Source organism: Winogradskyella sp. PC D3.3 (assembly GCF_054366245.1).
Map to the genome: position 1 here is coordinate 2730858 of NZ_CM135962.1, position 57671 is coordinate 2788528.

Consider the following 57671-nt stretch of genomic DNA (forward strand, 5'->3'; position numbering starts at 1 on the left):
AAATTTTTGTTTTATATTTTTCACCTAATTCAGATTCTATTAATTCCGCTTTTCTTTTTTTATCAGTTAGTAAAATATCTGAAATCGGAAGTCCAGTAGAAATTCGCATAAGGTCAATATGGTCATTTGAATGTTCTTTTTTACTGTAAATTGACATATATGATTGTATAGTTGTACTAATATTTAATGTTGGAATATTTAAAAATCCGTTAGCTTTAAATTCCGCAATTAGTTTAATTACTTCTTTCTTTTTGAATTTGTGTTTTTTTAATAATTGGTCGATAATTAAATCAATCCAATTCGGAACTTCTGTTTTTCCAATTTGGTCTCCACGAATTATAATATTATCGTTTTTAAGCAAGTCCTCAAGTCTTTGAATAAAACTATTTGCTCGTAAAGAGTTCATAGCTTTAATCATCGTTCTTTTTGTTTTTGGCTCAATATTCTGATTAGGAACAATTGTCCTAATTTGATTTAAACCAGATGTAGCCTCTGTCAACAATTCCGCTAACTTTTCACTTGATTCCTTAAAGTTTTTGTAATTTTCTTCTTTGCTAAAAACATTATTTATATTCTCGTATAAATATGTTTTCAGCGTGATATTATTTTTTCTAATTTTTGAAGATATTAATTGAGATGTAATAAATAACTCTGGTTTAAAAGAAAACCCATTTGATAAATGATTTAAAAATTCATCGTGAATTCTTGCTTTTTCAATGTCTTTTTGAGAAGTTTCTAAATAATGTTCAGGTGATAATGGACAAAAAATCTTATCATTTTCTTTTAGTTCAATCAAAAGTGTCTTGATTTTTTCCCAATTAGATTCCGTCTCCAATTCGACCATATCACTTATTGCGAATTGGTCAAGATAAATACATATTTTTCTTTCAGAGTTCAAATTTTTCTCAAATTGCACACAACGGTCTCGTATATGATTTGTAGCGTTATTTCAGCAAGTAAGTTAGTAAATAATAACGAAAATAGAAAAACCGTGAGGTTTTTCGACAGTAGGCGAGAAGCAGCTATGAATTATATACATTGTTAGCTAACGTTTTTTAATTTTTACGTACTACTCCTTTGTGCATTTCCGCCCGATTTGTTTTTCATACGTAGTTTCATTTTTTTTACTTAAATGTCAAAAAAAATCTCCAAAATATTATTCCGTTCTTTTCCGTAAAGAGAATCAGTTTTGTTTTTCATCTTAATTTTCGTGACATCAGAAACGATTGATTTAAACCACTAATTTCAAATTTTTAAACTGCGAACAGTTCCGCCGTACGTTTTACCATTCCGCTTATCAGCCAAAAGTTGAGGATTGCAATATTTTCGAATTAATAAACAAAAGTTGGGCAAGCCAAATTTCGTGCGTAAAGTTCCGAAAGAGTAAGAAATTCCAGCGTAATATATTTTAAGTTTCAGTTTTGAATTCCAGTGTAGTTTTTGGGAGCAAATAAGTAAAGACTTTAGTGAAAGCCTTGAAATTGTTGACACGCACAAAATGTTTGCTAACGTTTAGTATAAGGAACGTAGGGCAGTTGATATGCACTCCGTTTCGGTTTGGCGGACTTTGTAAATAAACACAGAACTTTGGAGTTTACACAAAAGCCCTATGTTTTTTATACATTGTTAGCAATAGTTTTTTTATTTTTTCTAGAAATTAAAAAAATAATCCTTTCATTTTTCATGAGAGGATTATGATAGTAATTGTTTCATTATAATAATCTACTTCTATTGATTTAAATAGACTATTTCATGTAAACCATCTGTATGATACGTTTTGGTAACACCATTTCTAGTTACAATTAGTTTTTCTTTTGCAAGGTATCTATAAGCGTCTTCACCTTTATCTATTTTAGATTTTTCGATCATTACAATCTTTTCCAGTTTGATATTTGCTATAAAACTGAAATCACCTTTTGATCCTTTTAATGTAAAGTCTTTGGCAAAGGTATATCCCATTGTTTCTTCTGTCATAGTCTCATGTATAACACCTTCTACTTTACATGCATTGGGTCCTTCAGGTGCATCAATAGGTGACATTAATAAACTGTTTTCGTCTGTAACAACTGCTCCTGATGTAGCGATATCGCCATTTAAACCTATCATCATTGAATAATCAACTGAGATGTCTTCAGTATGGATTTTTCCCCAATACCAATTTTTAAATACACCTGCTAATCTTTTATCTCCCCAGTTATGGTCATGATATCCAATACCTTTAACTTTAATCGCTTTTCCTCCTTTATATAGCTCTCCTTCTATTGGTCCAGATGGAACAGCTACTGTCCAATGCATTGGCACTGGATATCCTTCTGTTGTAAATGGATGATTCTTTTTCTTTAATTTTAATTTAGCACCATACCCATCAATCATAGTATAAAGCTCATAATGATCGCCACAATCTTTACAATACTCTTTACCAAGTGTAACATCACACTTTTCATAACTAGTGGTCACATCCTCCTCTTTATATAGTTTTATCTTACTAATTTCTGGTTGTCCGTGTGGATATATATTTAATCTAACAGACGGTTGTCTTGGGTTTAACCTAGTATCGTTAAGAGAATACATTACTACAAAGTGATCTCCGTTATCAAAATGTGCATCAAAGTACCACCAATCAAAATGTTCTTCTCTGTTTGTTACAGGGAAATCAATATGTGTTGCGTCTGCTTTTGTGTAATCAATTTTTTTTTCCATAATATTTAACTTTTAAATGGTTGTTAATAATTTCATATTATTCAAGAGGTTAATTTTTGTACTAAGCTTTTGAGTAGAGCAAGTGTTGTTCTAATTATTGCTAACGGTCTCGTATATGATTTGTAGCGTTATTTCAGCAAGTAAGTTAGTAAATAATAACGAAAATAGAAAAACCGTGAGGTTTTTCGACAGTAGGCGAGAAGCAGCTATGAATTATATACATTGTTAGCTAACGTTTTTTAATTTTTACGTACTACTCCTTTGTGCATTTCCGCACGATTTGTTTTTCATACGTAGTTTCATTTTTTTTACTTAAATGTCAAAAAAAATCTCCAAAATATTATTCCGTTCTTTTCCGTAAAGAGAATCAGTTTTGTTTTTTATCTTAATTTTCGTGACATCAGAAACGATTGATTTAAACCACTAATTTCAAATTTTTAAACTGCGAACAGTTCCGCCGTACGTTTTACCATTCCGCTTATCAGCCAAAAGTTGAGGATTGCAATATTTTCGAATTAATAAACAAAACTTGGGCAAGCCAAATTTCGTGCGTAAAGTTCCGAAAGAGTAAGAAATTCCAGCGTAATATATTTTAAGTTTCAGTTTTGAATTCCAGTGTAGTTTTTGGGAGCAAATAAGTAAAGACTTTAGTGAAAGCCTTGAAATTGTTGACACGCACAAAATGTTTGCTAACGGTCTTGTGTATGGTTAGTTGCGTGGTTAGGCAACTAAGTTAGCAAACTTTTACGAACCCGTGAAAATTCCGCAGGAATTTTCGCAAGTAGGGAAGAACCTAGCAATTAATTATACACGTTGTTGTGAGCAGTGCTTTACTCGACTGCTAATTCCTTACTTACAATTTCAATGAATTTATCATTCCAAATTTTATTATCGTGTCCTCCATCAAATTCGATAATTTCCGCTACTAGATTTAGCTCATTATATTTTGATTTTAAAAACTCTGCATCTTCTTTTAGAAAGAACGGTTCTTCACTTCCATATTGTAAGTGAAGTTTTGGGTAATAAGTTCCATCTTTCCAAGTACTTTCTTGAATATCTCCACCGAAAGTAGAAAAACACAAATAAGTTCCAATTTTGTTCGGATAAGTATTTAGTAAACTCAATCCAAAACCAGCTCCATTAGAAACACCATAAAAATATCGGTCATTTTTATTTAGTTTTTGATTGTATTTATACTCAACGTAATTTATCAATTCGTTACTAAAATATTGCATATGATTTTTAAATCGGTTTGCTAATAAAGTATCCTTACTTGTCTTAGCGTAGTCATTTATATATTCAAAGTTTCTAAATCCTAATTTTACTTTGTTTCCACTCCCTAAAGTTACGCTCGTGCTATCGGCTATTTTATTATTAGAATGACTTACAATTAGTATTACAGGCTTAATAATTTGGTTTTTGATTAAGGAATCCAAAGTTATTTTATAAAAATTTCCTGACTTAATCTCATTTCCATCAGTTGCATAAATAATTGAATATTTATTTTTACTATCAAAACCCTTTGGTAAATAAACATTGTGTTTTCGGTATTCGTTTAAATGTTTACTATAAATTGAATCGGTAAAAAATTCAGATTTTGAAAGATTCGCTTTTTTCTTTGAATTGCAAGAAGTTGTTAAAACTCCTAAAATTCCAATCAATATTATTCCAATTTTTATTCTCATTCGATGTTTTTTTCGCATTGCTCACAACGGTCTAGTGTATGATTTCGTTGCGTGTTTAAATACTAAAGTTAGCAAATAAAACACAGATAGAAAGTCCGCGAGGACTTTCGTAAGTAGGCTATTACCAGCAATGAATTATACACATTGTTGTACATAGTGCTTTTTTCTATTTAAGGACTTATCCATAAATAAATATCGTTTAGTATTTTCCATTCTCCATCAATCTTTTCGAATACTATTACGTGTTCACTTTTACAAAGTCCAAATTTCCCACAATCAACCCAATAATAGAGTGAAGCATAATTTCCAACGTACTTAATTTTAGATAGTCCAAGCGCAATACTATGTTTAAATTTCCGATTTATTTTTCTCCATCGTCTATCATAAGAGGAAGTTGAGTTGTCCAAAAGGTCATTGAATAATTCATTAGATAATGACTGTGGTTCTATAGTTTTTAGATTTAAAGAATCTGTATTTATTTCAGTGTGATTTATGAATGTTGAATCTAAATCAGGTAATACGTCGAGAATGTCCTGATTAGTCTTATATCTTTTTATTTTGATAGAATCACCAACCATCCATTTCAAAGTTTTATTAAAGTCTTTATTATCTGCGTTTTTAATATTTTTTAGTAATAGGTGGTCTTCTTTAAATTCGTATTCCAATTTCTCAATCACAACTGCTATTTTAAATGGCTTCATTCGACTATCTCCAAAATTGTAGAATTCGATATCAGTATCGAAACTTGCAACTCCAAAATCAATAGTTTTTGAGAAGATATCATAATCATCATTTGTGCTTTGTCCAACAACAATAAAGCAACTGAAATAGATAATATGTAAGATGATTTTTCGCATTATGTACAACGTTGTTGTATATGGTTTGTTGCGTGTTTCAAGCACCTAATTTAGTAAATAATTACCAACCAAGAAAGTCCGCGAGGACTTTCGTAAGTAAGCGAGAAGCCAGCAATAAATTATATACGGTGTTGTGTGTAGTTATTATTCGACTATTAATTTTTTTTCAGATTCGACTTCCATAAAACTTATTTCTCCTCCTAAATAATATGAAGGTAAATTTCCTTTAATTCCTAATCTATAAATTCCAATTCCTGAAAGTCTTTTTTCCTCTCGTCCATTTGGAATTAATCTAAATCTTGAAAAGTATAGCTTTTCCGATTTCACATATTCGCTTTGTATTCCAAAACATTGAATCATTAATTCATTTCCTGAAATAGAACCATTCTTATTTTCCAACAAAATTGATTTTTTATGCGATTGTTGCTGGCTTGTTGGAAATATAACAACTTTAGAATTCTCAATACCTTTCAGTTCTTTTGGATTAATATCAGCAGATTCGAGGAATTCATTAAAATCAGTTTCTGTTCGGAAAGCATTATTTGTCCAAAATAATCCAGAAAAACAATTTAATCTCAATGGTAAATTCGGTTTATGTATTTCAATTTCCTTTTCTGTAAAAGCCAAATTTTTAATAAATTCAGAATTATTTTCGAAATATTCTTTTGGTGTTCTATAATAACTTAATGTTCGATTTTTTGCATAAACCAAAGTATCATCTTCCTTTACAGTTTGATAAAACACTTCTTTATTATCAAACATCATTATTCGAATCCGATTATTTGTGAAGTTAAATATATCTCCAATTTTCATAGTTTTCTGTCGGTTTCTTTTAATTACACACAACGGTTTTGTATAAGATTAGTTGCGTTGTTTAAGCAACTAATTTAGCAAATACAAACCGAATAGAAAATCCGCGAGGATTTTCGTAAGTAGGCTTGCACTAGCAATTAATTTTATACGGTGTTAGGGTGCGTATTTTCCATTTTTCGTTCCTTTTGATGAAACATTTACATTCTTAAATTGATTTATAAGCTTGATGTTAAAATCCAAAGCTTTTAATGATTCGTCTTCTGAAATAGAATTCTTTTTGTAATAGTCACCTATAATTATCCACGCAAAACTTTGCGCCTCAATCGTCTCTTGTCTTTGCAAATCAAATGACAACGAACCATAACTATGGGCAGAATTATTTCTTAATTCAAATAAGTCATAATAGTAATCGAGATATGATTGACCTGTCAGTTTAAATTCCTCATCAGGATTTATTAAGATATTCTTTGACCACCTTTCTTTGGCTCTTCTTAATTTTACTTCTGTATCTTTCTTTCCAGGTTTACCTAAAATTGCTTCTACGCTTCTAGTAGCTTGTACAATTGCTGCTTCCATTTTTGGAAGAAGATTAATTCTTTCCCATATCTCGGGCTCATGGTCTTTATGTTTCCTTAAATGTTCAGGTGTCAAAGCGCATATTTGACAGAATTCGTGATTTTGTTTAGCAGCAATAATATTTTGACACGCTATAAAGAATTTGTCATCTCTTGTTAATATCTCTATTAAAACTGCAATATCACTGAATTCATGAATTCTGCGCATACTTCTCCAATTCAGAGTGTTGTGTCTGTCTTTAAGATAATGTAAGTTATCAATGCTTTCACTATGATTGAATCGATAAACCCAATCATAAGCAAATTCATGATTAGATTCCAGTTCACTCGCCATGGTAAAAGCGATTTCTAATATAGAAATTCCTGTTTTCCATAATGCTTTTTCCTTAACCGTTTGATTAACTTCAACAACAAGATTTGAGTATTCGTCAGTTTCATGTGTCCAACAATAAAATTTCTCATAGCCTATTGTAAAGAATTCATTTAACTCACCTTTTGAAAGAATAAAATCATTACTAATTCCAATTCCTTCGATTAAAGCATGTTTAAGAACATCATTTGGTGCATCAACAGGATTTTCTTTGTAATAATCAATTCTAGCTTGATGTTGTTCTTGTAGAAGTTTCTGTAATAAAGACATACTCTTTTCTTTATCACCATTTAAATATTCTTCGGTGAAAAGATTGATTTTGTCTTCATTAATACTAGGTTTCTTCATAGTTTATATGCACCCTAACGTCTCCGTATATGAGAAGTAGCAGATAAAAATACTGTTACTTTTCAAGTTATAATCAAAGATAGCAGAAAAGAATAAGCCTTATGGCTTTGCTCTTAACTGCTATTTTTTATATACATTGTTGTAGGCAGTATTTTATTTTTTTATATTTTAATATTTATATATTGCAACTGACTTAATCAATTTAAATCTAAAGTTTAATTTTTTTCTCGTATTATTTTTATTTCTTTATAATCTTCTTTCTTTAATTTTTTAATTGATACATCTTTGCAATTGGACTGCACGATAGACTTCTTGATATCTTTCATTAAGACTTCAGAGACGTAATAATTGACTTTTCTTGTCTCTATTATATAGATGTTTTTTTTGGAAACATTTACATTAATTATAAAACTTTTATTAGGTAATTGCTCAAATATTGTGCTATCTATTATTACATTGTTTATCTTCTCACAAGAGTAAATACTATCTTGAGCACAAGATTTTAATGAAAAAGAAATAAGGACAAAAAATAAGAATATATATTTCATAATTAATTCGCTGGTATTAAAATTATAGTTCCATCTGTTGAAAATTCATAGTAACCGCCCACAAATTCCGCTTCAAACAATTCTCCTAACTCCAAATCTTCATTGTCTTGCATAGTTCCATCAAATGCAAAATCTGCATAATGGACATACTCGTGTAGTGCAACAGCATAAACAATTAGACCATTTAACATATTTAATTGTTGCTGTTCTTGTGGTGTTGGGTTTGCAATATTTGATAGATTCTCTAAATAATTAACCAAATCAATATCTAAATAGATAACATTTGGGTTTTGCATAGGGTTGAATTTGCCTTTTATCTCATTGCCTTGAGTATCCGTGCCTAAATCTTGTATTTCAACAATTGGCCCACTTCCCCAAGTTAAATCATCGATTATGTCATCTGTAGAAACTCCAGTTAAATTATGAATGGTATTGATTAAATTTTCTCTTGTTTTAAGTAAATCCATATATTCACTTAAAAGTACAGTTAAATTGGGGTATACAGATGCATAATTAGCCCCTAAAGGATATTTAAAGAAAGGAAAAGCAATAGTTAATTCTTTCACAGGTTTAGTGACACCACCAATTTCACTAACGGCACCATCTGTTCCAGAGTCATTACCATCATCTGGGTTTCCAATATTACCAGAATTATTTGAGTCTCCTGTATTACCATTTCCACCGGAGGGAATATCTCCAGGGGTTGTACCAGTTCCTGGATTTTCACCAATAACAGTAGTTGTTCCGCCACCACTACTACATTTGGTTTTAAGTCCTATATAATCTACAGTAGCTCTTGGTGCAAATTCACAGATGCAAGTGCCATCTTGATGTGATGCCTGATGTTCTGGACATGTGCAAAATCCAATTATCATTGTAGATGAATAGGTGTAAGCTTCTTTTTCACAATTTACTGAATTTGTTACCAAGGCATTAAAACTTCCATTTTCTAACGGAATAAGTGTGGTTCTATCTAACAAGTTAAAACCATAAGCATTATGCTCTTGCAAACTTTGGTATTCTATGTCGCTCAACTGATATTGCATTAAATATTCGTTATAAGAACCGTCTGGTTGAGACTCTAGAACAATATTTTCGATTAAACCATTATTATTATTATTATTATTATTTCTATTGGTGGCAAATGTGTAAGTATGCCCACCTTCATAAGTGGTATATTCTGCTTGGTGCTGTATAATGCTTAATCCTGTTAAGGGATTAAAATCATCATCGGTATTGCTATTTGAGACATGCTCTAAAACTGTAGAAGCTGAGTTTTCATTAATTTGATGCAAATAGGATTTGACTTGCATTTTGTGGGGGAAATCGTTGAAACTTAATTGTTGCGTCGTTATTTCGGGTTCAATTTGTTGCAGTTCGGTTTCTGAAGCTAGATTGACTTGGGTTTCTACCATGTTATCTTTTTCGCATGAAATAACCAATGCAATTAGGGCTACCCAAAGGATTTTAGAGGTGATTGATTTAATTAGTTTTCTGTTCATAAGTTCCGATGTTTAAATTTAGTTAATATTTTTCAATGTGGCGGCAATATTGCCTACAACGGTCTCGTATATGATTTGTAGCGTTATTTCAGCAAGTAAGTTAGTAAATAATAACGAAAATAGAAAAACCGCGAGGTTTTTCGACAGTAGGTAAGAAGCAGCTATGAATTATATGCATTGTTGGCTAACGTTTTTTTTTTTACGAACTACTCCTTTGTGCATTTAGGGCATGTTTTGTCATTCGGGCGTAATTTTAATTATTATTAAATAAAATCTCCGAAATATTATTCCGTTTTTCCACAAATAGAATCATTTTTTAATTAGCCGAAATTTTGTGAAATCACAGAGGATTTGTTTAAACTATTAAATTTGGATTGATAAAATAGCGAACAGTTCGGTCGTATGTTTTACGATTCCGCTTACCAGCCAAAAGTTGAGGATTGCGATAATATTGATGTAATGATCAAAAGTTGGGCAAGCCTAAATTCGTGCGTAACGTTCCGAATGAGTGAAAAATTCTAGCGCAATACTTTTTAAATTTTCCGCTTTGAATTCCAGCGTAGTTTTTGGAAGCAAATAAGTAAAGACTTTAGTGAAAGCCTTGAAATTGTTGACATGCGCAAAATGTTTGCCAACGTGTTTGTGTATGATTAGTTGCGTGGTTAGGCAACTAAATTAGTAAACTTTTACGAACCTGAGAATATTCCGAAGGAATATTCCAGATAAGCAGAAACAAAGCAATTAAATATACACGGTGTTGTAAAACGTTTTTTTTATTTTAGTTGAATAACTTCGTTTATTATTAAATTGTATTCCTTGTTCCATTTTTTAACTATATCCACGTTTAACTTAAATTTCTCTTGTTCTTTATTTTTTACTATCAGAATTCTTTTATTTCTAGAAACTTGTTTAAAATTTTGTATCGGAATTTCATTAATTATAATAGTAGGCTGAATATCCAATTTTTGAAAGACTTCCTTAAATTTTAAGGGTCTTTCCGAAATCAAAATGAATCCTTTTTCTAAAAGTATATGCTTAATTTTCGCTCCTAATTTTTTACTTCTTTGATATTTAGTAGAGTTTGTCCAACCAAAAATAACTGTTAGGAACATTAAGATAGGTATAATTAATAATACACTGCTATCAAGATTATACTTATCAACTATAACTAATGTAATTAGAATAATTATTCCTAAAAAAATAAATAGGATGAATCGAAATATTAACTCTCTTTTTTCAAACATCAGAAGAAGTTTTATTTGAATTTTTTTTCAAATTTTCATTAGTTTTAAATTTACGATAATTTTTCACTCATTAATTAAATTCATTGACTCAAGAAGTTAATATTTTTTTCTTGTGTGTAGGGAATGTTTTACAACGTGTTTGTGTATGGTTAGTTGCGTGGTTAAGCAACTAATTTAGCAAACAATTCACGAACCTGTGAATATTCCGAAGGAATATTCGCAAGTAGGCTCAATAAAGCAATTAATTATACACGGTGTTGGCACCAGTTTTTTTATATTCAGTTGGTAATTCAACTCCATAAACTTTGTTCATATACCAAAGTGGTGGAAGTCCAAATTCAGCACGTCTGTTATCTACATTTTCAATGTCAATTATTGGGAATTGGTCAAATTGACTCCAATAAAGACCATAAATCTGCTCTTTGCTATTAATAATTGATTTTTCTTCCTCGAACATTGTCCAAAAGTCTTTTTTGATATTCCCTTTTTCTATTTGTTCGTTAATGTAAGGTTTGAAAAAATTCCAAACATAATTATCTTCCCCATAAGTTCCACGTTGATGCCATAAAACAAGCCAACCTTTTTTTTGCCAACCATATTCTTTGGTGATTTCAATTAAGCGTTTGATATTTAAAGAATCCATTTTCGCCATTTCATTTCGTTTGCTACTATTATTCCGATATTCTTGGTCTAATTCCATTAAACTATCTACCTCTCGATAGATTTTAGGATATTCTAATTTGTTATAAAATTCCGAAATGTGTTTTTCGTATTCATTTTCAATTTCCGAAAAAAGTTTTTCATTTCTGAAGGTATCGAACTCATCGAAATTTAAGAAGTAATCTTTCGAAGCATTAGTATTATGGATAGAAGAAATTAATAATTCTTTAGATTTTTCTTTATTTCCTGTGTTCAAAGCGGATGCTGTTGCATAAAAATATATAGAAACGTCTTCTTTTGGTTTTATAGCAATTGCTTTTTCAAAATTCGATAGAGCTTTTTCATATTCTTTGTCTTTGAATTCCAACATAGCTTTTTGTTCTAATTCATTATATTTTTCAAAGTCGTTTTTATTATTAGAACAGCTTAAAATAATTAAGAAAAGTAGTAGAAAAGTTATTCTCATAGTTTTTGGGATAAATTGGTGCCAACGTTTAGTATAAGAATAGTAAGGGATTAAAAGATACGTATTTTTCAGTTTAGCACTTAGCAAAATTTTTAATTTTTACCTTTAAAAAAACACACGCAAAATTGAAAATTTTGCGGACTTCATTAAATGCACTAAACTTTGAATTAAGCACTAAAACCCTTATTATTTTTATACATTGTTACCCACTTTTATTATTCATTTTCAAAGATATAGTTAAATATTTTCTCTACTTCCTTTTCTTTTCTCATTTCACATTTTATCAAATCCCAATTGTCATATTCAGAAACTAATTTAGTTTTAACAATCTCAAATTCACTTTTCATATAGCCATTTAACTTTTCGCTTTCACGATTATTTATTGAACGATTTATTTTCTGTTCTAAGACAACTAAATTCCCAATTGAATTTAATGTTTCTCCCCATTCTGATTTAATTTTTGGTCTTTCAACTTTGTTTTCATCATTATATGACTGAATATGCTCAATGTCAATCGGACTGTCAAAAAGTTTCGCTCTAATATCTCTAATTTCTTTAAAATCTAATGTATTGTAGTTTTCTTCAAGCATTGCAGATAAACGACAAAGTATGTTTTTAACTTTAGAACTATAAAGAATGTTACCAGAAATTGTGTTTCTAAACCTTGTTCGCCAATATTCATTTTGTGATGTGAACTTATTTTCTATAAACAACATTACATTTTCGTAATCTTCATTTACGATTTTACTAACTAATTTACTACTAAACTTAGAGTTCATTTCATTAACGGACTTTTGAAAATAAACACTATATAAAAGGTAAAGTTTAGTTAGTCTTTTAGAAAATACATAGAGTTTTTCAAATCTGTTTTCGTCATCTTTATGTTTGTGAAGAAAAACAAAAATTAAATTCCAAAAACGACCATATCTTGACCACCACCAAAGTCTTAACATTGAAGCGTTTTCTGCACTTCCGTAATCGCCTGAACGCCATTTATTATCCCACTCAAATCTAATGTCAATCAAACTATCAATCTCTTCTAATTTTAATTGTAGTTTACCATCTTCAACATTGTTTCTAAAATGTTCCCACTTATTTATATTAAAAAGGGTTTCAAATAGTCTGTCAAAAAATCTGTCTGTACCAACAGAATAAAGTGTTGTTGGTAGTTTGTATTTTGCAATTAAATGAAATTGATAAATATGTAGAATACTACTAATGTCTGTTACGTGTCTGTTTGCTAATTTATTTTTTGCATCAATTTTTTCATATAATGCACTTATTTGATTAAAAACTTCATCACTTTTTCCATTTTTAGTTAAATATTCATACATCCTAATTTTAAAAATATCTCCTGCATCTAAATCAAGACCTGTTGTATTTATTGCATCAAATATTTTCAATGTTTTCGATAAACTTGCTTGTGTTTCAATAACCACAAAATAAATTTTAGAATATAAATGCTCTAAAAAATTAGTAAGACTAAAAACTGGGTCATTTTCAGTTTCTTGTTTTACTTGTTCTGTTATTATTTGATTAATTAGTAGAGCGTTATTAAAATACTTGTTGAGATTGTTATTGTTTTCAATGCTCAAAGAAGTTGAATTTATTAACTCTTTTAGGTTTTCTTGTTGTTTACCATTATTTACTTTGGTTACTAACCAATTGAAATCAAAATCATTCAATTGACTTGAATTAGGATTGCGAATTGATAATACTTTTAGTAGAATTAGAAAGGTTGTAATCCTTTGCTGACCATCAATAATATTCTGCTCGCCATTATCATCTTTTTTTGATAATTGCATAGTTCCAATAAACATAGGTTCAGAAGAATTATCTTTATTGTAACCCCAAAAGGAAACAAAAATATCTGCAATGAATTTTCGTATTTGTTTTTCTGACCAAGAATAAGGTCTTTGATAAATAGGAATAATAAATTGAGTTGAATTACCTAAAATGGTATTGTCTTTTGCTCTATTTTTTATTTTAAGAGTATAAGTTCCTGCGTCAATTGAAAAAGGCATAATTAAAGTAAGGTTTTTAATTTCTCAATAAGTTCCTTTTCTGATGGTTCAAATTCGCCATCTGCTAATGCCATTTTTTCTAACATTACGATAACTTCTTTCCCTCTTTTTGTATCATTGAATGTAACATCTTCTTTTGTCAACTCAGGTAAAACTTCAGCATTCATTAAGTCAAAAAATAAGTTCTTTTCAGAATTAGTAAAATCTTCAAGGTTGGATATTTCACTCGCTAAAAATGTCTTTTCTTCTTCCTCAATTTTCCCGTCAGATTTTGCTAAATAAATCATCAACTTTATTTCGATTTTTCTATCTTCTTTTAGTTTGTGACCTTTTGTTTTAAATATTTTTGAAAATAGTTTACCTGCTGACTTTCCTACGCTTTTTATATTTGTTTTAGTAAGTTCCGCATCCGAAAGAAATATCAATTCTGGATTGTTCCAAATATCAACAACATTTATTGTATGATTTTCATTTGTAAGCATATGCTTATATGAAATACTTATGCAAGGAATTATTTGATACAAGATTTTTGCATTTAATAATAACGGATGATTGGTTTTAGAAAGATTTAAGTCATTTTCATAAGTTGGTAAAATTTTACTACTTATTTCATCCGAATTATCAGTAACTAAACCATTAATGTTTTTGTATAATAGATTATAAGATAGTCCCTCATTAATATGATTTTTGATAATTTCTGTTTCAATCTTAAATCCTTCTCCAAGTTTAAGCATTCTGCTTTCTTGCAGATTGTCAATATTCGTATCTAAATAAAATAATTGTGCAGATTTACCTGCTGTATGACATTTTGAACAATCAATCGTTCCATATCTTGCTTTGTCAGAATAACAAGTAGAACAAACTATTTGTCCACTTCCTTTACAATTGTTGCATCTTACTTTCCCTGTTGTTCCGCAACTTCCACAAGGTTTTTCTCCTCTACCGCTACAACTTCCACACTTTTCAGTTTTTTGATAAGACTTTCCATCTCTGTATTCTGTTTTGGTTTTTTTTCCTGTTCCACTACAAGAATAACATTTGTTGTATTTATGACCGTTACATTTTGTACAAGTAGTTTCTCCTTTTCCTACACATTTATTACATTTCCATTCGTGTTTTCCTCCACATTCTGAACGTGTACAAGTTATGTATTTGTTTCCGCTACACTTAGTGCAAGTTTCTTGAAAAGTGTCTTTTGGTAAAAAGTATTTTCTTTGATTAAACGAAACCTCATTGTCAGACGTATCAAAAGGAAAGGTTTTAAAACTCAATCCTTCTTCCACATTGTTCTCATTTACAGTTGCTCCTTCTTTATTAGAAAATTCAGATAAATAATGCTCGTGTTCTACAATTGTTTGATTACCGAATTTAGGAACTCCACCTTCAAAAAACTTAAAATCGTCTTTTATATTATCAAATAAAGGAAACTGAATCAAGTTTAATTTCCTATCTGCTTTTATATAATCTAATTTTGAGTGATAATAATCAACCCTTTGAATTGGGGTTGCTTCATCAATTATCATTTTAGAATATTCAGTTGGATAATTCGTTTTTAATATTTCTTTTATTTCTGCAACAGATATGTCTTTTAGTTGCTTTTGTGCTTCTTGAAGTTGGCTCATATTATTATTCTATCTCGGTTTTTTTAATTGTGGGTAACGTTGTTGTATAAGCTTTGTTGCGTTGTTTAAGCAGTGAATTTAGTAAATAAACCACGAACGGCGAAATTCCGGAGGAATTTCCCAAGTGAGCTAAAACCAGCAATAAAGTTTATACGGTGTTGTGCATAGTTCTTTTTATTCAATATAATAATATTGTACTTCTTTATTAATTTGTTTATGACTTTTGTCAAATGTTCTAATAATTGTTTTTTTCTTTCGGTTTTTATGAATTTCATATTCCGTTAAAATTCCATTTTCGTCGAAATAATTCACTCTCGTTTTATTTAAAGTTCCAAGTTCATAAATTTCTTGAGATTCAAAAGTTCCATTCTTTCTATAAAACTTAATTTCTGAAGGTTTTCCGTTCTCAAAATTTCCTTCAAGTCTTTTGTTTCCGTTAGAATAGTAGTCAGTTTCTTTTCCTTCGCAAATTTTATTACAGTTGAGATAAGTCCAACGTTGGCTATGTAATTCATTCCCTCCACCAAAGAGAATTTTCGGGATTCTAATTGTGTCATTTTTTCTTAAATCGATAGTAATTGTGTTTTGGGAAATCCATTCTCCACGCTCAATGTAATAAGTCAATATTTTTACATTTTCCGATTCTGGAATAATATCTATATCAAATTCCGGTGTTATAATTTTGTCAGAACATTCACTATAAAAAACTAAATTCAGATTTTCTTTTCCGCTGTTTTGGCTAAAACACGAGAAGCTTATAATTAGTAGAAAGATTGATTTTAGTACTGTTTTCATAATTATGCACAACGTTGTTGTGTTATGGAAAGTTGCGTTTAAAGTGAACGGCTATTTTCCGCAGGAAAATTGTTGTTTACAGAAATGCAACTACTTTTGGTAAAGCACTAATATAGCAATTTTTTATACACAGTGTTGGCAATTGGCTTTGTTTTTCCGGTTTATAATTCAGTCCAAATTAATTTATAATTCGGAAATTGGATTTCAAATCGTTGTTTTATTTTTTCTAATGTTTTTGCGTCAATATTTTTATGCTCAATTTCAATTCCGATTAAATGGTCACTCAAACACCAACCTTTGCAGATTAGAAACTGTTCCGATTTAGTTGAATTCAGCGTGATTTTTTCTCCGAATTCAGTTCCGTAATTCATTAAATCAACTTTATTCAACAATTTTTGAATTTTGAGTTTAATCCACTTTTCATTCGGTAATTTAATATTTTCAGTATTTATTTTCTCCGACTTCTGGTATTCAAAGTCAAGATTTTTTAAAGCGTTTTCAACTTCAAATGAGTATTCTTTTGACCAAGTATAATTTCGGTCGTAAGTCATAAATTTATAAAACAGAAAAAATCCTAATATCAATAGGATTGGGAAAATGATTAATTTATTTCTTGTCTTTTTATTCAAATGAGTGAGTTTTTCAGCTTGTTGCCAACGGTCTCGTATATGATTTGTAGCGTTATTTCAGCAAGTAAGTTAGTAAATAATAACGAAAATAGAAAAACCGTGAGGTTTTTCGACAGTAGGCGAGAAGCAGCTATGAATTATATACATTGTTAGCTAACGTTTTTTAATTTTTACGTACTACTCCTTTGTGCATTTCCGCCCGATTTGTTTTTCATACGTAGTTTCATTTTTTTTACTTAAATGTCAAAAAAAATCTCCAAAATATTATTCCGTTCTTTTCCGTAAAGAGAATCAGTTTTGTTTTTCATCTTAATTTTCGTGACATCAGAAACGATTGATTTAAACCACTAATTTCAAATTTTTAAACTGCGAACAGTTCCGCCGTACGTTTTACCATTCCGCTTATCAGCCAAAAGTTGAGGATTGCAATATTTTCGAATTAATAAACAAAAGTTGGGCAAGCCAAATTTCGTGCGTAAAGTTCCGAAAGAGTAAGAAATTCCAGCGTAATATATTTTAAGTTTCAGTTTTGAATTCCAGTGTAGTTTTTGGGAGCAAATAAGTAAAGACTTTAGTGAAAGCCTTGAAATTGTTGACACGCACAAAATGTTTGCTAACGTTGTTGTGTTATGGAAAGTTGCGTTTAAAGTGAACGGCTATTTTCCGCAGGAAAATTGATGTTCACAAAAAAGCAACTACTTTTGGTTAGGATAAAAATAGCAATTTTTTATACACGGTGTTGTGCGACGTACTTTTTTATTTTCAAAATCCTTCCTTTTTCAATTCTTTCAATTCCTTTTCGTTAAAATGTTCGGAAATTAAACTCATTTTATCTTTGTTTGCCTTTTTGTTATAAACCCAACCATATAATTTTCCCATATTTTTTTTATAATCAAACCATTTTCCGGCAGGATTTAATTTTTCATTATATCTAAATTCTTTCCAACTTTTAATTTTGTCAATTACAGTTTCAGGTTTTTCCCATTTCCTTATGTCACCAAATTTTATTTTCCAAACTTTATTTAATTTCTTAATGTTTCGGTTTTTTAATAATTCTTTTTTTGGTAAAATATAAGCATTGAATCTAGTAATATATCTCTGTTTATTTGGCTTCTTATCTGTCGAAAGTTGTAAAGTGAATTTCTCTAAATAATTTTCAGGATTTTTACTTTTGATTTTAAAAATGACTCCTAAGCTTTCAATTCGCCTAATTAATTCAATATTTTGTTTTCTTTTAGCTGATACTAAAAAAGTTCCTAAATTTTTATTTTTATATTTAAAACGATGGTTTGCTTTTATTTCAATATTTTCCTTAATTGCATTTTCCAATAATGCAAGCCATTCATTTTCCTTTTGTTTTCTTTTGGACTCCATTTTAGAAAGATAAAGATAATTAAATTAGATTCTTCGAGGCACTTCCCACGTATGACGCACAACGTGTTTGTATATGGTTTGTTGCGTGGTTAAGAACGTAATTTAGCAAATAAAAACCGAATAGAAAATCCGCGAGGATTTTCGTAAGCAGGCTAGAACCAGCAATAAATTATATACGGTGTTGTAAGCAGTATTTTATTCCAAATTTTTTAACTTCTTTCCTAATTCAGACTCCAATAAATCTTCGCCATTTGGATAGTAAAGTCTGATTTCTGCTTTTATATTTTCAAACGCTTCTATTAAATTTTCTTTTTTAATACTGAAGTTGATACGAACAACATTTAATGATTCATTGGGATAAATAGGTGTATTTCCTTTTATACTTGCTTTAATCCTGTTATCATCAAGTCTAGTGAAATTTACACTATTGTCAGTTTGATTTTTACTTTGACTAATTTTAATGTTCCCAGGGAAATCAATAAAGTAGATATTTACTTTATAGTTTTCTTCCATTTTTTCTCCGTCGTTGTAAATATCCACTTCAATTTCGTATTCAATTTCATCATCGTCTTCACTTTCTTTTGACTTTAGAACTACTGATTTATCAATAACCAGTTTCGATTTGACTTTTCTTCCGTACAATTGTCTAATTTCATATTCTTCCATAGGAACAGATTCGAAATTAAAACGTTTATAATATCTCTTGTCTCTACTTATATGTGGCGCGTCAATACTTGATGGAATTTGAACAACATAGATTGTTTTATCAATATTGTTTTCTTTGCGAATAGGGAAGATTTTAAGATTTGGAATATTTCTACTTATTGTAGAGCTAATAATTTGTTCTAACCATTCTTTAGTAAATTCATTTCCATCTACAAAAGAATACTCAGAAGCTTTATGATTTTTTTCTTCAATTCCATAAATTATTATTCCTCCGTCAGAATTTGCAAATGCAGATACATCTTTAGAAACTTCTTTCTTTTTTGAATCATTTCTTGAAAGAGCTCCTGCTGATTTAAATTCAATATGAATTGATTCCTCTATCTCATTTTCGATAAAAGATTCAACTGTTTTTATATCGTATGTCTCTAATTTATGTAGTTCTGTCATATTGCTTACAACGGTCTAGTATAAGAATAGTAGCGGGTTTTTTCGCACTAAATTTTCGGTTAAATACAGACCTTTTTTTAATTTACTTAGTTTCGTTTTAGCGATTAAACCGCTATTATTTTTATACATTGTTGTGAGCTGGCTTTTATTCCACAAAAGCTTTAATCGAATCCAACCAACTTTTAATTTCATCAAATCCACCACGTTCTGTTAATCGCTCAACTGTCATTTTCTCGATTGCGAGATTGTTTAATTGGCGTTTAGCTTTAGATATTTTTTTCTTTTGTTTCTCTTCAGTTTTTACTGGGTCAGGATTTATGGCATTCCAATCTGTATCACTTGTTACTTGATGAACTGCTATAGCCACTTTTTCTGGTACATCTTCATCATCTAAAACCTCAGTTATATTTATGTTGATATTTAAATCCTGATAACATTCGTTTATTGCTTGATGATGAAGATAATTTTCTAATTCAGTTTTTATTGTATTAAAACCTATTTTGGTTTCTATTCCTTCTGCGTTTAAGTCAGCAACACTTTGCACATAAGCTGGAATATCAGAATCGTAGATATGAACTTGCGATTGTAATAAACCATCTAAATACTTTTTCTCAATGTAAAATTTGAGTTGAGAGCCACCTGTCGGAATAAAAGCAACAGCTTCATTATTTTCTAAATTTATTACATTCCCGTCTGAGGCATTTAATATCTTGCTTAAACCTATCAAAGCATTTATATCGTTTTCTCCTTCAACAAAAATCAGAACTTTGACTTTGTTTTTTGGGTCAGGTAATGCTCCAAGTGTTTGGATAATTTTATCTATTATTTCCTCATTATCTGTTCCGTCATCATTTAAACCACTTTCAACATTCACTTGTCCATCGTCTGAATAAACATATCTTAATGACTCCTTAGGAATTTCCTTCGCTAAATTAGAATTATGTGTTGTGAAGAATACTTGAGCATTATCTGTTTCCGAAAGTTCTTTTAGAGCATTTACAATCATTAATTGAAAATCCGGATGTTGTGACGTTTCAGGCTCTTCAAGTGCATAAATAATATTCGGTGCATTTGCTGTTCTTCTATTCTCAACTTGTGCTCTAAAAAAGCTTAATAAAACAAGTCTTCTCATTCCACTTCCACGTTTGTTCAATGGAACACCTCTGTCATCTTCTAAAGTCAATTTGAATATAGAATTCCAAGTTGGTTCTTTAGGGAAATTAGACCGTAAAGTTTCAGCTAATTCTGGGTCTAAATCATTTAGTTTTGTGATGGTATCGTCAGCAAGGTCTGTCGAAGCATCTTGAACTGCTTCTTTTAACTGTTCTAACAATGGTGTTATGTTATCCCTTTTTAAGACCTCTTTGATTATTTCTTTCATTGGGTCTTGAATGTCCGAATCTTGGTCATTCAGTTGCTTGTCAACAAAAAACAATGAGTATAGTGGTAAATACTTTTTGAGGTTCGTCCAAATTTTCTTTCTGTTATCCTCATTGTCTAATCTCCCATCAATCTTTATTTCGGCTTGGTGGGTTGTTATTTGTCCTTCCTCATAAAAATGATTACGAATAGCATTTCTTAACTCTTTACTTTTATTTCTATTAACTCCGTCTGGATTTATTCCTAACTCATCAAATTGAAGTTGTAAAGTCGTCCTTTTTTTAGAAAGTAAATCGGATAGATTTTCGTTGTCGGGATAATCACAAATTATTACAGATTCTTCCGAAACACTTCCTGATGCCGAAATAGGAAACGATTTTTTGATTTCAAGTTTATTCTCTGAGTTTAAAAGATATTCATCTGAAAGACTGGTTGGATTTGTATCATCTAAGATTAATTGCTCAGGAAAATCTGAAAAAATACAAGTTATTTCAATTCTGCTGTTGTCATTTTCGATGCATAAATCATTTTTATCAGGCTTACCATTAAAAAATATATCTAAAGCTTCTAAAATTGATGATTTACCAACATCATTTTTTCCTATGATAACATTCAGGTCAGAAACATCGATTTCGGTTTCTTGAGAATAACTTCTGAAGTTCTTTAATTTAAGTTTGTTTAGTTTCATTCGTGTTTTTGGTCAGCTTGCTCACAACGGTCTCGTATATGATTTGTTGCGTGTTATAAGCGAGTAAGTTAGCAAATAAAAACCGAAATAGAAAAACCGCGAGGTTTTTCGACAGTAGGCAAGAAGCAGCTATAAATTATATACATTGTTAGCTATGAGTAGGCGCGCATAGCCTTTGGTAAAGTAGAGGTGTTATTTTTCCTGCCGAAAGCAAACACTTTAAATGCGTAGCCTAGAGTTAGCAGAAATGCTGAACACGATTATATGTTTTTTATTTAAGAAGCCATTGCAGATAAGCTGTGTCCAATTCACGCATGTGTTTGCTTATTCGACTAAAGCACTGACGCCTTTTTTTATTTTTCAGCGCAAACTTGCTAACGCATGACTTTTAGGGAATGTTTGAAAAACTTCAATGGATTAGTTAAAACAATAAAAATTGCAAATAGAGAACGATCTTAATGCGTTTTATTTTAAAAAAAGGAATAATAGCACAAAGTTCACAGAAAAGGAAACGGCAAAACGAGAGGCTTTAATCTTCTAAAGAGGAACGGAAGTTTGTTTGCGACTATTATTGCTAACGTGTTTGTGTATGGTTTCGTTGCGTATTCTTAGTAGTAAATTTAATAAAATATTCTGAACTTGAACTCTCCTACCCTTTTCGACTTGAAAACGGCTCTAGCAATGAACCATACACGGTGTTAGGCACAGTTTTTTTATTAATTTTTTAAACTATTCAAGAGTTCTTTCCAGTCATATTTTTCTTTGTTGGCATTATTCCATTTCTCAACATCTGAAAGCATTATGTCTATTTTGCTTTTGTCAATCCATTTGCCATTCACGAATACACCTGAAATTTTTCGTGTATTACTGATATTGTCTAAAGGGTTTTCTTCTAACAAAACTAAATCTGCAAACTTTCCTATTTCTATTGTCCCTAATTTATCGCCGATTTCAAGCCATTCAGCTCCTAATCTTGTTGCAGAAGCCAATGCCTCTTCATTAGTCAATCCAGCTTCTACTAACAATTTAAGCTCGTCATGAAGCGAAAATCCCCATATAATACCAGATATTCCTGCATCTGTTCCTGCAACCATAGGAACGCCAGCTTCCTTAAAAGCCTTTACAATAAGAATATGAAAGTCGTATAATTTGTTATAATATTCAATTAATTTTTCAGATGCTCCATAGTAACCATTTGAAGTTAGCCACTTACTTTGCATAAGAGGATGGACATATTTAAAACCTTGTAAGTTTTCGATACTCTGTAACGATTTAGCTTGTTGGCTAATGGAAAGCATATTGATCATATTAGGAATTAACCAAGTGCCATTATCTTTTGCTAAACGTGCAATTTCTTGTGCTTTTTCATAGCTGTAATCATCTGTTTGTTTCGATAATTCTTCGGCGTGTGCAATTAAACCAAAATGGGGAACAAAAAAATCTTTGGCTGGTTTCCCCTCGAAAGCGACTGGAATATGACCTACAACTTTCATATTTTGTTTTTCGGCTTCATCTATAATCGCTTTAAAGATTTCTTCATTTAGCCAAGTGTATACCTTGATAAATTCATAGCCTTCCTCTTTGGCAAAACGTACTGCATTTCTTCCATCGGATGGGTTTTGAGCTATTGGATTTGATTTTTTCCCTCCTATTACTTTTGCCAATGCCATTCGTGGGCCAATTACATCACCTCTTATAATTTCATTACGTTGCCCGAAATGTTCTGTTCTTGCTCCTAAATCAAAAACAGTTGTAACACCATTAGCTATGTAAGGTGTCATATTGTATTGTGTATTATAGCTTACTAATGGTCCTTTAGTTGGATAAATTACAAAAGGGCTTCCATCTGCAAGTGTATGCACGTGCATATCAATTAATCCAGGAATTAGCCATTTGTCTGTTCCATCAATAATTACAGAATTTTCAGGGATTGATTTATTAATAGAGTGGATTTTGTTTTCTTTTATTACTACTGTTGCATTTTCAATGACTTTATTTTCTTTGGTCATAGGAATTACATCCACATTCTTTATGACATAAGTAACATTCTTTTGTTTATTGGATTTTAAATTTGAATTGTTTTGTGCGTTTAAATTGAAGCTGATAACTGCAAACAGCGTTAGAAGTTTTAAGTATTTCATTTTGATTTTTGATTGATTTACTTTAAAAGACGGAAAATTTCTATTTTTGTTACAATTTTTGTTCAAAATTGTGCCTAACGGTCTCGTATATGATTTGTAGCGTTATTTCAGCAAGTAAGTTAGTAAATAATAACGAAAATAGAAAAACCGCGAGGTTTTTCGACAGTAGGCAAGAAGCAGCTATAAATTATATACATTGTTAGCTATGAGTAGGCGCGCATAGACTTTGGTAAAGTAGAGGTGTTATTTTTCCTGCCGAAAGCAAACACTTTAAATGCGTAGCCTAGAGTTAGCAGAAATGCTGAACACGATTATATGTTTTTTATTTAAGAAGCCATTGTAGATAAGCTGTGTCCAATTCACGCATGTGTTTGCTTATTCGACTAAAGCACTGACGCCTTTTTTTATTTTTCAGCGCAAACTTGCTAACGCATGACTTTTAGGGAATGTTTGAAAAACTTCAATGCTTAGTTAAAACAATAAAAATTGCAAATAGAGAACGATTTTAATGCGTTTTATTTTAAAAAAAGGAATAATAGCACAAAGTTCACAGAAAAGGAAACGGCAAAACGAGAGGCTTTAATCTTCTAAAGAGGAACGGAAGTTTGTTTGCGACTATTATTGCTAACGTGTTTGTATATGGTTTGTTGCGTGGTTTAAGCAACTAATTTAGTAAATAATTACCGACCAAGAAAGTCCGCGAGGACTTTCGTAAGTAGGCGAGAAGCCAGCAATAAATTATATACGGTGTTGTAAAACGTTTTTTGTTATTTTATTAACTAAATTTTCCAATTAAATAAGCTAAAAAAGCAGTTGTTAAGTATTTCAAGATTTCCATTTTAAAATCTTTTGACTGTATTAGCCATTCCTTTAGTTGCCATTTTAGTCTCCAATATTGAAATCTGTTAATTTTCAAAAACATTAAAAACACCTCATTTTCTTTTAATTTTTTAATGAAATATTTAGAATAATTATTTGATTTATCTCTTTTGTAAGTTTTAAAAATTTCTAACTTATCAGCTAAATCAGAATTGTTTTCAAATGCTTTTATTCCTTTAAAGTTCTCATTCTCTACTTCTTGAATCTTACCATGTTTAAAAAGAAATTTATGAGGAATTAAATCATTACTTTTCCATTTTATAAATCCGTTTATCCACATAATATCTAATCGTTACAACCTACATAAAAAGCAGGATTTGTTTGTCCAATTTCTCCAGAATTCTGTTGATCTAAAGCAGGTTGGCCAGTATCACAATCAACACCATTTACATAAAAATACGTTCCACTACTATTAGCTCTTGTAAATTTACCTTCACATTTACAACCATCATCATCATCAGATGAGCAGGAAAAAGTTATTATTCCAATTAAAATTAATATTGTTTTTTTCATTTTATATAATTTATGTTTTCATTTTCAAAATTCGATAATTAGAATTTAATTATGTTATGGTTTTCCGTAATTTACTTGATTTGGTAAATGTTTTACAACGGTTTTGTGTATGGTTAGTTGCGTGGTTTAGCAACTAATTTAGTAAACTTTTACGAACCTGAGAATATTCCGAAGGAATATTCCAGATGAGCACTTACAAAGCAATTAATTATACACGGTGTTGTGCATAGTATTTTTTATTTCCTCAATTTCTAATTTATTTTCCTCATAGTTCATAAATCCGTTTTGATTAATTGTTTTTTTGGTTGTTTTTTTCCAAAAGGATAAATTCAAACTCGATGCAATACCATAATTTTCAAAAGTTCCATTTTCTTTTTCGTAATAATATTTGCTCTTGAATTGTGATTTTCCTTTGTAGTAATCAGTTCTTTTTTTTCTACAAGTCAAAAAGTGTAGAAATTCACTAAACCCGACATTTAAATCATCAATTTTCGGATAGAAATGTCTATGCGATATTCCAAATCCGACAGTTAACATTCCAGCTTCATCGAGTTCAATCCAAATTGACGATTCTTTTTCGTTTTCCGAATTCAGAGTTAGATGAGTTCCGTTCTCAAATTCCGAAATTCTTTCTGGAAAATGAGTTTCCAAAAGTTTCTTTATTTTACTAAATGTCAATTCGTGGTTAGTCATATGATATAAACTCCCAAGGGATTTCTTTTTTAAATATCTCAATACATTCCTCCATTAATTCAAGCGAAATATTTTCTTTAAAAACTCTTATTGTTCTCGTTTTATCTGTGTCGTCTCTAAAAATTTCTGCAATTGACTCGTCATTCCGATAGATTTCAACTCCAATTCCGTCACGTTCATTTACATCACTTGCAATTATAACTCTGTCTTTACTTTCTTTCATTTTGCGTTCGGCTTGGATATTATGCACAACGGTTAGTATATGAAAAGTAGGGCATAAAATAAGCACTATATTTCGGGTTTAACACTTAGCTAAATATAAATATTTTGTTTTTAATTTTCGTTTAAATTCCAAATTTTATATTTAGCGGACTTTGTAAATAAACACAGAACTTTGGAGTTAGCACAAAAGCCCTATTTTTTATATACATTGTTGGCAGTAGTTTTATTTACCTACAGGATCCCCAAAATACATTAATTCCCAAACCGCTTTGTTACTGGTGTGCTTCTCTATTAATTTACCTGATTTGTAAACTCTTATTTCTGCTTTTCCAGTAAATCTAAAATATGCAGGATCAATACTAGTAAGCATTTTTGCAAGTTTGAATTTAAGCCCATTACCGACTGATGCCGAAATTAAATCTACTTCAACAATAGTTTTTTCTCTAAAAAGTGAATATTCATACCTGTATTCAGTTTGAGGATCATTATAAACAAAAATTAAATCGTCACTTACATCTTTTTTTAATGTTGGATGCTCCTTACCATAAGTTCTATATAGAGTTACTAATTCACCATCATCAACAACTGTTTCGCCATCCTTAGAAATATTAAAAGTAATTATATTGTCATTATTAAATTCTTTTTCTGATATCATTTCTGAAGCAATTACGTTATAAGGACCAATTTCAGCTCTTGACCAATACCAATGGTTAAAAATTTTCATCATAGAGAAATTTCCCCAATTATGGTCATGGTAGGCAGAACCAACTGTTTTTGTTGTTACACCTTTGTAATCATATTCAATTTCCATTTCACCTTGAGGTACAGGTACTACCCAATTGAATTCTTTGCTTTCGTCAGCACCAAATACCATATGTCCTGTTTTTGGTCTCCAGCTTTGCGTAGTTCTTTTTATTACGGCTGTTAAGTTTATATCTTCATTTTCAATATGAATTTTGTATTCCTTTAGGTTTCCTTCTGCATAACTATTACCCATCTTAACATTACACGAATCTTTTGAAGCGAAAAAATCTTCTGGGTCACAGTAAATTTTTTCTGATATTTTACTACCATCAGCTTTATCTATACTAACCGTCAAGTATGGATTAAAAGGTTTTTTTATGTCGGTCATGAACTTGGTGTAAAACGTCATTACAACAGTACTCCCATCATGCAAATGAGCATCAAAATACCACCATTCATAGCTTCCTTTATCTCCGGATGTTCTCATTCCGTCTTCCCATTTTTCAGGAATATTACCTTCTATTAAGTTTCTTTTGTTATAGTCATTGCTAATTTTTGCTAAGTTCTGACTGAATAAAAAAGTAGAAAAAAGAAGTGTTATAAGTGTAAGGCTGATTTTATTTTTCATTTTAATTTGAGTTAAGTTGTGATCTATAGTTTTTGTAAAGCACAAAAATAAATGTAATTTATTTGAGTTTGATGAAACTAATTTCATGTTTCAACTAGTACGTTTTATTTTACTTAACCATTGGGGTGTAACTCCCATAAATTCTGCTATATACTTTGAGGGAACATTTTTAGTAATTGGACCGTGTTCTTCTAGGAGGTAATCGTATAATTTATCTTTGGGAAGACCTATTAATTTAGACTTTATTTGATTTATAAAAATGAGAGCTTCTATAATATGCGTATTACAAAATTTATCAAAAGATTTATGTTTCAAACTTAATTTTTCTATTGTATTTCTATGAAATTCAATTACTTGGGAATTTTTAAATGCTTTTATTTGCGTATCAGAAGGTTTCTTTGAAAAATAACTTTCTGGTTGCGTCATAAATGGATGATAATTGTCAATATGGAACGAAGTTGTTCTAAATTTTGATTTATTATCATCAAAATACTGACTTATAAATCCACCTTTGATTACTATATAGATATATTTACTATGTTCTCCAACATTAAGAATATTTTCGTTTTTTTTGATTTCAATTTGTTTACCATTCAAATTTATCTCTTGAATTAAATCTTCTGATAGACCGTATTTAATAGCATATTTTATAAGGTTTTTCATTTTTTTTAATTACTGCCAACGTGTTTGTATATGGTTTGTTGCGTGGTTTAAGCACTAAAGTTAGCAAATAAAAACTGAATAGAAAATCCGCGAGGATTTTCGTAAGTAGGCTAGAACTAGCAATAAATTATATACGGTGTTACCTGTAGTACTTTTATATTTTTCTAAAAAGTTTTTCATCAATCTCATCAATTTCGTTTGTAATATCAAGAAATTTGAGAAAATTCTTTACGTAACCATCGAAGCCAATATATTTTAAAATCAAACAGCAAGTTAAAAAATGAGCACTTAAGCTTATTTTTGCCAACTGCTTTTGTCTTTCTTCTTGAACTTCATTATCATATGGCATATTTCCGTGTAAGAATCTATTTCGCATTGCTATACATTTCTTATCATTTTTTGAAAGTTCAAATCCTACCATTTCAAATGCTAGTCTAAAACTCTCGTTATTACCTGGTTTATTTAAATCTTGTATTTTATTGAGTACCGAATTTTTCCGATTGAAATTTGAATCGTCGAGAGATTCAATTTCTTGTTTGAATTCTTTAATTATTTTTTTAGCAAATTCATCATCCTTAAATGGCGAAACTTTTTCTGTTTTATTGATTAAAATTAAATCTTTAATTGTTTCTAATACAACAAAGATTGAAGATGCTTCAATTTCAACTGGTTTTTGTCTCGCGTTACATAATATTCTTAAAGCTCTAAGAAATCGTGGATTGGTATAGCACGAGTTAGAAAGGTTAGAAACTATTTTTTTAGGAAAGAAGTATAGACTTTTGGTATTAAAATAAGTTTTAAATTCTCTTGTATTAAAGAGTTCATAATTTGTAATTATACTTTTCTCAACTCTTTTAACTTTAAAACCAACTAATTTTGTAAAATTACTATTTTGAAATTTTAAATAGTTATAAGTTGTATTAATTAGGCAACCACTAATGAAAGCGTAAGAATATAAAATAGTTTCCGCTAATTTTTCAAATTTTTCCTTTTTAATTTCTTTATGACAATCTATAAAAATGAATCGTTTGTTTTCAATTTTATAGTCGAATAACCCAAGATTAATGTCATCAATTTTTATTTCTAAATAACCAGCTGCTCTTATAGAATCTCCAATTTTAAAAGAATTTGTCCAGAAGTATTTATTTGGGACTTTTGTATAACCGTCAATTGGCATTGCTAATCGAAAAAAACTTTTGTCTTCAGAATAGTTTTGTTCTATTTCTCTAATTTCTCCTTTATTAGTTAAGTTAGAAATTTTTAAAGAGCATTTACTTACTCCATTTTTTAGATTGTATAAAGAAGATTTCGTTACAATGTCAAATTTATCTAAGAGTCCAGAGCCAATATGTTGGCACGAAGAGTCATATTTTTTCAGAGGCTTTGTTAAGTATACCCATTTATCAACATTGTAATGGAATTCAATTTCTAAGTCGTTAATTGGTTCCCATTTTGATTTGATTATTCCCTCTTTTTTGTTTTCTATTTGTTTAAAGAAATCAATAGTATCCGATAGATTGACTTTTATTTCAGGTAATTTAATCTTTACATTATATTTTTCTAGTTTAGTCATAAAGATTGTTGGTTGGGTATTACAGGTAACGTTTATGTGTATGAGTTGTGGCGTGTGCCATCACGGACAATTCCAAACGGTCAACTGCCTGTGGAAAATCCGCAGGATTTTCCAAGTAAGCACAGACCCAGCCATAACTTATACACGGTGTTGTGGCACGTATTTTATTCTTTTCGGTATGCTATCATTTCCATTGGTCCAGTTGGAATTAAATAAAGTTTTAAAAATTCCGATGTAACTTCTTTGATTGGAATTGAACCATTTCTTTTTCCATTAAAATACATAGAAACAAAAAACGTTGAGTCAATCTGTTCAATCATTTTTTTCTCTCCTTCTTTTCTCTTAAACCGTTCCAATCTTTCTTTATCCCAAAGCTCTTTATTAAATTCAAATTCCGATTCTCGTCCGTTTTCAGTCAGCACGAAAGTCAATTTTTCAATATCTTCTTTTTTCAGCGTTGTGATTGTCGGTTCAAGTCGATAAAAGTCACATTCAAAAATAGCGTCTTTGTCATTTGACTTTCCGTCGATAAACCACTTTATGTGATTCTCATTAACGATTTCGTATTTCGAGGTTTTCTCATTGTTATGGTTCAAAAAGTTTCCATTGTCCATTTTCAATGTTGTTGCTTTTTCTTTAAGAGTAAAATCTGTATAAACATCAACATTGTCGTTGCTGATTTCAAGAAGTTGAAAACCAGGATATCCTTTTTTTTCATTTCCTGAATCAACGTCTTTCAGAATCCATTTTCCGTTCATATTTTGTCCAATTACTGAATTAAAAATCAATGTTAATAATATGAATATTGTTGTTTTTCTCATATGTGCCACAACGGTCTTGTGTATGGTTAGTTGCGTGGTTAAGCAACTAATTTAGTAAACTTTTACGAACCTGAGAATATTCCGAAGGAATATTCCAGATGAGCACTTACAAAGCAATTAATTATACACGGTGTTGTAAACAGTATTTATTTCATTTCTTGTTTTAGATTCAAAATCATTAAATCTGCCATAAATTTTAATTCGTTGCTTTTTGTTATTTTTCTCATAATCTCAAAATCGTAAATGGCTTGTTCAAAATCACTCTTTTTATGACTTAAAAAACCTTTTACTAAATATGCACTCTCAATATTTGAGTCCAATTTTATTGATTGATTTATTAATTTTTCAGCTTGTTCAAAATTTCCATTGACTATTTCTAATTCAGATAATCTTATTAGATTCACAGCTTTATTTTCGTTACTGTCAATTTTTTCCAGTAATTCTTTTCGTTGAATTTCTGTAGTCTTCCTGTTGGAATATTTATTGAGTAGAACTTCGTTAAAATCCTTTTGATACTGTTCGCAATTAGAGATAAGGTTTTTTGTCAGTTTGGTCAACTCTGCTTTATATAATTCCTCCGAATTCAGCTTTTTATTTTCATTCAGTTCAGCGTTGAATTCCGATAAACAACCATTTAATTTTTGGTCAAATTTAATGATTTCAGATTTGGAATAACAATCACATATTGATTCAACTGAATAATTTTTATTACTACAGCTTGATAAAATCAATAAGCAAATTAGAATTCCTAAAGTTTTTCTCATATTGTTTACAACGGTCTTGTGTATGGTTAGTTGCGTGGTTAGGCAACTAAGTTAGCAAACTTTTACGAACCCGTGAAAATTCCGCAGGAATTTTCGCAAGTAGGGAAGAACCTAGCAATTAATTATACACGGTGTTGTAGCACGTTTTTATTTTTACCGAAACTTTTATTGTTTTTTCTAAAACTGCTGATAAAAAGTGAATTATTGCAAATTGATAATTATCATCATAATATCGAATATTTTATGTTAAATTTGTTCAGAGGATAGGGTTTTGAAATTCAGAAATCTATGATAATAAATTTACAAGAAAAATCTAATTTAACAATGTTTATGAAAAACACAATTCTGATTTTAGTAATTCTAAACCTATTTTTTTCGTGTTCAAATTCAGATTCAGCAAACGATACACCCTGTGAGAATGAAGCTCAATTGACCACCAATTCAGTTTCTGATATTACTGCAACAACTGCTGTATTTAATGGAAATATAATTGAACCTTGTGATACAAATATTATTATTAAAGGATTTGTATTTTCCACCAATCCTGGTGCAGATAGATATGATTATGTTATTTCAATAACAGAAAGCAGTGAAAATTTATCTATTTTAATTAATATTCCTGATTATAATGGAATATTTTATGTTAGAACATTTTTATTAACGGATAATGGTGAGTTTTATGGGAATGAGGTTGAATTTGAACGATTGTATGAAGAAAGGACTTATGTACCTGATGATAATTTTGAGAAAATGTTAATTGCTTGGGGATATGATGATCACGATGATTCTACGTTATTAGATGATTATGTTGTTACGTCCAAAATTAGAACAGTGAAAATATTATCACTTGGTGATGAAGGTATTGAAGATCTAACTGGTATTGAAGATTTTATGGATTTAGAAGAATTATACCTGTATGATAATCAAATCTCTACATTAGACTTGAGTAATAACGTGAAATTAATTAAACTTGACTGCAGTGATAATCAATTAACGAGTTTAAATATTAATCAAAATATAGATTTGTGGCATTTAGATGTTGGGGGAAATCAACTTACTGAATTAGATATAAGTAATAATATCAATTTATATCATTTATATTGTCATCAGAATAATTTAAGTAACTTAGATTTAAGTTCTAATATAAATTTAAGGACAGTTCACTGCAGATTTAACCAATTCTCCAATTTAGATGTTAGTGCAATTAGTAATTTACTTAATTTTTATTGGACTTCTAATCCTATTTCTTGTATTCAAGTTAGTCAAAATCAATATGATACATTATTGACCGGTTGGTATGGTAGTAATTGGGATGGGTATACTATGGATTACTTTTCTTTAAACTGTAATTGATTTTTTAATTTCTTAGAAGGATTAATTATAATTTTATGGATTATCAAGTGAACTCCTAAAATAGAAGTAAATATAAAATTTCTTATCGTACATTTCTTAAATGTGCTACAACGGTCTCGTATATGATTTGTAGCGTTATTTCAGCAAGTAAGTTAGTAAATAATAACGAAAATAGAAAAACCGCGAGGTTTTTCGACAGTAGGTAAGAAGCAGCTATGAATTATATGCATTGTTGGCTAACGTTTTTTTTTTTTACGAACTACTCCTTTGTGCATTTAGGGCATGTTTTGTCATTCGGGCGTAATTTTAATTATTATTAAATAAAATCTCCGAAATATTATTCCGTTTTTCCACAAATAGAATCATTTTTTAATTAGCCGAAATTTTGTGAAATCACAGAGGATTTGTTTAAACTATTAAATTTGGATTGATAAAATAGCGAACAGTTCGGTCGTATGTTTTACGATTCCGCTTACCAGCCAAAAGTTGAGGATTGCGATAATATTGATGTAATGATCAAAAGTTGGGCAAGCCTAAATTCGTGCGTAACGTTCCGAATGAGTGAAAAATTCTAGCGCAATACTTTTTAAATTTTCCGCTTTGAATTCCAGCGTAGTTTTTGGAAGCAAATAAGTAAAGACTTTAGTGAAAGCCTTGAAATTGTTGACATGCGCAAAATGTTTGCCAACGTCTCCGTATATGATAAGTAGCAGGTTTATATGATATTAATTTTCAGATTATTAACAAAAATAGCAGAAAAGAACCGAACCTTTGGTTTAGTTCTAAACTGCTATTTTTTATATACATTGTTATGCCACGTTATTGTTAATTATTCATTGCACTTTTCAAATTTCCTTTATATAAATAAAATAAAAGACCATAAAACAAAACTAATTGTCCTATACCAGCCATCATTAATACTTCAGCCGTAGAACTTGATGAGCTACCAGAGAAATAAAAATAAGCTCCAAAGAATAAAAAAAGAAGTCCAGAAATTAAAAAACTCCAAAACTTTAATTTTGCTAATTTTTTCATAATATAAATATTTAATTTAACAAGATGCGTTTGGACCAGCTCCAATACAAGAGGCACCAAAAGCTGCTAAAACTTCTGGACCAGCTGCAACTAAACCTGCTACGCACCACCATTTTGAACCACAATAACTTACAGTACAATCCATACAATCACTCCATCCTGATTGTTGTCTACAACATCCTGACTTTGCTTGAGAATTATTAGAATTATGGTTTAGTGAATTATGTTTTTCAGTTGAAATATTGTAGACTTCATTACTAAAATCAGCAATTTTGTCATTATCTGCTATGACAATACCTCCTATTTGATTTTGGTCGTTAATTTCAACAGAATAATATAACTTATTGTCTAAAGTCTTTAATTTAAATTCGTTGAATTTATCCAATTTATTATATTCGGCAACAGATACTTGATAAGTATTGTCAAATTGATAAATTATAACCATATTCTCTGAATTCATAAAAGGTATAGAAAACATATTTATGTCAGAATTATTCAAATAGAATTTTTTTATTATATCCATATTCAAATTCTTTAACTCAATACTATTATCTTGAAGTTTGGCTATAATCATTTCTTTTTCTGCATTATTGCCAAGTTTTTCAATCAAATAAAAGTGGTTGTCATAAAAATTGGGACTTACATTATCCTTCAGAGTAACATCTTCAAAGATGACTTCGTTTTGATTCTCTTCCATAGTGTTTAAATCACTATTCTCTGAACAACTGTAAATTAAAATTGAAGAAATAAGAAGAGTAAAAATCGATATTTTTATATATTTTTCCATTTTTAAATTATTTTTATGTTTATAATTAAATTTGTGTCCTACTCTTAAGATTTTCGAACTTATGCTCATAACATCCTCTAATTTAATATTTTTTTATGTCGTTTCAAAATCTTTTCGACTTTGGATGGTCAGTCCATTTTCGACCGTAATGCTGGTTTTTAATGTGGCATAACGGTCTTGTGTATGGTTAGTTGCGTGGTTAGGCAACTAATTTAGCAAATACAAACCAAATAGAAAATCCGCGAGGATTTTCGTAAGTAAGCTCGAACTAGCCATTAATTATACACGGTGTTGGCATTTCGTTGTTTTATTATTCGTTATTATTTTCTTGTTCCAATTGTTTTTTGATGTTATATCGAGTCATTAATCCCATAAATGTTCCAAAAATTAAAGCATTAAATATAAATCTCCATATTCTAAAATTTTGTCCGTCTGAAAAGTCAAATCCAGCCATTATGCTGGCATAAACAATTCCTCCAACTAATCCTCCTATTATTATTGATTTGGTTTGTTTATTCATAATGTTATTAAATTCATTCAACGATTCATTCCGCAAACTTTTTCAATTCCGATTGAGTGAGCAATTTCGCAACTTGCTAAATTCCGCATTCAGTTTGGTTTTTCAGTTCAGAAGTCGATTCCGCAAACTTTCTAAAATTCCGATTTAATTTATCTGCTTGTTTAGGTTTTCAGTTTCCTTTACTCTTTTTATATATCCTGATTTTTTTCCAATAAAGAATCCTAAAAGGAAAATTCCAACAGGAACTATTAAAACTAAAATTATTTGGAAAGGTCCAATCATTAATGATGTCATATTTTGTCTTTTTAAATTAATCTACATTTTCCTTCAGAGTTCGTTCGTCAATGAATGCCAACGTGTTTGTATATGGTTTGTTGCGTTTTTCAAGCAACTAATTTAGTAAATAATTAACCGACTAAGAAAGTCCGCGAGGACTTTCGTAAGTAGGCGAGAAGCCAGCAATAAATTATATACGGTGTTGTGTGCAGTTTTTTATTTCATATCAATTTATAAATACTAATTAAACAAGCGTAAAGAATAAAACTTAAAAAAAAGATATATTTAAATAGCTTTGGGGCGAATGTCAGATTTCGTTTTCTAAATAATTCCAAAACCCACCCAAAAGTATATAATAAATTCAAAGCTAATGCTAATCCAATTATGATTAGAAATATAAAGTATTCCCCAGTTCCCATTTCAATTTCCAAGAAATCAAGTCCCATAATATATAAAGAACAAAGAATTACAAGTATTAAAAATATATTATATAAAACTCTTCTTAATTCCCACCATAAAACAATTTGAAAACGACTTCTCTCCAAGTTACTTACTCTGAATATTTTTGAAAATATACTCACTTTTATTTTTTCAATTTAAATTGATTAATTCCGATTTCAAATATTAATTCATTATTTAGTTCAATTTGTTTTCCTTTTTTGTCATAAAATTCCGCAAATAATTTATTCGTATCAATTATTTCCAAAATTGCTCCTTTTTGTCCAGACTTTAATTTTTCGTTAAGGTTTTTAGTCAGTTCAATTTTTTTATAAAGATACTTTTTCTCCAATATTTTAATCGGTTCAATTTGTTTTTCAGTTCCAGAAAATAATTCGCCTATTTTATTAAAACCTTTTCCGATTAATCTGAAGAAACCATATATAATTCCTTCAAGTATTATGTCGATGAAAAGTTTTCCAATAATTTCGAATATTATCATTATTAATGTTTTTCAGCTTTTGTTTTCGGGTCTGTTGAGAAATTGCACACAACGTTGTTGTATATGGTTTGTTGCGTGTTTAAAGCAACTAATTTAGTAAATAATTACCGACCAAGAAAGTCCGCGAGGACTTTCGTAAGTAGGCGAGAAGCCAGCAATAAATTATATACGGTGTTGTGCGTTCGTGTTTTCTACTTATTTATAAATTCAACTATTCTATCAGTCAAGTTTAATAATTGTTGAGACTTAATTCCATCAATCCATGCATATTCTAACATTTTAGCAATAGCCAATGGATTTTTTTTAAGTCCTCCTGCATTTCCATAAAAGGCAATAGCTTTATCCTCGTATTTTCTTAAGTTTTCTCCAAATTCAACAGAGATTTCATCTGTTAAATTAGTTTTCCATGAAGTTAAATTTTCCTTTATTATAGAGTTTTCTGGCCAATTACTTTCGGAATTAAGATTCATTAATTCTAATATCGCTTTATTTTCTTTCTTATGTTGAGTAATTTCATGTTCTCTAGTCTTATCTGTATCACTATCATATACAACCATTGTTGGAATATCTAGCAGTTTTGCCATTGCTAAAGGCTTTATTAGTTTGTTTTTACCTTCAACAGGAACTATATGACAACCATGTCGTCTAAACTCTATCATCTTATTTGTAAGTAGTAAATATGAATTTATATGCGCTATATCTTCATGTCCCTCTACTAAAATTAATTTTTTACAGAAAAACATTTCATTAATTACTGGATTTAAGGAAGGGTATAGTTTTGCAACCATACCATTTTCGCTAACTAGTTTTTCTCCGACACTATGTAATTGGTCTGCTAATTCTTGATAGAATAATCTTTTTACTTTTGTTTCACTTGGTTCTCCAACTTCGCAAACTAATCTAATTTTATCAAAGCTATCTCCTGGTATAAATAATGGATTATGAGTGCAAATTATTATTTGTGAATTTGTTTGAGATAAATCAAAAAGAGTTTCAGCAAGGTATCTTGTCTGTGGTGGATGCTGAAATAATTCAGGCTCTTCAATACCCATGATTAAAGTCGGAACGTTTTCTGATTCAAAACTTGTTAACTCTTGTAATAAAGCTAACATATATGAACGTTGTAAACCATGTCCGAATCTCGAAAGCTCGCCTTCAAAACCTCTTTCTCCAACTTTTAGTCCTGCTAATGGTTCTTCAATTTTAATAGATTTTTCTGGGTCTTGTTTCCATTGAATTGAAGCCGTTATATTTGGGTGAGCCCAATTAGCTAATCGATTTTGAAGTGAACTAGAAATCTCATCTAATGTTTGTTGTTCAGCATCAAGTAGTTTTTGATATTCAGCACGAACGTTGTTTCTTAAATCTCTAACTTTATCATCAAAAGAAACTTTTGACCTTACTGTTCTAGCTAAAAGTTGTCCAAGAGCAGACTTTGATGATTCTTCACTTTCTTCGGTCGCATCTTTAATGGCAGGAACAAAAATCCATTGAACATGTGATTCAAGTTTATTTACTCCTCTTGAAACTCCATAAAATTGGTCTTCGCTAGGGATTAAAACACAATTTTCTGGATTGCTAGCCTCAAATGTATTTAAAGCTGAAGTCATATCAGCTTTAGAACTAGCAGAAGGTATTTCAGGATATTTATCCTTAAAAGATTTGAATATTGCCTTTAATTCGGTTGCTTTTGCCCCATTTTTATCGGCTTCAAAGAATTTTCTGAATTCTTCCATTCCGAGACGATTACCAAACTGTTTTACGTCAGCTCTTTCTGTAACTGTGTCATATTTTGCTATTGCAGTTACAACTAATTTGTCTTGTCTTACGTAATCAGCTAATTCTTCTTTAGCTTCGTCTGATAGAGAAGAAAAAGTAACAGTTATTTTTATATCTTTTGTTGTATCAGAATGATGAAAGTCATTTGCGGATAATTTTAATAAATCTGTTTGACTGTCTTTATTTTGTCTAAAAAAAAGGTTTAAAGCATGAAATACTGTTGATTTTCCAACTCCATTTGGACCAACAAATGTAGTATAGTCATCAAATTCAATAAATTCTTCTTTATATGCTCTAAAGTTTTCTATTCGTATAGATTCTATTTTCATTCGTGATTGGTTTTACATGACGCACAACGTGTTTGTGTATGGTTAGTTGCGTGGTTAAGCAACTAATTTAGTAAACTTTTACGAACCTGAGAATATTCCGAAGGAATATTCCAGATAAGCAGAGACAAAGCAATTAATTATACACGGTGTTACCTGCAGTTTTTTATTCAGATTTCACATAATTCGATAATACTAATACATAAAACATCTCATCTATATTTTCTATGTTTTCAGGTAGGAAGTGCATAAATACAATATTCTTATTATCAACTTTTCTAATGCTTAAAAAGTTCGAACTATATGTTAAGGATTCAATTTGTTCTTTAGGCAGAATTTTCAATAAAGCTTTGTCTTTTATATGACATTGAGGTTCGTTATAATGTAAAGTTAATTCCCCTTTACTTATTCGCCATTTCCCACTTATAATTTCGTCATTATCTACAATGTTAAATTTTCCGTCATTTGTTATTTCAATTTTCTCAAATACTTGTAAGTTGTATGGTTTTTCATTCGATGTTTTAACGCTGTTCAGATTCCAACTTCCAATTATTTCTTTACTAATTAATAAACTGTCCTTTTTAGTTAATAATTTCAATCTTGTTTCTTCCAACATATGCATATTGATGGAATCTAAATTTTTAGACATTTCACTTTTTAATAGAACTTTGCCTTTTGGATTTAGAGAATCATAAACCACAATTATGTCTTCTGGACTTACTTGACCAAATCCAAATGTACAAGTTAGAATTATTAATAAAGTGATTAGTTTCTGTTTCATTCGTTGCGTTTTTAATTGCAGGTAACGTTTATGTGTATGGTTAGTTGAGTGGTTAAGCAACTAATTTAGTAAATAAATACTAACTAGAAAATCCGAAGGGGTTTTCGTAAGTAAGCTAAAACTAGCAATTAATTATACACGGTGTTGCCAACAGTTTTTTAATATTTATGATAATATTTTCTCATTATAATTTCATAATTTCTTTCAGCTCCAAGTTCTCTAGCTTTCAAAAAATCCTTATGAGCTAATTCTTTTTTTCCTTTTTTTAAATAAATAAATCCTCTTGTCAAATACGTTCCAGAAAAATCTGATTTTAATTCCTCCGTTTTATTTAGAAATGGCATTGCTTTTTTAAATAATTCAAACTTAAAATATGATAAGCCAGTATTGTATTGAACTTTCCAATGGTTTGGATAGTGTTTTGATATTTTTCTAAAAATAATAAGGGCTTTTAAATGATTCTTATTTCTTAAATAACTGTATGCTAAATTTGCTTTTATAGCATTTTCTTGGTCAGTATCCTTTAATGCAATTTTAAAGTCTTTAATAGCTTCTTTATGACTTTCTAACGATGCATTCGCAAATCCTCTGATTATATGGATTTCGGTAAATGTTCCATTGTCCAATTTCAGAAACTCATTGCACGTGTTCAGAGCGTCTTGAAACTTATGTGTGTAAAATTCGTTAATTGAAGAAATGAATAAACTAATTTTTAATTCATATTCATCTAAAGTGTCTTTATCTATTCCGTCGACTATCTTTTGGGATTTATAAAAACCTTTAGTTGACGAATAAATCATTGCTTTAAACAAATGCACAAATTGAATTTCCGAATTCCATTCGATAAATTCATTACACTTTTCAATTGCAGAGTCAAAATCTCTAAATTCCCAGAATTCAACAGCCTTTTGAATTAGCTGATTCATAAAATCAGAGAAATTCTCTTTCATTGAAGCGTGCTCTAACGCATCAAAGGCTAATTTCATTATGTTAACATTTGCGAGCATTTCTCAAATTGTTGGCAACGTGTTTGTATATGGTTTGTTGCGTGTTTCAAGCACCTAATTTAGTAAATAATTACTGACCAAGAAAGTCCGCGAGGACTTTCGTAAGTAGGCGAGAAGCCAGCAATAAATTATATACGGTGTTGTGGTGTCGTTTTTTTTCTTTCTCTCTCAATATTTACGGTATAGGCAAATTTCTTTCAAGGATTCAATTTGTTTTCCGTGTAATTTGATTAATTCATTTTTATCTATTTTAACTCTAATTTTACCATATTTATCATAAGGGTGAGCTTCTGTTTTTTGATTGCGCTTTGAATTGATTTCAATCCAATATCTATTAGTTTTTGGAAGCTCATCATTAATAATTTTAGCATCTAAATTTACACCAAATTCACTTGCAGGTTTATTGATTTCTAAACGTTCACATATTTTGTCAAAACACAAGTTGTTAAATGTATTTAAATTTAAAATTGCAATGGATGGTTTGCTGAATCTAAATTTTTCATATGCAAGTAAGGACTCGTTTAATACTCCATAAATTTCGTCATCAGACCAAATTGTTCTATTGAAAAATGTTTCTGGACTAGTTATATTGTAATTATTTTTTAGAGTCTGAATAATATAATCTTCAAGAACACCTCCTTTAATTCTTTTAACATAACTATTATAATCATTATTCAATTCTAAACCTAAAAAGATACTTAAGTTACGTATTGAAAGATATAAGCCTTGTAGAGCTAATAAATCATTTTTATCTTTTAGTAACCTAATAGTAAATAGTTTTTTAAAAGTGTTGTCTTTGGATGATATAAATTTATAATCATTTATTTTTCTTTCTATAAAATAATTCCCGCCATTTTCGACCAATAAGAGTTCAAACAATTCGTTTTTATTATTATGATATAGCCAATCAATCATATAATATCTAACAAGCCAATTTCTATTTCCTTTTGAAATATATTTTTCAAATATATTTTCGTTGAATTCAATATTCGGGAACCATTTGAATATTAGTGCTATAAGATGATGGAATAAAATATCATCATCTGCCAATACAGAGTTTAAGAAAGAAAGTACATCAGATGAATTCTTATAATGTTTTTGTAAGTAAAACAAAATCCCTTCAAACTGTGTAAGAAGTAATTCATAATTTGAAATAATGAGTTCTTTTATTTCATCATCCTTATTTAGTTTAAAAAGAGAAAATCCAATTATTGTTTTATCTAAATAATCCTCCTTTCTTATATCGTTGTCTTGTTCAAAGCAATCAATAAATCTCTTTTTTAATTGGCGATGGGTTTTAGCTTTTAATGTTTTTTGTGGTTTGCCATCTGTTTCTTTTAAATATTCTTTATTTATTGCAGAGAACTTGTTGTTTTGTACTTTAAGTTCTTTTTTAATATCAATCACTTCTTTAGTAAATATTTTACCTCCTTGAGGTATTAAACCTAAATCTCTTGAAATTAAATCTAAAGCAGCAATAGCTTTTCTTGAAACTTTTTTGTCTTTACTAAAGATTCTAATATCATCTACATATCTTAAATATTTAATCTCTAGCTTGCCTTTTGTGGTTATCTCATCATCTAGATAGATTAAATATAAGTCAGCTAAAAATGCAGAGGACAAAGGACCTTGAGGTATTCCGTGTTTAGAAATAAAAGTTTTGTGATTAAAGTCGCCTGTCCAATTTTCTAAACAATCTTGAAGTAAATCAATAATATCATCTTCAATACCATAACTTTTTTTTAGAATCTGAAATAAAATACTATGGTCGATTGTATCAAAAAAAGAAGCTATATCAAATTCAGATAAAAACTTATATCCTTCATCAAAATATTTTATAGAGCGTTCACTAAATTTTTTCCAGCTTTTTTTCCAAGGTTGGAAGAAAAATATTTTATCTGTATTGTTTGAATTTGAGGGATTTACAATATTTCCAAAAATTGTATTTCCATATAAAGGTGCTATTTTGTCATAAGATGCATCAGTAATTATATTTGCAATTGCTTGATAAACTAGAAGGTCAGTAAATTTTAACATTGAAAGAGGTCGAACTAATTCATTCTTCTTCGGAATGAAAATTTTATGAGCTCTTTCTGGTTTATAAGTTTTGGTCTTTAACTGTTCAATTAAGGTTTGAATATTCGATTGTAAAAAAGTTTCGAAAATTTTTAAATCTGAATAATAAATACTCTTATATAAGTTTCGTTGTGCTGTTTTTAATCTGTAAAATGCCAGTTCGAAATTTTCTAAAGTTAAGAGTTTGTCGTATTGATTCATTCAGTTTTTATAGGTTTGAGTGGAAATGCACCACAACGTGTTTGTGTATGATTAGTTGCGTGGTTTAGCAACTAAATTAGTAAACTTTTACGAACCTGAGAATATTCCGCAGGAATATTCCAGATGAGCAGATACAAAGCAATTAATTATACACGGTGTTACCCAACGTTTTTATTCTTTTTCCAGTTCAATTACTAATTCATTTCTTGAAATTTCTTCTGTTACAATAAATTCCTTTGTTTTATATCCATCTTTCCAAATTTTAATTTTAGGTTCAATATTTGGGCAAAATCCGTAATTGTTAGAACGCATAAAAAATATTCCGATTGAATCAGTTGAGAAAATTCGATTAACTTCTTGCGATGCGACAGTAGAATTTATTATTTCAGTGCTTTCAATATTTAAGAATTCTAATCTAACTTTTTCTATAGGTTCTTTAGTTCGCGAATCAATTATTTCTCCGTCAATTATTACCCAACAATCACAAGAGGTTAACAGGAAAGAAATCAAAAGTCCAAAAATTAGATTTTTATATTTCATTCGATTAGTATGTTTTAGTCATTGAGATTGCTATCATAATTCCAATATATAAAAATGGAATTGCACTTAAAAAAATCCAAATCAGATTGTTTTTCAATTCGGTTTTATGTTTTGAAACCAAAAGTATTGTGTTTATAAACGACCATAAAATTCCACCGTAGAAACCAAACAAGAAGATTAAATTTCCATATTGATAAATCCAAGTTCCTCTGTAAGGTTCAACCAAATATTTTAAAAGCATTGCACTTAAACAAATCCCGATAATCAGGATTCCGCTTTTTTTAGTCCAATTTATATTTTTAAGCAATGTTTTCAATGGTTTGGTCAAATGTTGGGTAACGGTTTTGTATATGATTTGTTGCGTGTTTTAAGTAGCTAATTTAGTAAATAATTACCGACCAAGAAAGTCCGCGAGGACTTTCGTAAGTAGGCTAGAAGCCAGCAATAAATTATATACGGTGTTGGGCATAGTTATTTTTTTCGATTCAATTTCTTTGCATATATAACCTTGATTTTTAATAATTTCTTTCGGTAAATTCATTAAATAATTCCCACGTAATTGCCATAATATTAATGTTCCATCTTTAAGGAAAATCCATCGAGAAAAACTTCTTTTAGAATTTCTGTTTTCAGTTAACTCAAAGAAAATTGCATCTTTAAATTTTCCATTGTATTTATTTTTGTCAATTTCGTTATCAGCTAAATCTTCTTTAAAACTCTTTTGTGCTTCTTTGCTCAAAGATTTGGATTTAACCCAATGTATTTCTCCCAAACAATTCTCGCAATTTAAAGTGTAATTATAGACTGGATTTTTATTTAATAAATTTATTAGTTTGTCTTTTTGTTTAAGAATTGTTTTTGGTGAGTTCAAAAGCTTATTAGTTCCAAAAATTGTATAAAATTCAATATTTTTTGAAATAGTAGAATCTTTTAATGTCATTTCAAGACAACTGCGACCAAAGTTTCCTCCCCATTCAATTGAAGCCATATCAACAATCTGTGCTTTCTTTATTTCAAACTCTTTATTTAATGATTGAAAAACCTTTGAATACCTGTTTCTTGCTTCTATGTAGTTTTCTTTGTCATCAATAAATGCCTTATACATTTTATTAATTAAATGATAGTTGAAATTTTTACCACTTAATCTTTCTTTATTACTTGAAACATTATCAGGAAGTATTTCAGCAATTAAATCAGATATTTTAGAATCATAAACTATTTTTCCATTGATGTTCCAAGGTAACATAAATGGATTTTGTCCATTTGAATGTAAAGATAAAGTATCTTTTTTATGAATTAAATGAACATAAACTAATGGATAGTCATCTGTCCAATTCGAACCTTGAATCGACCAAGCTACTCTGTTTGCTTTTTTGCGGTCTTTTATAGTATTGATTGCAATAGAATCTATTTCCTCTGTGGTTTTTCTCTTTTTCGTATATTCTTTCCAAAGTTTTTCTGCATTCTGTTCTAACCACAATGAATCTTTTCCAAAAAAGTTCAACGGTTGTTTTATTCGTACTGAATCACGATGTATTAAATTGATTAATTCAAAGATTAATTTTGAATCAATTTTCTTAATTATGGAATCAGGTTTATTAAACGATGTCAGAAGAAAATCCTCTTTTTTAATTTGAAATTTATTGTCAAAATGCGACCAACCTCCATAAGAATCTCTTATCACAATTTTGTCCCAATTATTAGGGGAATTATCATCTTGTGAAAACACAATTTGTGTTCCGAAGAGTAAAATTAATATGATTGCAATTCGTACGTTCATAATTATGCCCAACGTGTTTGTATATGGTTTGTTGCGTGTTTTAAGCAACTAATTTAGTAAATAATTACCGACCAAGAAAGTCCGCGAGGACTTTCGTAAGTAGGCGAGAAGCCAGCAATAAATTATATACGGTGTTGTGTGTAGTTATTGTTATTCAATATCTTTTTTATTTTCCAAAATATAAGTGTGTTCAATTGTAAAAACTCCGTTCCATCCAAATGAAATTCCATTAGAACTAATTAATTTATAACCTCGATTTAAATAGTTATCTATTTCTTTTTTTATCGTAACCATATTGGTTGGAATACCTTTAGTATTATGTTTTTCTAATTCGATGGTTTTAATTTCTCCTTCTTCATTTACAATATGAAGGCTTTTTTTCATTGAAGCAAATGAACCATATGTTTCAATTGATTTAATCATTACAGTATTCGATTTTTCTTGAGAATAAACTGTTATTGATAAGAAACAGATTATTATAAATAAAAGACTTTTTTTCATTTTAGTTTTATTTAAAGATTAAGATTGTTTTGTTTTATTATTAGTTGTTAAAAATTCTTTCCAATATGCAATTGTTATCAGTAACGTTTTTTCAAAATCAAGTTCCTCATTTTTGTCGATTTGAATAATAAACCTTGAAACGTCAAAGTCTTTTCTACAAAAGTCTGAACTAAAATCTCCTTTTTTCAAAACTGTCTTTTCTTTTCTATTAGAATCTCTTAAGATGCAATGTTTTGTTCCGTTTGTAATTAATCTCATATATTCTAATTCAGGACATTGTTTTATTATAAATTGTTGATATAATAGAATTCCTGGAATGAATCTTGTTTTTCCTTTTTTATCAGTTTTTTCACTATTTTGAAATCTTATGTCGTCTTTATAAAATTCTTGATAAGTCCAATCTGTTAAATGCCAAGAATCAATTGCTGCATTCATTGCAAACCTTGGGTTTAAATGGCTTTTATCAAAATCTGAATATTCTTCCATTAGTTTATTAAACAACTTTTGAGATGTATCAATTTCAAATGTTAAATTTGGTTTTATTTTTTCAGACATTATATGAATTTGAGTTCGATTTTAATTACACACAACGGTCTCGTATATGATTTGTTGCGTGTTATAAGCGAGTAAGTTAGCAAATAAAAACCGAAATAGAAAAACCGCGAGGTTTTTCGACAGTAGGCAAGAAGCAGCTATAAATTATATACATTGTTAGCTATGAGTAGGCGCGCATAGCCTTTGGTAAAGTAGAGGTGTTATTTTTCCTGCCGAAAGCAAACACTTTAAATGCGTAGCCTAGAGTTAGCAGAAATGCTGAACACGATTATATGTTTTTTATTTAAGAAGCCATTGCAGATAAGCTGTGTCCAATTCACGCATGTGTTTGCTTATTCGACTAAAGCACTGACGCCTTTTTTTATTTTTCAGCGCAAACTTGCTAACGCATGACTTTTAGGGAATGTTTGAAAAACTTCAATGGATTAGTTAAAACAATAAAAATTGCAAATAGAGAACGATCTTAATGCGTTTTATTTTAAAAAAAGGAATAATAGCACAAAGTTCACAGAAAAGGAAACGGCAAAACGAGAGGCTTTAATCTTCTAAAGAGGAACGGAAGTTTGTTTGCGACTATTATTGCTAACGTGTTTGTGTATGATTAGTTGCGTGGTTAAGCAACTAATTTAGCAAACTTTTACGAACCTGAGAATATTCCGAAGGAATATTCCAGATGAGCACTGACAAAGCAATTAATTATACACGGTGTTGTGCGTTCGTTTTTATTCTGATTTAAACATATTTTCATAACTTTTAACGTGATGAGGAAATTCCTCTTCATAAAATGGATAAGGAATTCCAAATATTGATATTTCATATTCTTCATTATCCATTCCGCTTATTTGATTTCCAATACCAATTATTTCAATTCCGTTTTGATTCGTGACTTTAAGTTCCGAGATAGACATTGTAGAAATCATTTTGTCTTCAGGATAGTCGTAGGCAAGTTCAATATTTTTTTCTACACAATACTTTTTAATAAATTCATATCCAAAATTCGATTCTACAAACTTTAATTCTCCCAAAACAACTCCCATCGGTGCATCGCCTTTTTCCAATTCAGAAGTTCCAATTAAGATACCATTTAAATGTAAATTATAAATTTTATTCATAAATGAAGCCCTTTTTATATTTGATAAAAATTCTCCCAAGTTTATTTTTTGGAATTGAAATTTATTTTGTTTTAATAATTTTCTATTTTTAAAACCCAATCATTAACAGGTATTTTAAATTTTTCAAACGCATAATTCATTGCTTCATCTTTCGAGTTTTGCAAATAGTCATTAATAATTTTTCCATTTTGGTCTATTTTATACAAATACCAACCAACTTCCGGAAAATCTTCTTCAATCAAAAAAGTTTCTGTGTTCGTTTTTATAATATATTTTTCAAACAATTTTTCCATTTCGTTTTGTAAATGACGCACAACGGTTATGTATATGATTAGTGGCGTGTTTCAGCACCTAATTTAGCAAATAAAAACTGAATAGAAAATCTGCAAAGATTTTCGTAAGCAAGCTCAAACTAGCCATTAATTATATACGGTGTTGTGCGTAGGCTTTTATCATTTCGTCCATTTTCTCTTTCGGATATTTCCAGTTCAACATTTTATTAGGTGAGCTATTCAATTTATTGTTTAAATCTCTAAATGGCATATTATCATAAGTTCCATAGTCTTTTTTCCAATCGTCCATTTGAAATAAACAGTTATTCAAAGAGCCACTTGTACTTCGGTCATTATTTGTTTCGCACAAATTAATTTCTCCAATTATTTTATCGACCAATGTGTAATCTGTTTTAATTCCATCATTATTCAATTGAAAATACAGCGTTTTCTTAAAAATAGTGGATATATTTTTCAAATCAGATTTTTTTACATTTGGTATAATCACAAGATATTTTGTTAATTTATTTATGATTAACCAGCATTTTTTATTGCTCACATAAAATAGAGTAGCGGTCCAATTACCTAGAAATTCATTTTCTATACTATTCTCACTAGAAATAAATTCATTAGTTGTTTTTTCAAGTTTTCTAGTTGTAAAAATGTTTGTCTTAATCATTAAATTTTCTTTAACATAGATTTTTTGCATTATAGACAAAAGTCTAGCGTTTTTTTCTTTTAGTGAATTTATTAATTTTTACTTTAAAATCTAAAAAAAATCGTTTCAATTTAAATTCCAGCGTAACGTTCCGCAAGAGTAAAAAATTCCTACGTAACGTTTTTCAGTTTGTGATTAGTTTTTCGTTTATAAATGTCCAAATGATTAAATTTTAGCTTGATTTTTGTTGGTTTGTCAGCTTACGCACAACGTGTTTGTATATGATTAGTGGCGTGTGTAAGTAACTAATTTAGCAAATAAAAACCAAATAGAAAATTCGGAAGAATTTTCGTAAGCAAGCTAAAACTAGCCATTAATTATATACGGTGTTACCCAACGTTTTTATTCAGTTTGATTATTTTAAATAATTCTCTTTAATCAATGTGGTATTGTTTTTTTTAATTTTTCAATTCCGTGAAAGATGATTATAAATATTAAACAACTTATTATATGAAATAGAAGTCCAAAAACTCCTAAAGAACTCAACACAAAATAGCAAACTACTCCTGTTATAATTCCAACTAACAAACCAAAGAAACCATTCAGCAATCTTTTTTGTTTGCTCATTATTATAAAGTAAATTGTACTTAAAATACAAATTGATTCAAACTGCTTTGCTAATCCGTTGTCTTTTCCTGCATAAAATCTCATATCATAAGTTCTTATTCCATATTCAATTATACCTATTACTATTGTTGTAAGCACGATAAAAATTATGAATAAAATTTTTCTATTCATTATATTTTTTTTAGGTGTTTTCCAATTCATTCGTTGTAAGGTATAAGTCCAAAAAAATATAATGAGATAAGAATAATTGATAATATGATTCCTGCGATTTTGCTATAAAAAACACTAATAGTAGTGTAGTTTGCATCGTTCTTATATTTGTAATACCATTTTTTAATTCCAATTATAGAATATAAAAAAAATACTATACAAAATATTACAAGTAAGGTTGAACTTTTCATTAAGTTACCGTCTTTCAGGGTTTGTGTATTATACTGATATAGGTTGACTCTTTTTTAGTTAAAATTCTTCATTCTTAAATCGTAAGTTCAAGTAAATTTACTTTATTTTTTCGATACGACTTGTATTTGATATTAGGATTTAAATGTACTTCTGCAGGTTTTCTTAATTCCAGGCTAAAATGCGTTCTTAAATTGTTATAAATATAGACTGCTTGCTCAGTCATTTTTTGAGCTAGTTCTGTGTTTTTAATAGTTTGTTTTAATCCATATTCGTATTTCAATGTTCTGTTAATGCGTTCTGCTACAGCATTTTCATAAGGGTCGTATTGCTCAGTCATGCTCATTACTATATTGTTGTCTTCCGCAAATTTTGTGTATTTAGGATTGCAGTATTGAAAACCTCTATCTGAATGATGAATGATCTTTTTACCGGGATATTTTCTATTTTTAATGGCCATAGCGAGTGCATCGGTGCAAAGTGATGTCCTCATATGATTATCGAGTTTATAGCCCATAATCTGTTTAGAATAAGCATCTGTAACTATGGCCAAATAATTATGACCATATTGTGTTTTAATGTAAGTTATATCGCTTACCCAAAGTTGTTCTGGTCGTCTAGGAACGTGGTCTTTAACCAAGTTCTTATATTTTTTGTACATATGGTTTGAGTTTGTAGTTGTGATATAATTTTTAGTTTTTGGAATCAAAAGATTGTTTAGCCTAAGGAAGCGATAGAACTTGTCTCTGCCGATTTTAATATTAGCGTTTATAAAGTCTTTCTTTAGTTCTTTATGTAGCTTAATTCCACCAGTTTTAGACCCTACTGTTTTACGGTAGTCTTTAACCATTTTAATCATTTTTTGATGATCTCTTTCTTTTTTCTGTTGCGTTTTTAACCTTTTGTAGAAGGCTTGTTTAGATACCCCAAAACATCCATAGAGCCATTTTCTTTTAAACGGTTTTTCTTCTTTAACTCTATCTCTTTTGCTAATGTTTTGGGAAGTGACTTTTTTGACATATCGACTCCTGTAATAAGTTCCATATCAGCGATAATGTCCTGTTGGAAGTCTTTTTGAAACTCAAGTTCTTCAATCTTCTCCTTTAGCTTTTTAATCTCGTCGTTTTTACTCATACCCATATCTTGTTGTACTAAGGTACTGTATTTTCTTATCCAATAAGAAATAGTTGTTCTAGGAATATCATATTTTTTAGAAGCTTGGTTGTTTGAAATCTGACCATTTAAGATTTGGTCAACGACTAAAAGTTTAGTTTCTAAAGTAGTTTTTTGATAGCTTTTTTTTCGCCAGTGTTCATTTTTTGTTTTCATAAGTGACTGTAATTAATTGCTTAATTTTTAGTCAACCTATTTCAGGAAAATTCATTGGTCAAATGTTGGGTAACGTGTTTGTATATGGTTTGTTGCGTGTTTCAGCACCTAATTTAGTAAATAAAAACGGAATAGAAAATCCGCGAGGATTTTCGTAAACAAGCAGGAACTAGCAATAAAATATATACGGTGTTAGCCTTAGTTATTTTCCAGTTTAAATTTTACTTTTCGTTTATTCGTTGTGTTATAATCATCATCTGATTTTAATATATTATTCTTAAAAGTTAATACTCGTTCAAAATTTGACTCAAAATGATAATGACTATAAATGTCATATGATGTTATTTTTAAAACACTTAATTCCGAAATTTTCGTTAGTTCAATATTTAAAAGAGAGCCTTGAATAAAAGTTTCGACAATTGGGTTTTCGATATTTTCAAATATACTTTTCGATATTTTCACTATTCCATTTTCAAAGTCTCCATAAAAATATTTTTCTTTGAATTTAATATGTCCAGATGATGAATTTGGTTTTTTATCAAGTATCTCAACCAACAACGTGTCAGTTTTATTAGTTCGGTCGTATATTTTCGTAATTCTATTTTCATCCTTAATCTCTTTTTCAGAGTCTCCGAAACTTAAAAACAATTTCTTTCTTTTTATTTCATAAGTTCCTTTTCCATACCAAAGTTGTCCGTCATCAGTTTTGAATTTGTGTTCAAAAGTTTTTGATTTAGGATACAAAAAGTACTTGTTACTAAACATTGAGGAATTTTCTTGAGAAAAAACCAAAGTATCTTGAGCAGACAATTTTAATATTGTCAGCATAAAAATCATAAATAGGAACGGTTTTTTCATAATTAAGGCTAACGTTGTTGTGTAAGATTAGTTGCGTGTTTTAAGCACTAAAGTTAGTAAATAAATCACAGATAGAAAGTCCGCGAGGACTTTCGTAAATTGGCTAAAACCAGCAATTAATTTTACACGGTGTTACCAAATGGTTTTTACATTCCAACGTAATCAGTTTTATTAATTTCTAAATTTCCAATTCGACTGTTTTTAATTTTTATAGAATACCAAACTGTCCAAATATTATCTGTGTCAGGAACTCCTAAACTTGAATTCAGATAAACATTGTTTCCTAAAATACTGTCAATTTCGGTTGTCAAAAGATTACATTCTGCGTAAAATTCAGGAATCAGTGATTTTTTAAAGTCAGTTCGGTCAATTTGTTTTTTATCAACAATTGAGTTAGTCAGAAGTTTAAAATCCGTTACCATTTTATGAGAATGGTCTAAATATGGTTGCTCTCCATTTTGAGCTAAATTCCTAACTATTGAACTATCGTTTAAACTATAAGTTTTTAATTCAAGAGTATGTTTTAAGTCAGAAATTTTAAATTCTTTTTTGCTTGAAATAGTGTCAAGGATTAGAGCCCAATAATTATTAATTGTATCCTTTTCCTTTTTTGTTCGTAAAATTTCTAATTCTTTTTTCGGTACAGATTCCGTTTCTGCATTTAACTCCGTTTTTGGCTTAAATTCAGATTGAGTTTTCTCCGACTTTTTTCGGTCGCAACTTGATAGAAACGAAAATATTAATATTAAATAAAGAAGTTGTTTCATTGTTCGGTTTTCAACTGTTTGGTAACGTTTATGTATAAGAATAGTTGCGGGTTTGTATGCGAGGATTTTCCGAAGGAAAATCAGACGTTACAAACACGAAACGACCTTTGATTAAGCACTAAAACCGCAATTATTTTTATACGGTGTTGTAAAACGTTTTTTATTCAGATTACTATTATTCATTCCAACTAATCAAAATTCGTTTAAGATTTTCAGCTTTTACTAAATAAAATATTGTCCAAAGTAATATCCAAATTATAAATGCTAAAAAGAAGAAAATCAAATTTGTTCCGCCAAATTCCAAATCCAAATAAACAAATAAAAATGTCATAACCATTGCTCCAATAAAATTGAAAAGAGTTGCGTTTTTAATACTCATTTCAATCATTCCTGTCAAAAAGTTCCATCCGACAAGTTTGTCTTTTATTTTAATCTTTTCAGAGTCAGAGAAGTCAATTATCGTTCTTTGAGAAAAATCCATTTTTATTATTAGTTCGTTATTTTTCTTTTGATATTTATAATCAAATTTTTTCAATAATTCTTCCGTTTTGTCTATTTCCATAATGTTTTGTCAAATGTTTTACAACGTTGTTGTATATGGTTTGTTGCGTGTTTCAAGCAACTAATTTAGTAAATAATTACCAACCAAGAAAGTCCGTGAGGACTTTCGTAAGTAGGCGAGAAGCCAGCAATAAATTATATACGGTGTTACCAAACGGTTTTTAATCTCCAACGTAATCAGATTCTTTAATATTTAAATTTCCTATTTTTTTATCTTTAATGTTAATCGAATACCAAACTCTCCATTGATTACCAGTATCAGGAACATTCAAGTCAGAAGTCAGATAAATAGTGTTTCCTAAAATGCTATCAATTTCGGTTGAGAAAATATTACATTCTGCATAAAATTCAGAAATCAGAGATTCTTTAAAATCAGTTCGGTCGATTTGTTTTTTGTCAACAATTGAGTCAGTCAAAAGTTTAAAATCAGTTACCATTTTGTGAGAATGGTCTAAATATACTTGTTTTTCATCTTGAGCTAAATTCCTAACGATTGAGCTATCATTTAAACTATAAGTTTTTAATTCAAGAGTATGTTTTATGTCAGAAATATTAAATTCTCTTTTGGTGGAAATAGTGTCAAGAATTAAAGCCCAATAATTATTAATTGTATCTTTTTTCTTATTTGATTGGGTATTTTCCAATTCTTTTTTTGGTTCAGATTTCGTTTCTGCTTTTAATTCCGTTTTTGACTTAAATTCAGATTGGGTTTTTTCCGACTTTTTTCTGCCGCAACTTGATAAAATCGAGAATGTTAATATTAAAATCAGAAGTCGTTTCATTGTTCGGTTTTCAACTGTTTGGTAACGTGTTTGTATATGGTTTGTTGCGTGGTTTAAGCAACTAATTTAGTAAATAATTACCGACCAAGAAAGTCCGCGAGGACTTTCGTAAGTAGGCGAGAAGCCAGCAATAAATTATATACGGTGTTGTGTGTAGTTTTTATTTTTTAAAAATTATATTAATTAAATCTTCTAAATATGCTTTTATTTTCTGTGTCTCTGGATAATATTCACTTGGATGTCCGCAATAATTTCTTAAATCTAAATGTTTATCTAATTCTCCTTTTTGATGTTTTGTGATAAGTCCGATTTTATTTGCTATATCTAGAGTGGTTTTATCTTTCAGTCTCTCAAAATCTGATACTTGTTTTATTGGTTTTTCTCTTTGGTTAATTTTTTTTAGAGCTTCGTTTATTTGTTTGTACCCAATTTCTACACACTTGTTTTGTAAATTTCTAATCGCTGAAGCCCAAACAAATACAACTCCAGCCCTCATTGCTCCGACTTTGAAACAAGCGATGCTTTCTCTTAAATAATCTCTTTCGTCCAAATTAGAAATTGAATCAAAGATTTTTTCAATTTCTACAGTATTGAATTTATTAGTGTCAATTATAACGCCCAATTTGTCAATTGGTGAATAATTTATTTTGTCGCTTTTCCCACAAAGATTATAATAAAATTGAACTGTGTCCGAATTATGAACTTGCATACTTTTGAGTAATGCAGGTAAAGATTGACCTTGTTCAACCATATGTTTAATGTAGCAATATCTTAAACTTATTAGTGTAAGTTCTTCTTTTATTTCTGCTTTTATTTTCGCTCTTTCTAATATTTTTCTAATACTTGATACAGAATATTTAGTGTCTTTTTTTTGACCTTCAAATAAATATTTTTTTGGTTTATACTGAACGTAATATTCTCGAAGAAGTTTTAATAGTTTATCAGAAAGATGAGGGTATCTTATTTTTCCAGTTTTAGTATTTCTTACTCTAATTTCTTTTTTGTCAGATAGAATGTCTTTTGGTGTTAGTTCTAATAACTCTTCAACTCTCATTCCAGTAGCATACAATAATGTTATCAGAGTTTTGTGTTTTAAGTTTTCAAACGTTTCAAGCAGTTCTTTAATTTGATTTTGAGAAATTACATTAGGAATGTGAGAATCTTTTAAAGGCAATCTTAATGAGTGAAATGGATAATTTTTTCCAAGAATTTCATTAAAATATAGTTTAAATGACCAGTAACAATTCTCCATACTGGATGGTGATTGACTTTTCTTAATTCGATACAAGTATGAATCTATTTGGTCAAAATTTATTTTTGAAGGTTCAATTTGACTGTAAAATTCAAATAATTCAGTCAGTTTTTGAGAATAGACTTTTTTAGTAGCAGGAACAAATTTCCTTTTTTCAAATTCTTTATTTAATAGTTCTTCTGTTGTCATTTCTCAAATTACACACAACGGTTTTGTGTATGATTAGTGGCGTGTTTAAGCACCTAATTTAGCAAATAAAAACCGAATAGAAAATTCGCGAGGATTTTCGTAAGTAGGCGAGAACCAAGCAATTAATTATACACGGTGTTGTGCGCTGGCTTTTCCGCTGTCTAATTGATTTTCTACTATTTTTTCCAACTCACTTTTCTTAAATTCAAACCAACTTTGTCTAAATTCAGAATGGTCGATTTTATGCTTAAAATTCTGAAATGGCTTTTTATTCGCTAACACATTTTCCAATTCCGACTTTAGATTTTGGTCAGATAACTGCTCAACAAAAAGCTCCATAATTTTAAACGACTCAAAACTTTCTAAAGTCTCAAATTTTATAAAATCCGTTTTATTTTTTTCCACTTTTCCTAAACTGTCACTAAAAGCCTCTTTAAAATCTTCCTCGTCCGAAAATTGTGAAAAATTCGGAATTGCAACAATTTCGTTAGTTTTAGAATTGTAATAACAGTCGAATCCGCAATCCAATTCTTGCGCTATTTCCTTTATTATTTCTGATTGTTTTTTTTCCATTAGATTGCTCTTCTCGGATATTGTTCAACTTGTTTTTCTAATTCCTTTACAATTAGTTTTAATTCGTTGTTGTTAAAAATGCAATCTACGAAATAATCTTTATCATCATCTGCACTTTGTGGTCGAAATTCTAAGTCAAATATTATTCTGATATGCTTTTCTTCTAAATTCTTTTTGGTCAGTTCAAATTCCAAGTTTGGTTCCATAAAAACAAGTGAATCAGAATCAGTTTCTATATTATTCGAGAGTTTTTCAAACCAATCTTTAATGTCTTTTAAATCTCCAACTAAAAGTGATGGGTCAACTGTTTGCCAATTTCCACAATCACTTTTTACTTTTAAATAAACCAACAACCAATTTGAATCATATTCACAATTTGTTATTTCAGGAAACTGATAATTCGTTATTCTAAATTCAACAGATTGGTTGTTAATTCCATTAAATATCATTGGATTACGATGGTTTTTTCAGCTTGCGCACAACGTGTTTGTATATGATTAGTGGCGTGTTTCAGCACCTAATTTAGCAAATAAAAACGGAATAGAAAATCTGCAAAGATTTTCGTAAGCAAGCTAAAACTAGCCATTAATTATATACGGTGTTGGCATTTCGTATTTATCTTCCACAATTACAGTTTTCTATCCAATCCTCTTTGTAAAAGTTAAAATAGTCTTTTGTGACTTCGTATGATTTTTTAAAGTCAAAATTCAGATAGCTTTTATACAATTCACGATATGAAGCTGGAAATCCGCTTTGCATATTCTTGGTATGCACAACATTATCTCTTAAATGCTTTATCTCTAATAGAAATTCATATTTTTTCGGATTGTCTTTCAAAAACGATTTATTCATTATTTGCGGTATAGCCTTTTTAATTTTGTTCAAAAAGTCCATTGACCTTTGTGTTCTTTCCTTATTATAATTTTTACTTTTAATTTTAATTGAAAAATCGTCTGGAATTAAACTGTTGTTAAAAGCCTCGATTGATGTAAATAAATTAATGATATAATCAGATGACAATTGAAAGAAATTATAAAAAGCGTGAGATAGGTCGCTGAAATTATTTGTTGTCAAATTCGATTCGAGAAGAGTTGATTGAATCTTTAGTAATTCGTTCAGTTTGTCTTCTGCGTTTGTAAAATACAGGATTGATGGCTCTGGTTCAGGAATCATATATGGTTTTCCGTTAATCAGGTGAACAAAACCTTGAATTATGGTTTTATCTTCCAATTGCATAAAAACTTTTGGATATTCCTCAAAGTCAACTTCGTTAGATTTTTTCGCATATTCATTCACTTCGTCTAATTCGTCGAACTTAAAATCAACTTTAATGTTACCTACAAATTTTCTTTTGGAATGTGGTTTCATATGAATGCCAACGGTCTCGTATATGATTTGTAGCGTTATTTCAGCAAGTAAGTTAGTAAATAATAACGAAAATAGAAAAACCGTGAGGTTTTTCGACAGTAGGCGAGAAGCAGCTATGAATTATATACATTGTTAGCTAACGTTTTTTAATTTTTACGTACTACTCCTTTGTGCATTTCCGCACGATTTGTTTTTCATACGTAGTTTCATTTTTTTTACTTAAATGTCAAAAAAAATCTCCAAAATATTATTCCGTTCTTTTCCGTAAAGAGAATCAGTTTTGTTTTTCATCTTAATTTTCGTGACATCAGAAACGATTGATTTAAACAACTAAATTCCGATTATTCAAATTGCGAACAGTTCGGCCGTACGTTTTACCATTCCGCTTATCAGCCAAAAGTTGAGGATTGCAATATTTTCGAATTAATAAACAAAAGTTGGGCAAGCCAAATTTCGTGCGTAAAGTTCCGAAAGAGTAAGAAATTCCAGCGTAATATATTTTAAGTTTCAGTTTTGAATTCCAGTGTAGTTTTTGGGAGCAAATAAGTAAAGACTTTAGTGAAAGCCTTGAAATTGTTGACACGCACAAAATGTTTGCTAACGTGATTGTGTATGGTTAGTTGCGTGGTTAAGCAACTAATTTAGTAAACTTTCACGAACCCGTGAAAATTCCGCAGGAATTTTCGCAAGTAAGCTAGAACCAAGCAATTAATTATACACGGTGTTACCATACGTTTTTATACATTCGTATTGGGAAACTCTCTCTTAATAATATCAGTTACGATATTCTTTAAGTCAGATGGACATTTTTCAGTCGTTTCAATTATTCTCGTTTTTCTGATATCTCTCCACCAAATTAATTCATCAATCGTCAATTCGCCCAAATCATATTCTTTTTCGGATAGATATTGTTCGATAGATTTCCTAACTCTTTGAAATTTTTTTTCAAATTCTGGATTTTCAAATATGTTTTTAAATGCCATTATCAGTTTTTGAATTATTTGTTTTTATAACAATAGTTTTCGCCCATAAATCTCCAACTCTTTGATTTAAATCAGTATTCTTAATTGTTACAATTCCGACCAAGCCAAAAAAGAACATATCAATTGGGTCAAGTAAATGTCTTTTAAATGATTCGCCAAAAGTCAGTTTTCGGTTTGTTCCGTTTTTCGGAATCGGTTTAAGTCCGACTAATGAATTTCCGAGTGTTGCTCCGAAACCAATTTCAAGTCCAACAGTCATTATCAGCCAAAAAATCATCGGAATTAGAGCTGGTAATCCATTTAGTGAATAAACACCTTCGTCATTCGGTTCGCCAATTGCGTAAATCAAAATGAAAGTAACAATGTAAATTATTATGTAATCAACTAATCCAGCTGCAAATCGGTTTCCAATATTTGGTTCAGTTTTAATTTTAGTAGTTAGGTTTGTTT

Annotated in this window: 57 protein-coding genes (2 of these 57 cut by a window edge); 1 reads left to right on the top strand and 56 read right to left on the bottom strand. The window is 29.6% G+C overall.

From position 1 onward, the window contains the following. The 26 genes from ACXGSQ_RS12000 to ACXGSQ_RS12125 form a co-directional block, all read right to left on the bottom strand. A protein-coding gene (locus ACXGSQ_RS12000) for a hypothetical protein (protein ID WP_458626410.1) crosses the window boundary here: on the bottom strand, nucleotides 1-916 show its 5' portion. It extends 83 nt beyond the left edge of the window; the window shows 916 of its 999 coding nt (coding positions 1-916); its start codon is at nucleotides 914-916; its stop codon lies off the left edge, out of view. 812 nt (nucleotides 917-1728) lie between these two features. Next, nucleotides 1729-2700, bottom strand: a complete 972-nt coding sequence (locus ACXGSQ_RS12005) for a hypothetical protein (protein WP_055437642.1) — start codon at nucleotides 2698-2700, stop codon at nucleotides 1729-1731. Between the two features lie 830 nt (nucleotides 2701-3530). Beyond that, nucleotides 3531-4385 (bottom strand): alpha/beta hydrolase, encoded by an 855-nt coding sequence (locus ACXGSQ_RS12010; protein WP_458626411.1) that lies wholly within the window; start codon nucleotides 4383-4385, stop codon nucleotides 3531-3533. A 170-nt stretch (nucleotides 4386-4555) separates the two neighbouring features. Further along, nucleotides 4556-5242, bottom strand: a complete 687-nt coding sequence (locus ACXGSQ_RS12015) for a hypothetical protein (RefSeq protein ID WP_458626412.1) — start codon at nucleotides 5240-5242, stop codon at nucleotides 4556-4558. Nucleotides 5243-5386: 144 nt separating this feature from the next. Then, nucleotides 5387-6055 (bottom strand): hypothetical protein, encoded by a 669-nt coding sequence (locus tag ACXGSQ_RS12020; RefSeq protein ID WP_458626413.1) that lies wholly within the window; start codon nucleotides 6053-6055, stop codon nucleotides 5387-5389. Between the two features lie 153 nt (nucleotides 6056-6208). Beyond that, complete coding sequence (locus ACXGSQ_RS12025) at nucleotides 6209-7348, bottom strand: hypothetical protein (protein ID WP_458626414.1); 1140 nt, start codon at nucleotides 7346-7348, stop codon at nucleotides 6209-6211. Nucleotides 7349-7898: 550 nt separating this feature from the next. Then, a complete protein-coding gene (locus ACXGSQ_RS12030) occupies nucleotides 7899-9398 on the bottom strand; it encodes a hypothetical protein (protein WP_458626415.1) in 1500 nt (499 codons plus the stop codon). Nucleotides 9399-10171: 773 nt separating this feature from the next. Continuing rightward, the gene (locus tag ACXGSQ_RS12035; RefSeq protein ID WP_458626416.1) at nucleotides 10172-10642 is read right to left on the bottom strand and encodes a hypothetical protein; all 471 of its coding nucleotides are present in this window, start codon (nucleotides 10640-10642) and stop codon (nucleotides 10172-10174) included. Nucleotides 10643-10883: 241 nt separating this feature from the next. Continuing rightward, the gene (locus tag ACXGSQ_RS12040; RefSeq protein WP_458626417.1) at nucleotides 10884-11768 is read right to left on the bottom strand and encodes a hypothetical protein; all 885 of its coding nucleotides are present in this window, start codon (nucleotides 11766-11768) and stop codon (nucleotides 10884-10886) included. 215 nt (nucleotides 11769-11983) lie between these two features. Further along, complete coding sequence (locus tag ACXGSQ_RS12045) at nucleotides 11984-13792, bottom strand: DUF262 domain-containing protein (RefSeq protein ID WP_458626418.1); 1809 nt, start codon at nucleotides 13790-13792, stop codon at nucleotides 11984-11986. Between the two features lie 2 nt (nucleotides 13793-13794). Next, the gene (locus ACXGSQ_RS12050; protein ID WP_458626419.1) at nucleotides 13795-15414 is read right to left on the bottom strand and encodes a tellurite resistance TerB family protein; all 1620 of its coding nucleotides are present in this window, start codon (nucleotides 15412-15414) and stop codon (nucleotides 13795-13797) included. Nucleotides 15415-15588: 174 nt separating this feature from the next. Continuing rightward, a complete protein-coding gene (locus ACXGSQ_RS12055) occupies nucleotides 15589-16209 on the bottom strand; it encodes a toxin-antitoxin system YwqK family antitoxin (RefSeq protein ID WP_458626420.1) in 621 nt (206 codons plus the stop codon). Nucleotides 16210-16370: 161 nt separating this feature from the next. Further along, nucleotides 16371-16838 (bottom strand): hypothetical protein, encoded by a 468-nt coding sequence (locus ACXGSQ_RS12060; RefSeq protein ID WP_458626421.1) that lies wholly within the window; start codon nucleotides 16836-16838, stop codon nucleotides 16371-16373. A 762-nt stretch (nucleotides 16839-17600) separates the two neighbouring features. Then, nucleotides 17601-18212, bottom strand: coding sequence for a hypothetical protein (locus tag ACXGSQ_RS12065; RefSeq protein ID WP_458626422.1), 612 nt, complete (start codon nucleotides 18210-18212; stop codon nucleotides 17601-17603). Nucleotides 18213-18407: 195 nt separating this feature from the next. Beyond that, on the bottom strand, nucleotides 18408-19325 hold the full coding sequence (locus ACXGSQ_RS12070) for an AlbA family DNA-binding domain-containing protein (RefSeq protein ID WP_458626423.1): 918 nt from the start codon (nucleotides 19323-19325) through the stop codon (nucleotides 18408-18410). A gap of 145 nt (nucleotides 19326-19470) precedes the next feature. Beyond that, nucleotides 19471-21393 (bottom strand): ATP-binding protein, encoded by a 1923-nt coding sequence (locus ACXGSQ_RS12075; protein ID WP_458626424.1) that lies wholly within the window; start codon nucleotides 21391-21393, stop codon nucleotides 19471-19473. Nucleotides 21394-22109: 716 nt separating this feature from the next. Then, nucleotides 22110-23534, bottom strand: coding sequence for an amidohydrolase family protein (locus tag ACXGSQ_RS12080; protein ID WP_458626425.1), 1425 nt, complete (start codon nucleotides 23532-23534; stop codon nucleotides 22110-22112). Nucleotides 23535-24309: 775 nt separating this feature from the next. Next, on the bottom strand, nucleotides 24310-24693 hold the full coding sequence (locus ACXGSQ_RS12085; protein WP_458626426.1) for a hypothetical protein: 384 nt from the start codon (nucleotides 24691-24693) through the stop codon (nucleotides 24310-24312). Between the two features lie 5 nt (nucleotides 24694-24698). Further along, nucleotides 24699-24926: a hypothetical protein gene (locus ACXGSQ_RS12090; RefSeq protein WP_458626427.1), complete on the bottom strand. Its 228-nt coding sequence runs from the start codon at nucleotides 24924-24926 to the stop codon at nucleotides 24699-24701. A 204-nt stretch (nucleotides 24927-25130) separates the two neighbouring features. After that, complete coding sequence (locus ACXGSQ_RS12095) at nucleotides 25131-25577, bottom strand: hypothetical protein (RefSeq protein ID WP_458626428.1); 447 nt, start codon at nucleotides 25575-25577, stop codon at nucleotides 25131-25133. Nucleotides 25578-25611: 34 nt separating this feature from the next. Next, nucleotides 25612-25908 carry a hypothetical protein gene (locus ACXGSQ_RS12100; protein ID WP_458626429.1) on the bottom strand — a complete coding sequence of 99 codons (297 nt, stop codon included), beginning with the start codon at nucleotides 25906-25908 and terminating at the stop codon, nucleotides 25612-25614. Between the two features lie 156 nt (nucleotides 25909-26064). Beyond that, a complete protein-coding gene (locus ACXGSQ_RS12105; protein WP_055436619.1) occupies nucleotides 26065-27213 on the bottom strand; it encodes a hypothetical protein in 1149 nt (382 codons plus the stop codon). 90 nt (nucleotides 27214-27303) lie between these two features. Continuing rightward, nucleotides 27304-27876: a Crp/Fnr family transcriptional regulator gene (locus ACXGSQ_RS12110; protein WP_055436620.1), complete on the bottom strand. Its 573-nt coding sequence runs from the start codon at nucleotides 27874-27876 to the stop codon at nucleotides 27304-27306. A gap of 154 nt (nucleotides 27877-28030) precedes the next feature. Beyond that, nucleotides 28031-29449: a hypothetical protein gene (locus ACXGSQ_RS12115; RefSeq protein WP_458626430.1), complete on the bottom strand. Its 1419-nt coding sequence runs from the start codon at nucleotides 29447-29449 to the stop codon at nucleotides 28031-28033. Nucleotides 29450-29613: 164 nt separating this feature from the next. Then, the gene (locus ACXGSQ_RS12120; RefSeq protein ID WP_458626431.1) at nucleotides 29614-30207 is read right to left on the bottom strand and encodes a hypothetical protein; all 594 of its coding nucleotides are present in this window, start codon (nucleotides 30205-30207) and stop codon (nucleotides 29614-29616) included. A gap of 209 nt (nucleotides 30208-30416) precedes the next feature. Then, nucleotides 30417-31034 carry a tetratricopeptide repeat protein gene (locus ACXGSQ_RS12125; RefSeq protein ID WP_458626432.1) on the bottom strand — a complete coding sequence of 206 codons (618 nt, stop codon included), beginning with the start codon at nucleotides 31032-31034 and terminating at the stop codon, nucleotides 30417-30419. Between the two features lie 330 nt (nucleotides 31035-31364). Here ACXGSQ_RS12125 and ACXGSQ_RS12130 point away from each other — a divergent pair, with 330 nt between their 5' ends. Next, nucleotides 31365-32387 carry a leucine-rich repeat domain-containing protein gene (locus ACXGSQ_RS12130; RefSeq protein WP_458626433.1) on the top strand — a complete coding sequence of 341 codons (1023 nt, stop codon included), beginning with the start codon at nucleotides 31365-31367 and terminating at the stop codon, nucleotides 32385-32387. Between the two features lie 825 nt (nucleotides 32388-33212). Here the strand turns inward: ACXGSQ_RS12130 and ACXGSQ_RS12135 are convergent. From ACXGSQ_RS12135 to ACXGSQ_RS12280, 30 genes are all read right to left on the bottom strand, one after another. Next, nucleotides 33213-33422 carry a hypothetical protein gene (locus ACXGSQ_RS12135; RefSeq protein WP_458626434.1) on the bottom strand — a complete coding sequence of 70 codons (210 nt, stop codon included), beginning with the start codon at nucleotides 33420-33422 and terminating at the stop codon, nucleotides 33213-33215. Nucleotides 33423-33438: 16 nt separating this feature from the next. After that, nucleotides 33439-34209, bottom strand: a complete 771-nt coding sequence (locus ACXGSQ_RS12140) for a hypothetical protein (protein WP_458626435.1) — start codon at nucleotides 34207-34209, stop codon at nucleotides 33439-33441. Between the two features lie 310 nt (nucleotides 34210-34519). After that, nucleotides 34520-34729 (bottom strand): hypothetical protein, encoded by a 210-nt coding sequence (locus ACXGSQ_RS12145; RefSeq protein ID WP_458626436.1) that lies wholly within the window; start codon nucleotides 34727-34729, stop codon nucleotides 34520-34522. 144 nt (nucleotides 34730-34873) lie between these two features. Then, on the bottom strand, nucleotides 34874-35023 hold the full coding sequence (locus ACXGSQ_RS12150) for a hypothetical protein (RefSeq protein WP_334466822.1): 150 nt from the start codon (nucleotides 35021-35023) through the stop codon (nucleotides 34874-34876). A 565-nt stretch (nucleotides 35024-35588) separates the two neighbouring features. Further along, nucleotides 35589-35945, bottom strand: a complete 357-nt coding sequence (locus ACXGSQ_RS12155) for a hypothetical protein (protein WP_458626437.1) — start codon at nucleotides 35943-35945, stop codon at nucleotides 35589-35591. A 191-nt stretch (nucleotides 35946-36136) separates the two neighbouring features. Beyond that, nucleotides 36137-38053: an ATP-dependent nuclease gene (locus ACXGSQ_RS12160; protein ID WP_458626438.1), complete on the bottom strand. Its 1917-nt coding sequence runs from the start codon at nucleotides 38051-38053 to the stop codon at nucleotides 36137-36139. Nucleotides 38054-38216: 163 nt separating this feature from the next. Further along, nucleotides 38217-38831 carry a hypothetical protein gene (locus ACXGSQ_RS12165; protein ID WP_458626404.1) on the bottom strand — a complete coding sequence of 205 codons (615 nt, stop codon included), beginning with the start codon at nucleotides 38829-38831 and terminating at the stop codon, nucleotides 38217-38219. A 158-nt stretch (nucleotides 38832-38989) separates the two neighbouring features. After that, nucleotides 38990-39817, bottom strand: coding sequence for a tetratricopeptide repeat protein (locus ACXGSQ_RS12170; protein ID WP_458626439.1), 828 nt, complete (start codon nucleotides 39815-39817; stop codon nucleotides 38990-38992). 189 nt (nucleotides 39818-40006) lie between these two features. Then, the gene (locus tag ACXGSQ_RS12175) at nucleotides 40007-42115 is read right to left on the bottom strand and encodes a reverse transcriptase domain-containing protein (RefSeq protein WP_458626440.1); all 2109 of its coding nucleotides are present in this window, start codon (nucleotides 42113-42115) and stop codon (nucleotides 40007-40009) included. A 171-nt stretch (nucleotides 42116-42286) separates the two neighbouring features. Further along, nucleotides 42287-42655 (bottom strand): hypothetical protein, encoded by a 369-nt coding sequence (locus ACXGSQ_RS12180; protein WP_458626441.1) that lies wholly within the window; start codon nucleotides 42653-42655, stop codon nucleotides 42287-42289. Nucleotides 42656-42659: 4 nt separating this feature from the next. After that, the gene (locus ACXGSQ_RS12185; protein ID WP_458626442.1) at nucleotides 42660-42971 is read right to left on the bottom strand and encodes a hypothetical protein; all 312 of its coding nucleotides are present in this window, start codon (nucleotides 42969-42971) and stop codon (nucleotides 42660-42662) included. Between the two features lie 75 nt (nucleotides 42972-43046). Then, nucleotides 43047-44435, bottom strand: coding sequence for a hypothetical protein (locus ACXGSQ_RS12190; RefSeq protein WP_458626443.1), 1389 nt, complete (start codon nucleotides 44433-44435; stop codon nucleotides 43047-43049). Between the two features lie 150 nt (nucleotides 44436-44585). Further along, nucleotides 44586-44858 (bottom strand): hypothetical protein, encoded by a 273-nt coding sequence (locus ACXGSQ_RS12195; protein WP_458626444.1) that lies wholly within the window; start codon nucleotides 44856-44858, stop codon nucleotides 44586-44588. 96 nt (nucleotides 44859-44954) lie between these two features. Then, a complete protein-coding gene (locus ACXGSQ_RS12200; RefSeq protein ID WP_458626445.1) occupies nucleotides 44955-45491 on the bottom strand; it encodes a hypothetical protein in 537 nt (178 codons plus the stop codon). Nucleotides 45492-46213: 722 nt separating this feature from the next. Then, complete coding sequence (locus ACXGSQ_RS12205; RefSeq protein ID WP_458626446.1) at nucleotides 46214-46603, bottom strand: hypothetical protein; 390 nt, start codon at nucleotides 46601-46603, stop codon at nucleotides 46214-46216. Nucleotides 46604-46674: 71 nt separating this feature from the next. After that, nucleotides 46675-46896 (bottom strand): hypothetical protein, encoded by a 222-nt coding sequence (locus tag ACXGSQ_RS12210; protein WP_458626447.1) that lies wholly within the window; start codon nucleotides 46894-46896, stop codon nucleotides 46675-46677. Nucleotides 46897-47026: 130 nt separating this feature from the next. Continuing rightward, complete coding sequence (locus ACXGSQ_RS12215) at nucleotides 47027-47554, bottom strand: DUF6933 domain-containing protein (protein ID WP_458626448.1); 528 nt, start codon at nucleotides 47552-47554, stop codon at nucleotides 47027-47029. Between the two features lie 417 nt (nucleotides 47555-47971). Next, nucleotides 47972-48361, bottom strand: a complete 390-nt coding sequence (locus ACXGSQ_RS12220; protein ID WP_452231468.1) for a hypothetical protein — start codon at nucleotides 48359-48361, stop codon at nucleotides 47972-47974. Between the two features lie 274 nt (nucleotides 48362-48635). Further along, entirely contained in the window at nucleotides 48636-49553 is a 918-nt protein-coding gene (locus tag ACXGSQ_RS12225; protein ID WP_458629357.1) for an IS3 family transposase, read from the bottom strand. After that, the gene (locus ACXGSQ_RS12230) at nucleotides 49454-49888 is read right to left on the bottom strand and encodes a transposase (RefSeq protein ID WP_458626449.1); all 435 of its coding nucleotides are present in this window, start codon (nucleotides 49886-49888) and stop codon (nucleotides 49454-49456) included. Before ACXGSQ_RS12230 ends, ACXGSQ_RS12225 begins: the two co-directional genes overlap by 100 nt. A gap of 198 nt (nucleotides 49889-50086) precedes the next feature. Continuing rightward, a complete protein-coding gene (locus ACXGSQ_RS12235) occupies nucleotides 50087-50746 on the bottom strand; it encodes a hypothetical protein (protein WP_458626450.1) in 660 nt (219 codons plus the stop codon). Between the two features lie 146 nt (nucleotides 50747-50892). Beyond that, entirely contained in the window at nucleotides 50893-51513 is a 621-nt protein-coding gene (locus ACXGSQ_RS12240) for a hypothetical protein (protein WP_458626451.1), read from the bottom strand. A 175-nt stretch (nucleotides 51514-51688) separates the two neighbouring features. After that, nucleotides 51689-52075, bottom strand: coding sequence for a hypothetical protein (locus ACXGSQ_RS12245; protein ID WP_458626452.1), 387 nt, complete (start codon nucleotides 52073-52075; stop codon nucleotides 51689-51691). 160 nt (nucleotides 52076-52235) lie between these two features. Continuing rightward, nucleotides 52236-52856 (bottom strand): hypothetical protein, encoded by a 621-nt coding sequence (locus ACXGSQ_RS12250; RefSeq protein WP_458626453.1) that lies wholly within the window; start codon nucleotides 52854-52856, stop codon nucleotides 52236-52238. A gap of 160 nt (nucleotides 52857-53016) precedes the next feature. Further along, nucleotides 53017-54297, bottom strand: coding sequence for a tyrosine-type recombinase/integrase (locus ACXGSQ_RS12255; RefSeq protein ID WP_458626454.1), 1281 nt, complete (start codon nucleotides 54295-54297; stop codon nucleotides 53017-53019). Nucleotides 54298-54423: 126 nt separating this feature from the next. Further along, complete coding sequence (locus tag ACXGSQ_RS12260; RefSeq protein WP_458626455.1) at nucleotides 54424-54870, bottom strand: UPF0158 family protein; 447 nt, start codon at nucleotides 54868-54870, stop codon at nucleotides 54424-54426. Next, the gene (locus ACXGSQ_RS12265; RefSeq protein ID WP_458626456.1) at nucleotides 54870-55319 is read right to left on the bottom strand and encodes a WapI family immunity protein; all 450 of its coding nucleotides are present in this window, start codon (nucleotides 55317-55319) and stop codon (nucleotides 54870-54872) included. The genes ACXGSQ_RS12260 and ACXGSQ_RS12265 overlap by 1 nt, the downstream gene beginning before the upstream one ends. 166 nt (nucleotides 55320-55485) lie before the next feature. Next, nucleotides 55486-56238 (bottom strand): hypothetical protein, encoded by a 753-nt coding sequence (locus ACXGSQ_RS12270; RefSeq protein WP_452231523.1) that lies wholly within the window; start codon nucleotides 56236-56238, stop codon nucleotides 55486-55488. Nucleotides 56239-56975: 737 nt separating this feature from the next. Next, entirely contained in the window at nucleotides 56976-57221 is a 246-nt protein-coding gene (locus tag ACXGSQ_RS12275) for a hypothetical protein (protein ID WP_458626457.1), read from the bottom strand. Continuing rightward, nucleotides 57211-57671 carry the 3' portion of an RDD family protein gene (locus ACXGSQ_RS12280; RefSeq protein ID WP_458626458.1) on the bottom strand. It continues 7 nt past the right edge of the window, so the window shows 461 of its 468 coding nt (coding positions 8-468); its start codon lies off the right edge, out of view; it ends in the stop codon at nucleotides 57211-57213. Before ACXGSQ_RS12280 ends, ACXGSQ_RS12275 begins: the two co-directional genes overlap by 11 nt.

Excerpts from the sequence above, each read along its gene's own strand:
- ACXGSQ_RS12260 (WP_458626455.1), bottom strand. The coding sequence starts at position 54,870 with ATGGAAAAAAAACAATCAGAAATAATAAAGGAAATAGCGCAAGAATTG.
- ACXGSQ_RS12190 (WP_458626443.1), bottom strand. The coding sequence starts at position 44,435 with ATGAACGTACGAATTGCAATCATATTAATTTTACTCTTCGGAACACAA.
- ACXGSQ_RS12025 (WP_458626414.1), bottom strand. The coding sequence starts at position 7,348 with ATGAAGAAACCTAGTATTAATGAAGACAAAATCAATCTTTTCACCGAA.
- ACXGSQ_RS12115 (WP_458626430.1), bottom strand. The coding sequence starts at position 29,449 with ATGACTAAACTAGAAAAATATAATGTAAAGATTAAATTACCTGAAATA.
- ACXGSQ_RS12010 (WP_458626411.1), bottom strand. The coding sequence starts at position 4,385 with ATGAGAATAAAAATTGGAATAATATTGATTGGAATTTTAGGAGTTTTA.
- ACXGSQ_RS12120 (WP_458626431.1), bottom strand. The coding sequence starts at position 30,207 with ATGAACGGAAAATGGATTCTGAAAGACGTTGATTCAGGAAATGAAAAA.
- ACXGSQ_RS12155 (WP_458626437.1), bottom strand. The coding sequence starts at position 35,945 with ATGATAATATTCGAAATTATTGGAAAACTTTTCATCGACATAATACTT.
- ACXGSQ_RS12235 (WP_458626450.1), bottom strand. The coding sequence starts at position 50,746 with ATGAAAAAACCGTTCCTATTTATGATTTTTATGCTGACAATATTAAAA.
- ACXGSQ_RS12220 (WP_452231468.1), bottom strand. The coding sequence starts at position 48,361 with ATGAATTGGAAAACACCTAAAAAAAATATAATGAATAGAAAAATTTTA.
- ACXGSQ_RS12125 (WP_458626432.1), bottom strand. The coding sequence starts at position 31,034 with ATGAGAAAAACTTTAGGAATTCTAATTTGCTTATTGATTTTATCAAGC.
- ACXGSQ_RS12015 (WP_458626412.1), bottom strand. The coding sequence starts at position 5,242 with ATGCGAAAAATCATCTTACATATTATCTATTTCAGTTGCTTTATTGTT.
- ACXGSQ_RS12200 (WP_458626445.1), bottom strand. The coding sequence starts at position 45,491 with ATGTCTGAAAAAATAAAACCAAATTTAACATTTGAAATTGATACATCT.
- ACXGSQ_RS12090 (WP_458626427.1), bottom strand. The coding sequence starts at position 24,926 with ATGAAAAAAACAATATTAATTTTAATTGGAATAATAACTTTTTCCTGC.
- ACXGSQ_RS12065 (WP_458626422.1), bottom strand. The coding sequence starts at position 18,212 with ATGGAGTCCAAAAGAAAACAAAAGGAAAATGAATGGCTTGCATTATTG.
- ACXGSQ_RS12240 (WP_458626451.1), bottom strand. The coding sequence starts at position 51,513 with ATGAAACAACTTCTTTATTTAATATTAATATTTTCGTTTCTATCAAGT.
- ACXGSQ_RS12055 (WP_458626420.1), bottom strand. The coding sequence starts at position 16,209 with ATGAAAACAGTACTAAAATCAATCTTTCTACTAATTATAAGCTTCTCG.
- ACXGSQ_RS12035 (WP_458626416.1), bottom strand. The coding sequence starts at position 10,642 with ATGTTTGAAAAAAGAGAGTTAATATTTCGATTCATCCTATTTATTTTT.
- ACXGSQ_RS12050 (WP_458626419.1), bottom strand. The coding sequence starts at position 15,414 with ATGAGCCAACTTCAAGAAGCACAAAAGCAACTAAAAGACATATCTGTT.
- ACXGSQ_RS12245 (WP_458626452.1), bottom strand. The coding sequence starts at position 52,075 with ATGGAAATAGACAAAACGGAAGAATTATTGAAAAAATTTGATTATAAA.
- ACXGSQ_RS12030 (WP_458626415.1), bottom strand. The coding sequence starts at position 9,398 with ATGAACAGAAAACTAATTAAATCAATCACCTCTAAAATCCTTTGGGTA.
- ACXGSQ_RS12150 (WP_334466822.1), bottom strand. The coding sequence starts at position 35,023 with ATGACATCATTAATGATTGGACCTTTCCAAATAATTTTAGTTTTAATA.
- ACXGSQ_RS12040 (WP_458626417.1), bottom strand. The coding sequence starts at position 11,768 with ATGAGAATAACTTTTCTACTACTTTTCTTAATTATTTTAAGCTGTTCT.
- ACXGSQ_RS12130 (WP_458626433.1), top strand. The coding sequence starts at position 31,365 with ATGAAAAACACAATTCTGATTTTAGTAATTCTAAACCTATTTTTTTCG.
- ACXGSQ_RS12265 (WP_458626456.1), bottom strand. The coding sequence starts at position 55,319 with ATGATATTTAATGGAATTAACAACCAATCTGTTGAATTTAGAATAACG.
- ACXGSQ_RS12070 (WP_458626423.1), bottom strand. The coding sequence starts at position 19,325 with ATGACAGAACTACATAAATTAGAGACATACGATATAAAAACAGTTGAA.
- ACXGSQ_RS12270 (WP_452231523.1), bottom strand. The coding sequence starts at position 56,238 with ATGAAACCACATTCCAAAAGAAAATTTGTAGGTAACATTAAAGTTGAT.
- ACXGSQ_RS12145 (WP_458626436.1), bottom strand. The coding sequence starts at position 34,729 with ATGAATAAACAAACCAAATCAATAATAATAGGAGGATTAGTTGGAGGA.
- ACXGSQ_RS12005 (WP_055437642.1), bottom strand. The coding sequence starts at position 2,700 with ATGGAAAAAAAAATTGATTACACAAAAGCAGACGCAACACATATTGAT.
- ACXGSQ_RS12210 (WP_458626447.1), bottom strand. The coding sequence starts at position 46,896 with ATGGAAAAATTGTTTGAAAAATATATTATAAAAACGAACACAGAAACT.
- ACXGSQ_RS12205 (WP_458626446.1), bottom strand. The coding sequence starts at position 46,603 with ATGAATAAAATTTATAATTTACATTTAAATGGTATCTTAATTGGAACT.
- ACXGSQ_RS12045 (WP_458626418.1), bottom strand. The coding sequence starts at position 13,792 with ATGCCTTTTTCAATTGACGCAGGAACTTATACTCTTAAAATAAAAAAT.
- ACXGSQ_RS12255 (WP_458626454.1), bottom strand. The coding sequence starts at position 54,297 with ATGACAACAGAAGAACTATTAAATAAAGAATTTGAAAAAAGGAAATTT.
- ACXGSQ_RS12230 (WP_458626449.1), bottom strand. The coding sequence starts at position 49,888 with ATGAAAACAAAAAATGAACACTGGCGAAAAAAAAGCTATCAAAAAACT.
- ACXGSQ_RS12250 (WP_458626453.1), bottom strand. The coding sequence starts at position 52,856 with ATGAAACGACTTCTGATTTTAATATTAACATTCTCGATTTTATCAAGT.
- ACXGSQ_RS12075 (WP_458626424.1), bottom strand. The coding sequence starts at position 21,393 with ATGAAACTAAACAAACTTAAATTAAAGAACTTCAGAAGTTATTCTCAA.
- ACXGSQ_RS12135 (WP_458626434.1), bottom strand. The coding sequence starts at position 33,422 with ATGAAAAAATTAGCAAAATTAAAGTTTTGGAGTTTTTTAATTTCTGGA.
- ACXGSQ_RS12175 (WP_458626440.1), bottom strand. The coding sequence starts at position 42,115 with ATGAATCAATACGACAAACTCTTAACTTTAGAAAATTTCGAACTGGCA.
- ACXGSQ_RS12085 (WP_458626426.1), bottom strand. The coding sequence starts at position 24,693 with ATGTGGATAAACGGATTTATAAAATGGAAAAGTAATGATTTAATTCCT.
- ACXGSQ_RS12215 (WP_458626448.1), bottom strand. The coding sequence starts at position 47,554 with ATGATTAAGACAAACATTTTTACAACTAGAAAACTTGAAAAAACAACT.
- ACXGSQ_RS12080 (WP_458626425.1), bottom strand. The coding sequence starts at position 23,534 with ATGAAATACTTAAAACTTCTAACGCTGTTTGCAGTTATCAGCTTCAAT.
- ACXGSQ_RS12165 (WP_458626404.1), bottom strand. The coding sequence starts at position 38,831 with ATGAAACAGAAACTAATCACTTTATTAATAATTCTAACTTGTACATTT.
- ACXGSQ_RS12110 (WP_055436620.1), bottom strand. The coding sequence starts at position 27,876 with ATGAAAAACCTTATAAAATATGCTATTAAATACGGTCTATCAGAAGAT.
- ACXGSQ_RS12170 (WP_458626439.1), bottom strand. The coding sequence starts at position 39,817 with ATGAAATTAGCCTTTGATGCGTTAGAGCACGCTTCAATGAAAGAGAAT.
- ACXGSQ_RS12140 (WP_458626435.1), bottom strand. The coding sequence starts at position 34,209 with ATGGAAAAATATATAAAAATATCGATTTTTACTCTTCTTATTTCTTCA.
- ACXGSQ_RS12020 (WP_458626413.1), bottom strand. The coding sequence starts at position 6,055 with ATGAAAATTGGAGATATATTTAACTTCACAAATAATCGGATTCGAATA.
- ACXGSQ_RS12160 (WP_458626438.1), bottom strand. The coding sequence starts at position 38,053 with ATGAAAATAGAATCTATACGAATAGAAAACTTTAGAGCATATAAAGAA.
- ACXGSQ_RS12195 (WP_458626444.1), bottom strand. The coding sequence starts at position 44,858 with ATGATTAAATCAATTGAAACATATGGTTCATTTGCTTCAATGAAAAAA.
- ACXGSQ_RS12105 (WP_055436619.1), bottom strand. The coding sequence starts at position 27,213 with ATGAAAAATAAAATCAGCCTTACACTTATAACACTTCTTTTTTCTACT.
- ACXGSQ_RS12180 (WP_458626441.1), bottom strand. The coding sequence starts at position 42,655 with ATGAAATATAAAAATCTAATTTTTGGACTTTTGATTTCTTTCCTGTTA.
- ACXGSQ_RS12275 (WP_458626457.1), bottom strand. The coding sequence starts at position 57,221 with ATGGCATTTAAAAACATATTTGAAAATCCAGAATTTGAAAAAAAATTT.